The 41,532-nt window shown below is 33.9% G+C and carries 36 protein-coding genes and 3 pseudogenes; 32 read left to right on the top strand and 7 right to left on the bottom strand.

Translation table 11 applies throughout. From position 1 onward, the window contains the following. Positions 1-304: 304 nt before the first annotated feature. From ACIQ2D_RS20810 to ACIQ2D_RS20750, 13 genes and pseudogenes are all read left to right on the top strand, one after another. Positions 305-787, top strand: a pseudogene (locus tag ACIQ2D_RS20810) (DNA/RNA non-specific endonuclease); the annotation flags it as partial. Between the two features lie 181 nt (positions 788-968). Beyond that, positions 969-1,871, top strand: coding sequence for a DNA/RNA non-specific endonuclease (locus tag ACIQ2D_RS20805; protein ID WP_402867215.1), 903 nt, complete (start codon positions 969-971; stop codon positions 1,869-1,871). A 216-nt stretch (positions 1,872-2,087) separates the two neighbouring features. Further along, positions 2,088-3,440, top strand: a complete 1,353-nt coding sequence (locus ACIQ2D_RS20800; protein WP_402867214.1) for a hypothetical protein — start codon at positions 2,088-2,090, stop codon at positions 3,438-3,440. 2 nt (positions 3,441-3,442) lie between these two features. Next, complete coding sequence (locus ACIQ2D_RS20795; protein WP_402867213.1) at positions 3,443-5,974, top strand: hypothetical protein; 2,532 nt, start codon at positions 3,443-3,445, stop codon at positions 5,972-5,974. Then, positions 5,974-7,737 (top strand): site-specific integrase, encoded by a 1,764-nt coding sequence (locus ACIQ2D_RS20790; RefSeq protein WP_402867212.1) that lies wholly within the window; start codon positions 5,974-5,976, stop codon positions 7,735-7,737. The genes ACIQ2D_RS20795 and ACIQ2D_RS20790 overlap by 1 nt, the downstream gene beginning before the upstream one ends. Then, positions 7,727-8,314, top strand: a complete 588-nt coding sequence (locus tag ACIQ2D_RS20785; protein WP_402867211.1) for a hypothetical protein — start codon at positions 7,727-7,729, stop codon at positions 8,312-8,314. Before ACIQ2D_RS20790 ends, ACIQ2D_RS20785 begins: the two co-directional genes overlap by 11 nt. 123 nt (positions 8,315-8,437) lie before the next feature. Further along, positions 8,438-8,569 carry a hypothetical protein gene (locus ACIQ2D_RS20780; RefSeq protein WP_402867210.1) on the top strand — a complete coding sequence of 44 codons (132 nt, stop codon included), beginning with the start codon at positions 8,438-8,440 and terminating at the stop codon, positions 8,567-8,569. Then, positions 8,566-8,724 carry a hypothetical protein gene (locus tag ACIQ2D_RS20775; protein ID WP_402867209.1) on the top strand — a complete coding sequence of 53 codons (159 nt, stop codon included), beginning with the start codon at positions 8,566-8,568 and terminating at the stop codon, positions 8,722-8,724. The genes ACIQ2D_RS20780 and ACIQ2D_RS20775 overlap by 4 nt, the downstream gene beginning before the upstream one ends. Before the next feature lie 184 nt (positions 8,725-8,908). Then, on the top strand, positions 8,909-9,520 hold the full coding sequence (locus tag ACIQ2D_RS20770) for a response regulator transcription factor (protein ID WP_402867208.1): 612 nt from the start codon (positions 8,909-8,911) through the stop codon (positions 9,518-9,520). Further along, the gene (locus ACIQ2D_RS20765) at positions 9,517-10,482 is read left to right on the top strand and encodes a sensor histidine kinase (RefSeq protein WP_402867207.1); all 966 of its coding nucleotides are present in this window, start codon (positions 9,517-9,519) and stop codon (positions 10,480-10,482) included. The genes ACIQ2D_RS20770 and ACIQ2D_RS20765 overlap by 4 nt, the downstream gene beginning before the upstream one ends. Positions 10,483-10,567: 85 nt before the next feature. Continuing rightward, complete coding sequence (locus ACIQ2D_RS20760; protein ID WP_402867206.1) at positions 10,568-11,329, top strand: ABC transporter ATP-binding protein; 762 nt, start codon at positions 10,568-10,570, stop codon at positions 11,327-11,329. After that, positions 11,322-13,268, top strand: coding sequence for an ABC transporter permease (locus ACIQ2D_RS20755; RefSeq protein WP_402867205.1), 1,947 nt, complete (start codon positions 11,322-11,324; stop codon positions 13,266-13,268). Before ACIQ2D_RS20760 ends, ACIQ2D_RS20755 begins: the two co-directional genes overlap by 8 nt. 526 nt (positions 13,269-13,794) lie before the next feature. Beyond that, positions 13,795-14,265, top strand: a pseudogene (locus ACIQ2D_RS20750) (DNA/RNA non-specific endonuclease); the annotation flags it as partial. 276 nt (positions 14,266-14,541) lie between these two features. Here the strand turns inward: ACIQ2D_RS20750 and ACIQ2D_RS20745 are convergent. Then, on the bottom strand, positions 14,542-14,901 hold the full coding sequence (locus tag ACIQ2D_RS20745) for a tyrosine-type recombinase/integrase (RefSeq protein ID WP_402867217.1): 360 nt from the start codon (positions 14,899-14,901) through the stop codon (positions 14,542-14,544). A 301-nt stretch (positions 14,902-15,202) separates the two neighbouring features. Here ACIQ2D_RS20745 and ACIQ2D_RS20740 point away from each other — a divergent pair, with 301 nt between their 5' ends. The 8 genes from ACIQ2D_RS20740 (at position 15,203) to ACIQ2D_RS20705 (ending at position 24,166) form a co-directional block, all read left to right on the top strand. Continuing rightward, positions 15,203-15,649, top strand: a complete 447-nt coding sequence (locus tag ACIQ2D_RS20740; protein ID WP_402867204.1) for a hypothetical protein — start codon at positions 15,203-15,205, stop codon at positions 15,647-15,649. 45 nt (positions 15,650-15,694) lie between these two features. Next, complete coding sequence (locus tag ACIQ2D_RS20735) at positions 15,695-16,090, top strand: hypothetical protein (RefSeq protein ID WP_402867203.1); 396 nt, start codon at positions 15,695-15,697, stop codon at positions 16,088-16,090. A gap of 760 nt (positions 16,091-16,850) precedes the next feature. After that, positions 16,851-17,054: a carboxymuconolactone decarboxylase family protein gene (locus ACIQ2D_RS20730; RefSeq protein ID WP_402867202.1), complete on the top strand. Its 204-nt coding sequence runs from the start codon at positions 16,851-16,853 to the stop codon at positions 17,052-17,054. 169 nt (positions 17,055-17,223) lie between these two features. Continuing rightward, positions 17,224-17,799 carry a TetR/AcrR family transcriptional regulator gene (locus ACIQ2D_RS20725; protein WP_402867201.1) on the top strand — a complete coding sequence of 192 codons (576 nt, stop codon included), beginning with the start codon at positions 17,224-17,226 and terminating at the stop codon, positions 17,797-17,799. Between the two features lie 1,029 nt (positions 17,800-18,828). Beyond that, positions 18,829-19,464, top strand: coding sequence for a cysteine hydrolase family protein (locus ACIQ2D_RS20720; RefSeq protein ID WP_402867200.1), 636 nt, complete (start codon positions 18,829-18,831; stop codon positions 19,462-19,464). 122 nt (positions 19,465-19,586) lie between these two features. Then, entirely contained in the window at positions 19,587-21,023 is a 1,437-nt protein-coding gene (locus ACIQ2D_RS20715; RefSeq protein ID WP_402867199.1) for an NADP-dependent glyceraldehyde-3-phosphate dehydrogenase, read from the top strand. A 182-nt stretch (positions 21,024-21,205) separates the two neighbouring features. Next, the gene (locus tag ACIQ2D_RS20710; protein WP_402867198.1) at positions 21,206-22,579 is read left to right on the top strand and encodes an FAD-dependent oxidoreductase; all 1,374 of its coding nucleotides are present in this window, start codon (positions 21,206-21,208) and stop codon (positions 22,577-22,579) included. A 459-nt stretch (positions 22,580-23,038) separates the two neighbouring features. Then, positions 23,039-24,166, top strand: coding sequence for an alpha/beta hydrolase fold domain-containing protein (locus tag ACIQ2D_RS20705; protein WP_402867197.1), 1,128 nt, complete (start codon positions 23,039-23,041; stop codon positions 24,164-24,166). Positions 24,167-24,476: 310 nt separating this feature from the next. On the opposite strand, the gene ACIQ2D_RS20700 is transcribed toward ACIQ2D_RS20705, so the two are convergent. Both ACIQ2D_RS20700 and ACIQ2D_RS20695 read right to left on the bottom strand, forming a co-directional pair. Beyond that, the gene (locus ACIQ2D_RS20700) at positions 24,477-25,979 is read right to left on the bottom strand and encodes a subtype B tannase (protein ID WP_402867196.1); all 1,503 of its coding nucleotides are present in this window, start codon (positions 25,977-25,979) and stop codon (positions 24,477-24,479) included. A gap of 330 nt (positions 25,980-26,309) precedes the next feature. Next, positions 26,310-27,446: an MFS transporter gene (locus ACIQ2D_RS20695; RefSeq protein ID WP_402867195.1), complete on the bottom strand. Its 1,137-nt coding sequence runs from the start codon at positions 27,444-27,446 to the stop codon at positions 26,310-26,312. 296 nt (positions 27,447-27,742) lie between these two features. Between ACIQ2D_RS20695 and ACIQ2D_RS20690 the strand changes: the two genes are divergently transcribed. The 8 genes from ACIQ2D_RS20690 (at position 27,743) to ACIQ2D_RS20655 (ending at position 34,351) form a co-directional block, all read left to right on the top strand. Next, positions 27,743-28,714: a VOC family protein gene (locus ACIQ2D_RS20690; RefSeq protein WP_402867194.1), complete on the top strand. Its 972-nt coding sequence runs from the start codon at positions 27,743-27,745 to the stop codon at positions 28,712-28,714. Between the two features lie 30 nt (positions 28,715-28,744). Further along, positions 28,745-29,476 carry a PIG-L deacetylase family protein gene (locus ACIQ2D_RS20685; protein WP_402867193.1) on the top strand — a complete coding sequence of 244 codons (732 nt, stop codon included), beginning with the start codon at positions 28,745-28,747 and terminating at the stop codon, positions 29,474-29,476. Continuing rightward, the gene (locus ACIQ2D_RS20680) at positions 29,476-30,183 is read left to right on the top strand and encodes a 4-carboxy-4-hydroxy-2-oxoadipate aldolase/oxaloacetate decarboxylase (protein ID WP_402867192.1); all 708 of its coding nucleotides are present in this window, start codon (positions 29,476-29,478) and stop codon (positions 30,181-30,183) included. The genes ACIQ2D_RS20685 and ACIQ2D_RS20680 overlap by 1 nt, the downstream gene beginning before the upstream one ends. Before the next feature lie 12 nt (positions 30,184-30,195). Further along, on the top strand, positions 30,196-30,576 hold the full coding sequence (locus tag ACIQ2D_RS20675) for a RidA family protein (RefSeq protein ID WP_402867191.1): 381 nt from the start codon (positions 30,196-30,198) through the stop codon (positions 30,574-30,576). 71 nt (positions 30,577-30,647) lie between these two features. Next, positions 30,648-31,676, top strand: a complete 1,029-nt coding sequence (locus tag ACIQ2D_RS20670) for a TRAP transporter substrate-binding protein (protein ID WP_402867190.1) — start codon at positions 30,648-30,650, stop codon at positions 31,674-31,676. A gap of 118 nt (positions 31,677-31,794) precedes the next feature. Further along, positions 31,795-32,304, top strand: a complete 510-nt coding sequence (locus tag ACIQ2D_RS20665) for a TRAP transporter small permease (RefSeq protein WP_402867189.1) — start codon at positions 31,795-31,797, stop codon at positions 32,302-32,304. A 1-nt stretch (position 32,305) separates the two neighbouring features. Then, on the top strand, positions 32,306-33,583 hold the full coding sequence (locus ACIQ2D_RS20660) for a TRAP transporter large permease (RefSeq protein ID WP_402867188.1): 1,278 nt from the start codon (positions 32,306-32,308) through the stop codon (positions 33,581-33,583). A gap of 126 nt (positions 33,584-33,709) precedes the next feature. Continuing rightward, positions 33,710-34,351, top strand: coding sequence for a GntR family transcriptional regulator (locus ACIQ2D_RS20655; protein ID WP_402867187.1), 642 nt, complete (start codon positions 33,710-33,712; stop codon positions 34,349-34,351). 282 nt (positions 34,352-34,633) lie between these two features. Here ACIQ2D_RS20655 and ACIQ2D_RS20650 read toward each other — a convergent pair whose 3' ends face one another. Beyond that, positions 34,634-35,254, bottom strand: coding sequence for an IclR family transcriptional regulator (locus tag ACIQ2D_RS20650; protein WP_402867186.1), 621 nt, complete (start codon positions 35,252-35,254; stop codon positions 34,634-34,636). A 39-nt stretch (positions 35,255-35,293) separates the two neighbouring features. Then, a pseudogene (locus ACIQ2D_RS20645) lies at positions 35,294-35,431 on the bottom strand (helix-turn-helix domain-containing protein); the annotation flags it as partial. A 33-nt stretch (positions 35,432-35,464) separates the two neighbouring features. Between ACIQ2D_RS20645 and pyc the strand changes: the two are divergent. The 3 genes from pyc to ACIQ2D_RS20630 all read left to right on the top strand — a co-directional run bounded on the left by pyc (position 35,465) and on the right by ACIQ2D_RS20630 (position 40,042). Continuing rightward, the gene (gene pyc / locus ACIQ2D_RS20640; protein WP_402867185.1) at positions 35,465-38,824 is read left to right on the top strand and encodes a pyruvate carboxylase; all 3,360 of its coding nucleotides are present in this window, start codon (positions 35,465-35,467) and stop codon (positions 38,822-38,824) included. Positions 38,825-39,321: 497 nt separating this feature from the next. Next, on the top strand, positions 39,322-39,666 hold the full coding sequence (locus ACIQ2D_RS20635; RefSeq protein ID WP_402867184.1) for a hypothetical protein: 345 nt from the start codon (positions 39,322-39,324) through the stop codon (positions 39,664-39,666). A 43-nt stretch (positions 39,667-39,709) separates the two neighbouring features. Continuing rightward, entirely contained in the window at positions 39,710-40,042 is a 333-nt protein-coding gene (locus ACIQ2D_RS20630; protein ID WP_402867183.1) for an antibiotic biosynthesis monooxygenase family protein, read from the top strand. A gap of 914 nt (positions 40,043-40,956) precedes the next feature. Here the strand turns inward: ACIQ2D_RS20630 and ACIQ2D_RS20625 are convergent. After that, positions 40,957-41,406, bottom strand: coding sequence for a hypothetical protein (locus ACIQ2D_RS20625; RefSeq protein ID WP_402867182.1), 450 nt, complete (start codon positions 41,404-41,406; stop codon positions 40,957-40,959). A gap of 1 nt (position 41,407) precedes the next feature. Then, a complete protein-coding gene (locus ACIQ2D_RS20620; protein WP_402867216.1) occupies positions 41,408-41,506 on the bottom strand; it encodes an IS3 family transposase in 99 nt (32 codons plus the stop codon). Positions 41,507-41,532: the final 26 nt, after the last annotated feature.

Raw genomic sequence — 41,532 nt, 5'->3', positions numbered from 1 at the left:
GAAGAAGTTACTTTTGACTAACAGAGAGTTATTGAAAGCGGACCTAAGTGATTATAGGAAGGGTACCGAATTTTGGTTATTCCATTAAAGGGCGCAATTCTTGAAGAAGAATTGTGCCTTTTTCAGTGCTATGGACTCTAATAATCTTTATTGGAATTTAATATTACATATTTTGAACTAAGTATCTACTGTAATAAAATTAATATTGTAATATGCTATTATAAATAGGTTAACAATGTTAATTTATGTTTTATTCAAAGATTTCTAGAATGTTCAGTAAAAAAATACTATAAGGAGTCCTAAAATGAAAAAGAAAATAAACTATTTAATCTTATTTTTAACTGCCATCTTTATTGTTGGTTGTACTAACGTAGAAGATGCATCCGTTACAGATAAAGAAACAGATTCACAAGAAGGAACAACAAATAATAGTGAAACAGAAAAAACTACGGTAACTGAAAAATCATTATCAGAAAAAACATCAACTCAATCAAAAGATGAACTGTTCAATGGATACAAACTGATTGAAGTTGATGGTGGCGATTTGTCAGGTCATCGCGAACCTAACGTCGTCGTTGACATTGGCTTTGGGGACCGACATTACTATGCATTCACGAATGAGGCAGGGCAATTGGTTCGTGTCATTGCTGACGAAATTGTTCTACAAGATGACCGTACCGAACCCGTAACATCATCTGGCAGATACTACGCTGATGAAGCAAAAGTTCCTGGTGTCGAGAGAGCAGATTTAGATGAAGGACATATTATTGCAGATTCTCTTGGTGGGTATAGGACACTTTTTGAACAAAACTTAAAAATTCTAGCATATTTCATATAAAAACCTTTCATATCAATATTTATGGAAGGTTTATTTTTGTTCAAGATAGGGAAATGTTGAACAAAAGCGAAATATACTATGATACTATTAATTTAATAACAAATTACAATAATTATTATAGGAGCTTAAAATGCAAAAGAAATTAAATTATTTAATGGTCTCTTTAATGACCATCTTTATGGTTGGTTGTACAAACATAGAGGAAGTTTCGATTACTGAGGCAAAAATAGATTCACAAGAAGTAACAACAGTTAATACAACTGTTGATGAACAAGTAGTAGAAGATAAATCAACTTTATCAAAAGAGGAACTGTTCGAAGGCTACAAATTAATCGAAGTGGATGCTTGTAATTTATCTGGACATCGTGAAGCTAATGTTGTTGTAGACATTGGTTTTGGTGATCGACAGTATTGGGCATTTACGAACGAGTATGGTCAACTGATTAAAGTGATCGCAGATGAAATCATTTTGCAAGATGACAATACTGAAAAGGTCACATCATCAGGAAGATACTGTAATGATGAAGCGAAAGTTCCAGGTGTAGAAAGTAAATACCTTGATGAAGGGCATGTTATAGCTGACTCGCTCGGCGGTAATTCTAGCGCATATAATATTACAGCTCAAGAAAGTACATTAAATAGACATGGCGACCAAGCTTATATGGAAGATGCGATTCGTAAAGCAGGTGGAGCTACTGATTTTGAAGCAATTATCACATATGAAAATTCGGATACTCAAATTCCTTCTCATTATAAGTACACTTACACTATAAAAGGTAAGAAGGTTGTTGATGATTTTGACAATGTTAATCCTGATGAAACAAATAAATCTTTAGGTTTAACTGAAAGTAAATCAACAAACGCCAATAATTCTAATGACGATAAAGATATTTCTAACATTGATACAAATGGTGATGGACAGGTAACCATTAAAGAAGCCAAAGCAGCTGGATTCAAAATGCCGATAACAAAAGATCATTGGTTATATCAATATATGGACGATCGTGATGGAGATGGTTATGTAGGTGAATAATAATTCCACATAAGGATTTAAAAATATATAGTATTACAAGTACAAATGTATAGTGTTGAAAATCTAACAAATATCCTCTGTGAACATAATTGTAAGGCCAGCCATATCAAAAGCTGGCTTTTACTATAATACAAGAGTGCTGTGGTACTCTGCACTTTTATATTACGCAACAGCTTTAATAATCAAGTTAAAAATAGATTATAGGTGGGAAGATATATGAATAAAGCTTCAAGCAGTCATAGTAAGATTGTTGGAATAAATAAAAGGTTGGGAGTTTATAGATACTACTGTAAAAGAGTATCAGCAACGGAGACTTTACCTAATGGTAAAAATCATATTGTCGATAAGATTATGATTATGTTGGAGCAGAAGAAAAGCGGATATGCAGTGAGTGTTATCCACCCTATTTCGGAATTTATTCATCTACCCTTAAAAAAGGGAGGGATTCCTAGTCTTAAAACACAAGAACAAATCGCTAACTCTATCGTTAATTTTCTGAATTTTGTGTTTATAGAGGGTCAGACTAAGTATAAGTTGTCAAGTATAAAAGATCTCCTTTTTGAGCATGGAGAGGATTATTTGAACGTTTATGGATTAGTGGGACGAAATAACGCTCCAGTGAAAAAAGAAACAGTCAAAAGATGTGAATGGAATCTTACTCGTTTTTACTACTTCCTAGTCCAAAAAAATATTTTAAATTATATAACTATAGATGATTTTGATTTGAAAGAATATAACAATGATGCACTAGAAGTCAAACGAAAGCCAGAAAGTCCTTTTATCAATGTGAACTATCCAAACGATGAGGAACAGGAAAATCTAATCCACGACCTTCCTCGTGAGTTAATTATACCATTCATACAAACCGCATATACGTATACACCTAGAATAGCTCTTGGTGTGGCATTTCAGTGTTTCGGTGGCCTACGTGTTGGTGAGGTTGTAAATATCGCTAGGACTGGTATTACTCCATCAGGTGAATTCGGATTATATGGATTTCAAATAAAAATACAAAATCGTGACTTCAGACCGGAGCTAAAAAATATCAAGGGAAAAGGAACCGTAAAAAAACGAAGAAGACAAGGTGTTTTCCCATTTAATGGCGATTTGTTACAACTTCTTTATAAGACGCATATTGAAAAATATAAAGCTATTGATGGGACCAATGCTCTTTTCTCAAATAGAGATGGAAAAGCAATGGAGAAATTCACTTATCAGCGGGAGTTTAGAAAATTAAAAAATAAATTCTTAACTTTATTATTAGAATCTAAAGATCCACTACTTAGAACATACGGATTAGAATTAAGTAGCGCTAAATGGTCTACTCACATTGGACGTGGCATCTTCTCTAATTTAATTGCAGCAGAAGCAACCAATGTACTTCAAGTTATGACAGCACGTGGTGATGACGATCCTACGAGCAGTATAAGGTATTTAAACAATACTGATAGAATGCTAAGACTTTTAAAGGGTAACTATGATGATATGTATATGAGTTTATTAGAAGTTAAGGAAGAGGTTATTTCTGAATTAAAATTAAACAGTCGAAATCGAAAAAAGGATGATTAAAGGTGACAGAATGGTATAAACCCGAAGAAGTAGCTAAATTAATCAATAGAAGTGATTCAAATTTACGAAAACTCGCACGAACAGGTTTAATACCCGATTCATTTTTGAAAGTGGAACTTTCTTCTGGTGGAAAAATCAAATATTTGATTCATGCTAACTACGTTGAGCAGCAACAATCCTTGCAAGCTAAACTTTCAAGCGATTATTACAAAAAAGCCGAAGTTAAAAGAATGCTAAAAGCATCAGACAAAACACTAAAGATTCTACAAGAGACAGGAGTATTCGAAGATGCCCTGCTTTTTGAAGGAACTTTATACTTTTCAAAAAAAGAAGTTGAAAAATATATAAACGAAAAAACAAGTGCTTTTAGTCTAGTCAAATTAATCAAAGAAGAATTAAATGTTTCAACAGATAGACATATTATAGTTGATTTTATATTTAACGACCCTCTTTTATCGAAACTTGTATACAAAGAAGCTCAAAGCTACAAAATTAAATTTGAAGATTGGCAAGAATACAAAAAAGGATTAGTTAATATTGAAGAGGCTTCTAAACATCTAAATATGCCTTTAGAAGTGATGCAGATGTTGTGGAGTAAGAAACATATAAAATCCTTTACAGAGAATGCTAAGGGCGTTAGAACGCATGTTGCATATCTAGATGAGTATAAGCAACGTGGGTTAATTCCGCTTGAGCAACTAGCAATGGAGATAAACACATCTTTGAGTATTATAAGGAAATTTTTTACTTCTGATGATTATATTCTTCTTCCGGATAACAAAAAAGATTATTACATCACAAGAGAAAAAGCTGATGAACTTATAAATAGTTACGCTGCAATACAAATCAAGCACAACTATAATAATCATCTTGCAGAAACTAACTATCATCAATTTTTTGAAGATAGTATTACTTACTTTAAGAGTAAATCGATTATAAACCTTACAGTGGATTTATATAACAAATGGGCTACAAAAAAAATAAAGAAAAGCACACAGTCCCTAAAAAAAATCACGCTTGATTATTTACGTGTGTTAGAGGTGTTAGCATCTCAACTAACGAAAGAGTTAATGGAATATACAGATTTAGAACTAAAACAACTTTTCGAATCATTTCCTAAAAATCAAGCTCGTAAAATTATCCAATTTCTTGACTATTGCAAAGGGAAAGTGGATTGTACTTTTAGTGGCGATTATGTTTTTAAAAAGACCATATATGGTGATGCTAATGAAGCTTATACAAAAGAAGAGTGGAAAATGTTAATCCATCATGTTTTAGATGTGACCAAACATTTCGAAAATGCTGTTGAAAAAAGAGAGTATGCTAATACATGGTTATTTTGTTTGTTACATTTTTCATTGGCCTGGAGACGTTCAGATATGTTTTCATTTAAAGCGATCTCACTTAATCAAGTGGGTATTGATAACTTTGAATGGTTCAACGAACACACATTTAATTTAGAGGACGCTCAAAATATATTAAAAATCGTTGAAAGAAGTATGCAGGGATATTTAGCAAGAAAAAATAAAGAAAAAACGGTGTTTGTTATACCTTTTATTTTTGAAATGCCTACCGCATTAGCCTTTATTCTTAGCGAATTACACCGCCAAAATGAAAACGCTAATAGCGAAATTTTAGTTAAAAATATTAGTGCGAAAAATATTAATGATTTCTTTGGAGAAGATTTGCCAAAGTTTAAAAGTAAAATGAGTAATAAAACTTTAATGACTTACGGCTGGGAAACTGCGGTGAAAAACGGGAAAGGCGCTTTAGCTTATTGGCTAGGTGGTTTTTCTCGATCTCACACTCATAATATTGCAATGCCAAACTCTATCACTCAAGTATATCTAGTTACGCGAAATACTGATGTAGACGTTGAAGAAATGGCTCGACATGCCTTCGATAGAGGGATTTTTGGATGGCAAGTAAAAGTTATGATAGACGCCATAAATGAAAATGAACCAATGAGTTTAGAAGAAATGACAACAGCCATAACAAATATTAATAAAGAATATTCACCTGTAATGATAAACGAATTATCGAAATTCGCCGTCACTAGGCATGAGCAATCAATTGCATTATTAAAGGACCTTATGAAAATGCCAAAAGAAAAGTTAAAAGTTAAATTAAAGGAGATTTCTAAATTACGCTCCCCTTCATTGCTAGACCATTCACAATGTCTTGTAGGATTGGAAAATTGTCCGTTTAAAAAAGAGGTTGAATATAATTTAGAAATGCCATGTCTAGGTTGCAAAAATCGAATCGATACAAATTATATTTTAGATATTGTGAATGTAAAAATATTTTCTTTGATTGAACGACTAAACAAAACAAATCAAGGGGATCATATCACACGCATTAAATACACACACATGATTAAATCACTTTTGTATATCCTAATGGATTTCAAACGAATGTACTATCAATTTGATACGAATTATATTCGCAGCTTCATAGATTTGGACTTGTTGCAATCGAATATTAGAGAATTAAATGTCGCAAAATTTTTAACTATAAACGGGGCGAATAATTGATGGCTATAAAAAAATTGAAAGTAGGTAATATCGATAAAGGGTTACTTATTTATGAAGAAACTGCCAATTCAGTTGCGGAAAAAAAGTACCTCAAGTATAACAAAGATGATTTAAATCAGTATCAAGAAAAATTTGAGCTTTTACAAGACGATGGGATTATTAAATCCCCATCCGAATTCATTGACCATCAATGGAATATAATGGGGCGCGAATATTATAGGAGTCTTGATTTAACGGAAATAGAATATAATAAGGAACTTTATTTATCTTTAAAATGCTACGTGATTGTACAACTATATGACCGGAAAATATCCCCAGATAGCATATTTGAGGGGTTCAACAACATTTTAACCATTATTAAATTAACAAGTTGCTATGATAAACGAAAATTATTGGAATTCGAGGAATGGAAGTTAGAAAAGGAGTCATCAAAAATTACTTTAGATAGATACAAAGTCTATAACTTGGGATTCTTATATTTTAACCCCATAAACGATGCTTCTGATTATGTCCCACTGTTTGAATCCATGGTGGGCGCTGATTGGAATGCAATTAGAGAAATACCAACTTATGAAGAGTTTGTACGTTTTGATTTTTTAATTAACGATTTCATGAACAAAGAAACGAATAATATGCGTTCAAAATATTATCCAGTTTTCATTTGGTGGAAATTATCTACAATTATCCCTATTCGTCCGTTAGAACTCGTTAAAATAAAGAATGACGATATACGGTATGATGCGACAGAAGAAAAATATTATCTTACAAAAGGGAAAAGGAAACTACGGCCTTCCAAAAAAGAAAAAGGAAATCACCACGTCTCTATACCTCATGAAATTCAGATAAACAAAGAAATATACGAAATTATAGAAGATTATAGAAAGGTAACTAATAGCGAGAACGAAGAATATCTATTTCATCTGTCTCATCATTATGAACATTTAACAAAGCCTAAGTATAGCAGCGTCATAAATACAGGAGAAACAAAAAAATATAACGACCATCGAACAACCGATTTAATGGCAAAACTATTGGCTTCATTTTTTGATGAAGTGATACAAAATGAAATGGGCATTAACGTTGTAAATTCAAGAGACAAATTGGATTTAGAAAACCCACATAAAACTATTACTCGTTTTAGTCTAATGGATACACGCCATTTTGCTATTTGTTCAATGATGATGCAAGGATTCAGTGAATTAACAATCGCTCAAATGGCGGGTCATACTAAGATTAAGACTCAATCGGCCTATGCATCCCATATCGATGATTTTCAGAGATCGTATTCGAATTTATTAGCTAAAGACATCCAACGAAGTATGACAAACCTAAATAACTCAGGGTTTGATCATTTTACATTTCGTCAAAAGCAGATACTCTCTTATTGGAAATCTGACTACTCTAAAGAAAAGAAAATTGATTATGGTTACTGCCAATCAAAAAAGTTTCCTTACGAATGTTTTGAAGATGATTGTATCTTTTGTAATAAGATTCATATAGATTTATCTAATTTGACCACTCAAGAACAATCCGAATTGGCAAACAAAATCACAAAAATCCAAGATGAAATACAAATTAAATTAAATTTCATCAAAAAATATTATCAATCAGCTTATAGGAAAAAGGAGGCAGAGTTTGATAATAACGAAAAAAATTCTAAAGACCTTGAACAAAACAGCGCAAATCTCGCAATTTTATTAAATAGAAAAGCAATGTTAGAGGCGCATCTAGCAAAAAAAATGGAGGTACAAGATGACAACTGAAAAGTCTAAGGGAGGCAGACCGCAAAAATATCCATATGAGGAACTAAGATCTGTTTTATTCGAATACGCAAACAAAAATAGTGGGAAATTAATTACTCTCGCAGATTTAGGGCGCGAAACGAAGTTTCCTCGGTACGTATGGAGAAATAATAAACAGATTCGAGAAGACATTGAAAAGCTTAATCAAACCCCTATGGCAATCGTGGGTTTAATGAAAGAGAATGTAAAAATTCCTTCGGCTGAGGATTTAGTAAATTCTAATTATCACAATAAAAACCTACTAATCACAAGGATTCAACAAGTCCTTGACGCATATCAAACTACTTTCGAACAGGTGTTAAAGACAACTGAATTAGAAAATAGACTAAATACTAAGGAGAAAGAAATAGCCTCTCTAAAAGAGGAAATCGACGCCCTGAAAAAGCAATCTGCATTCTATCAAGAAAAATACGAATCGATGACATTGCATAGCACTTCTCTTCTAAGTCGGAAAAATTTTGATTTGAAGGAAAATGTCATAGATGCGGAAAAGAAATTTAAAGAAATTGATGATGAATTTGAAGATCTATTCAAATAACAAATTAATCTAATAATTCGAATGTTTGTAAAAAAAATGAAAATTCCTTTTATTAAAAGAAGGATCCTATTGCTTCTTTAATATCGATGTTGCTAACTTAAAATTGATGGGAGAATTTAATATATGGGCTACTGTATTTATTATAAACAAACAGACCAACAATTGCATTTTGATAAAGAAGAACATGTAATACCAGCAGGTTTAGGTGGAATAGAAAAACTAAAAAAGGAACTGTATCAGACGAAGCAAATATGAAGTTTTCTAAGCTAGAAACAGTCGTTTTAAGAAATTCATTTATTGGATTAAATAGAAGAAATAATGGACCTGGAAAAAGAGGGAATCTTAATGTTAAAAAAGTTAAAACTCCTGTTATGCATGTTTTAAAAAAAGAGGTTAAGAAAATTAAATAAGAATTTTTTAGCAGCAGATATTTTACTAATATTAGTTGAAAAGCTAAGGAAATCACTAGACAAAAACGAGTTAGCTCAGCCCAAAGTATTTCAGATACAACAATGCAACGATGAAGGTATTGTTATCAAAGGCATTCAATTTATAGTATGGTAATAATACTGAATGTGTTGAAGAGGTGGTAAAATGTATAAAATTTTAGTAGTAGAAGATGATGAAACGATTTTGAATGAATTACAGTTTCTTTTACGTCTGCATGGTTATGAGCCGGTTAGTCAGTTACCTTGTGACTTGGCGCTGCTTGATGTAAATTTGCCAGGAGAAAATGGCTTTGAAATTGCCCTTAAAATTCGTGAAACATCTGAGATTCCGATTATTTTTTTAACGGCGAGAGATTCAACAGAGGACGAACTGATTGGTTTTCGTGTTGGTGCGGATGATTATATTCATAAGCCGTATAATTCGTCTATTTTGTTAGCACGTATCGAGCGTTTACTTGCAAGAAAACCGAATACATCGAATACGGTACGTGAACTAAGCTTAGATACAGCAAACTTAAAGGCCAGCTATCATGGAAAATCAACGGAACTTACGAAAAATGAAAGCCGGATTTTAGCAAGTTTAATGAAAAAAGAATTAGTGACACGTGAAGAAATTATCGAAGATTTATGGAACGACAGTTTATATATTGATGAAAACACGCTATATGTGAATATTAATCGTTTACGAGATAAGCTAAAACAAATTGGAGCGAATGATTTTATTAAAACGGTAAGAGGCGTTGGGTATCGCTTATGATGAAGGTATTTTTACTCGATAAATTGATACCACTTGGTTTTCTAGGAATTACATTTATTTTTATGCTCATTTTTTTAGTCATTTTGAATGTGCCTGCTATGACGATTTGGACTGTGGCATTCATTTTTATAATGTTAATCATTACTTGGTTAATGACAACTTATATTGTTTCTAAAAGAAAGCTAGAAAATATAAAATGGATAGTTACACAGCTTGAACAACCATATTTAGCAGGAGAAATCTTACCCACTCCGAATTCTTATTTGGAACATCAGTATTTTGACATCCTACGCATCATCTCTAAAGATGCAATTGAACGTGTGGAACAAGCGGATCGAAATGCACAAGCGTATAAGGAGTTTGTCGAACAATGGATTCATGAATTAAAAACACCAATGACAGCCATGGGATTAATATTAGCAAATGAAGGTGACACGCGTAAATTACGTAAAGAGCTAAAGCGACTTGATAATTTAACCGATCAAATTTTGCATTTTGCAAGGCTGCAATCCATTGAAAAAGATAAACAATTTGAACAGATTGCGCTTGCTACAATACTCAATCAATCTGTAAAAAATCAAATGGATATATTAATTGCTGCACGTATGCAAGTTGTGATTGATGGAGATACAACGATTTATACAGACCAAAAGGCTTTGCAATTTATAATGAATCAATTGTTAATTAATAGTGCAAAATATTGTCCAGAAAGTAAGGTACTCATGACGATTCGAGACAATGTCTTAATATATGAGGATAATGGAATTGGTATTTTAAAGCATGAGCTTCCACGTATTTTTGAAAAAGGATATACTGGCACAAATGGCCGGAAATTAGGGACGAGTACCGGCATGGGATTATATATTGTAGCAAATATGTGTAAGGAGCTTAATATTCAGCTGAATGTAGAATCCAAAGTCGGTCAGTTTACACGCTTTATCCTCACATTTCCACAAATCTAACGAAAACGTAAGATTGTCGTTAGATAGCGTTAGAACAAATTGTCCTTTCCCGTGCTAAGCTAAAGTGGAAATGGAGGTAGAGACAATGTCAACATTACTACAAATAAATCAAGTAACAAAATATTACGGAAATGAAAAAGTTCTAACAAAGGCGTTAGATGGTATTTCTTTCAAAGTTATGAAAGGCGATTTTATCGCTATTATGGGTGCCTCGGGTTCAGGTAAAAGTACACTTTTAAATTGTATTGCCACCATTGATAACGTAAGTGGAGGGAAAATCGTTCTTGCAGGCGAAGAAATTTCATCTAAAAAAGAACATGAGTTAGCCAAATATCGCCGTGATCAATTAGGCTTTATTTTTCAGGACTACAATTTACTTGATACGTTAACAGTGAAAGAAAATATTGTATTGCCATTAAATTTACAAGGTGTTTCTGAAGAGAAATCAGCAAACCTTTGTCGTCAAATTGCAACAGAGCTTGGGATTATCGAGCATTTAAATAAATTCCCATCAGAGTTATCGGGAGGGCAGCGTCAGCGAGTAGCATGTGCGCGTGCGTTAATCACAACTCCAAGTGTCATTTTAGCGGATGAACCAACAGGCGCATTGGACTCCACAAATTCTAAAAAACTCATGGATACATTATCTTTAATGAATGAGAAGATGGGTGCGACGATTTTAATGGTGACACATGACGCATTAGTTGGTGCTTATGCGAAACGCGTCCTCTTCTTAAAAGACGGGAAACTTTGGCATGAATTGTATAAGGGAGATAAAACCTTACAAACAATGCATAAAGAAATTTTAGCAACAATGGCATTACTGGGGGGTGAAGGGCGTGTATAAAACATTAGCCTTTCGAAATATGAAACGGCAGCTTCGCAATTATTTAATTTACTTTGTAACGATTGCGATGACCATTTCACTTATCTTTGCCATGAATAATATGATTTATAATAAGGATTTACAGGATCGGGCGGATAATTTCACCTCTCTATCTACGGGGCTACTTGTCTTATCGGGTTTTTTATGCGTTGTGATTGCCATTGTACTAGGTTATGCAAACGCCTATATTCTACGTTTAAGGAAGCGTGAATTTGGTACGTATTTAACCCTGGGAATGAAGCGTCCTCAAATTGTGAAGTTATTTTTACTTGAAAATAGCTTCCTTGGGATTTTGGCTATTTTAGTAGGTTTTATTTTTGGTTCATTATTATACCAAGGCTTGATGGTATTGATGTCTAACTTACTAGACTATCCATTTTCATTTTCATTTATTTCAATAAAAGGCGTTATTGTCACAATGATTATGATCGTCCTCATTTTTGTTGCAACATTTGTATCGTCAAGTATGTACTTGAAACGAGTAACAATTTATGAGCTGGTATATGGCGAACAGAAAGTTCAAAAAGTTCAAAGTAAGCCAATCCTTTCATTTGTCATGACAATTATAGCTGCTGCTTTAATGGTCTATGCATTTATCCGATTTTCTTCACATCTAGAAGGTGTATTTAAATCTGAAAATGGTAGTGAGATAGGGTTATTAATCATGATTGCCTTACTTGCGATTTCATTAATTGTTTTCCATGTAGGGTTAGCAAAAAGTTTAATGTACGTTCTTTTAAAAAGTAAATTATTACGAGGAAAAGGGACAAATCAATTTATCTTACGCCAACTTAGTGCTTCGCTCAGTGCGAATTCGTTATTGTTAGGATTGTTAGCTTTTCTAATTTCTTTTTCTATCATTGCGACAAACACAGGATTTTTGTATAAAGCCGTTGAGGAAGCAAATATTGAAAAACGTTATCCATTTGATGTGATGGGAAATGAAACAATTGGTGAAGAAACACCCGTATCACCACAGCAAGCTGTCGAAGCGATTGAACAATACACAACGATTGAACAATCATTCAAAACACCTTTTTTCACATCGGGGGTAGTCGATTTTTTAAAACAAACGGCTTGGTATGATGAGAACTATACAGATAAAGATGTGTATATGCGTGAATCGGATTTAAATAAGCTACTACAAGCAATTGGAGAGCAGCCCATTACGTTAAAAGGTGAGTATGCTATTTATTCTGATAGTGCAATTATTGAAAGCTATGATTTTAGCGAGCAAACCATTACGGTCAATGGCAAAGACTATTCATTAAAGCAAGTGGAGACGACTTTACCTGCCTTTGTATGGGCTTATTTTGTTATTGTCGTACCGGATGAAGTGGTAGAAGGGATGCAACACGTACAGACAGCGTATGCATGGAATGTTATAGATCCTCATTTTGATGCAGCAGCTTTACATCAAGCATTATCTTATCAAGAACCTTACAATAATTACTTTGTGCAACGTACAGATTATCGAATCCAAAGTTATGAGCGGATGAGTAGCATGGCATTCTCTGCTATATTCATTGTAGGCGCATTGTATTTAGGTTTTGTCTTCATATTATTAGCAATGGCTATTTTAGCCTTAAAAACATTATCAGCTATAAGTGACGATGAAAAAAGGTATCGTATTTTACATCGAATCGGTGTATCAAGAACAACGCAAACAGCAACGCTTGCAAAGCAAATTTTAGCCTTTTTTGCTTTTCCTGTGGCAGTACCGGTATTATTAGCGATTCCTATTTCCTTGATTTCTGAGCAAGTTATTCAGTTAATGAGATTCGGAGAACAATTAAATATGTACTTGTTATCAGGCTTGATTGTGGCTGTTATTGTAATGATTTATTCTTTGTATTTCATCGTAACATTTGCCATAACGAAGAAGCATGTCGTATCTTAAAATGATTCTGAGATTTATTAAATGAGGGTGGAATTAGGAAATTGAACCCACACGTGATGAATACTCTATTTTCTTCAACAAATAATACGATCGGGCGCGATTGTTGAAGAAGGACCTCTAAATTCAAGATACCTTAGTTCATTAAAGATTTATAAAGTATGCAAAATCATTCAAAATAACGTTCCCAAATAAAATTTTGGGTGCAAACGAAAATCCTAGAAATCCTGATTTAATAGTATTTCTAGGATTTTTATATGAACATTGTTTATAAGGTATTTTATGCATTTCTCTTCAAAGCCACTTACAGCAATAGTTTGAGCGTTCTCTAGTAATCATACAGGATTGATGTCGTTGCATAAATTCGTGCATATTCTTTAAGGGTGTAAATACACATCTTTATTACACCAACCCTATGTTAAAAGTGTAGGAATTATAAGTTTTGTTCATCATTTAGTTTTGTTCATCGCTCAAATTGAGGTGTATCAATAGCTTAAAGGTTTTATCCCTAAAAAGGTTATCCTATACAGGAGGGGTATCAAACGCTTATAATATTACGCCACAAGATAGTACGCTTAACCGACATGGTGATCAAGCATATATGGAAGACGCTATTCGTAAAGCTGGTGGAGCTACTAGTTTCGAAGCAATTATCACATATCCAAATACGGAAACGCAGATTCCTTCTCATTACAAGTACACTTACACTTTAAAAGGGAATAAAATTGTAGATGAGTTTGATAACGGCAACCCTGATGAAATAAATAAATCTCTAGGATTAACTGAAAGTAACTCAACTAACTCAAATAAGTCAACAAGTTCTAATAAGGTCAATGCTTCGAATGGCACAGAAGATATTTCTAGCGTTGATACAGATGGAAATGGACAAGTGACGATTAAAGAAGCAAAAGTAGCAGGTTATAGCATGCCAATAACTAGCGATCATTGGTTATATCCATATATGGATGATAGAGATAATGATGGTATGGTTGGGGAATAAGCACCTAGAACTCAAGGGAAATTAAATGAATGGAAATAAACGAATGACTTTACAGAAACAATCGCGCGCGATTGTGGAATAAGCCATTCGTCTTTAACTAACGCCTAGTTAAATATTCGATTTACAAAGTAAAAAAACAAATAAAACCAGGGTCTATTCTACGCATTTGATAGAATAACTCTGGTTTTCTACTGTGTTTAACAATCTGCTTCTATTAAGCAGCAGTTAACTTTAAGAGCCTTGGTAAGAATTTGCATTGATTTATAAAACAACTTATTACACAACAAGTAGTTGTTCAAAAATGTTACTAGTCTGTTCAGAGTCACGTTCCCGTAGCTCTTTCAAGACGTGTGCATACGTAGATGTTGTAATGTCGATGTTAGAGTGTCCTAGGCGTTCTGATACGTATAAAATCGAAATGCCTTTATAAAGTAAGATACTCGAGTGTGTATGCCTTAGCCCGTGGACAGTAATGAGCGGTTTAATATTTAAGCGCTTTAGAATGGAGCGAAGGGTATCATTTAGTCTGTCATTTGTGACAACGGATATATCCGAAGATGGTTCAAAGAAAACTAAGTTATGCTCATTCGCTGGATCATTTTTTACGGTAATTAAATGCTTTTTTAATGCCTTCATAGTTAGTTTAAGAGAGCTTGACCCTATCAATATAGCAGAAACGTTTAAAATTCTTTTGGAAGATTTTAATTCCAATCAATTAATAATCGCATCAATTTTTCCCTATAGAAATTTTGGAAATTTAAATGTTATAAAAGTCGAAAAAAGATTATTAGAAAATGCGAAACTTAAATTAGAAATAGTTAATGAAAGCGAAAGTATCTAAGTTAAAAAGGTAGCATTTAGATAACTTTAATATCGGTATCTCTATTTAAGTAACGTAAGTACTATAGTTCCAGAAGATGCAGAGAATCATTTAAGTGTGGAACATCAACGAAATTTAGGTGAAACAGATTTTCTAACTTCGTATAGACCAGAGAACGGAGAAGTTGATAAGGCAACAAGAAAATTTATAGAGAGGTTAGACAAAAGGGTTAATAGTCCTATAAATAAATATAGGGGTTTTACGAAAGCTAATAGTAAACCTACTGATTCTGAGATTTGGAGAACGATAGCCAATCAGAATTTTGAGCTATTTCGCTCTAAATTTAGTTATGAATTAGAAGAATACTGTAAAGAAAATGGTTTTGCTAAAGAGACAGCAAATGGTGTGCTGATTTCGGATGATATTGGTGAGGAGTATATGTCAATCTTAGCAGATGAAATAGCTAATAATAATAATATGCACGTAATAACAGATTTAAAAGACAATATTGTTAGAAATAAAGTTTTAAGAAATCCTCTAGGCAATTATAGAGAATTAGAATAGTTTAATGCAATAAAAGGTTTTATTAAGTTAAATGTTCCGAGGGGATTGAAAGAAATACCATTAGAAGAAATAATAGAGTTAAGAATATCTCCATCGTATCAAAGAAAGTTAAGTGAGTTTCAAAGAGTAATCAATGATTTAATTAACCAACCGAATTATCTAATTACAGAAAATACAAGATATGATATTTATGATCATTTAAATGAAAGTAGAAGAGGCTTGGTCGCTGAATTTACAAAATTAGGTGTTGCACTTGTAGGAACCACTCTGGGTATTAGTTGTGCATTAAATAATGAACTTCCTTTAGAAGTATTACGAGAATTTCTTGGGGATGGGGCAGTGTTAGGTAGTTGGAGTCCACTGTATATTAGACATCAAGAAAATAGAAATAGAAGTCTGGCAACTAGTTTTGTAACTGACATAAAAAATTTGCAAAGATAATATAGTCTATTTTACAAATATTTGATTATCAATTTAAACTCATACCCTAGAAGCTTGCAAATTATTATTCATATATAACCTTAGTTTAATAGATTTATTTAAGTGGGAGCATAAATTAACGTTTAGGTTTCCTTTTTTTTTGTTGTATTTGTCTATCAACGTATCTATTACAAAAGTATATTAACATATAAGTAAGTAGAAAGCGGTATGGATATCGAGGAGGATTATCGAAAATTTTGTATCAGTAAGGAAGAAGTGAATTCAGGAACGAACGATTCAAAATTATACAGAGCAAGAAAGAGTAGAGTTTGTTTTATATGTAGAGTAAGTATCGAGTTATAAGAATGAGTGAACAGAATTAATTAATGTGGAATGGTAACAGATTTGGACAACTTTTTAAAGGTGGTTAGATGGCTCTCTTAAAGCATAAGGGGCGCACAAGTTGCTTGACCTGTAGCCTATCCAATCAGCGCTTGTTTTCATTGAAGGGCCATTTAATTGAATAACACTTCTAAATTAAAAATAGGATTTTATGCTAATCTTGATGTGAGTTTGTGAAACAATGGACTTAAGCTAACGGGGCAGTTTAGTTTAATAATAGAAGTAAATTGTCGATTCTTTTATTGTGTGTTAGTCTGAAAAGACCGAACGGTAGGTACATGAAAAAAGCGGGAGAAAGTGTGCAATTTAAAGATTTTAGATTGACTATTCCAGCATAGCTATTTTTTAAAAAGGTCCGCAGTGGATTCTAAATTGACGAATGTCTTTGAATTATAAAGGTAAAATCGATTGTTTTAAAAGATTGTCTAATTTCAGTGCTATAGCTGTAAAAATAGAAAAGTTGAGCAGAGAATTTAAGGAGGTTATTGTTGTAGCCGTTGCTCATGCGTTACAATGTCCTTATTGTATAGATGTTCATTCGAAAAACGATAAGCGCCGGTACCAAGAGAGAAGTATTATCTGAAGCAGTATTGGTTGCTTCCGCGTTACTTGCTGGTAGTGCTTTTGTTCATTTAGTCAATCTGATTCAAAGTTACTGTGAATCATGAAAACAGAGTAGGCATGATAAAGGCAATATCCGAGAGGATTGTATAATAATATCGTTACGCTCTTAACGATGAAGGAGTGTAGAAATGACAAAAAAACAAGAAATTATCTCGATTGTTAGAGATGTTATTCATTCAAAAGGGTATCAGGCTACTTCAATAAGTGATGTTCTTCATGCTGCTAAAATTGGAAAGGGACAATTTTATCATTATTTCTCTTCGAAACATGATCTTGGACTAGCTGTTGTTGAAGATCTAGTCCAAGAATTGGATAACAAGCTAATTTTGGATATTCTTCAAACATCAGAAGAACCAGTATCAAAATTAAACAATATGCTTGATTGGTTTATGACATCACATACTGAAATGGAAAGAAAACTAGGTTGTCCCATTGGTAACTTAGCCATTGAAATGAGCGAACATGATGAAGAGTTTCGTGTCAGAATTGCAGGTTTTTTTGATCGCTGGTTTGAATCCGTAGAAGAAGTTTTAAACGAAATGAAAAAAAATAATCAGCTAGAGATAACAATCGACACAAAAAAAAGCGCTCAAACAATGATGGCGATGATTCAAGGCGGTATTTTGTTAATGAAAAACCAACAAAATAATGTCCTGTTAAATAATGTATTTGACTGTATTCGTAAGCAGTTTAACCTTATTTAGTTGAGTATCATTTTTTTCTAGACTTGAATGTCTAATTTATTATTTAACTACCAAAAAACGACCTTCTCATAAAAAGAAGGTCGTTTTTTATTAATAAAATCAATACGTTTTCACATTTAGCAATTCGACATTGTAATACTTCAAGTGAATTAGGCTCAACACCATATATTACTATCATTGAGATGAAACTACGTTCAATTATTTAATAAGTTAGATAGAGACAGAGACCGAATTAAGACTAAGCGTTCCATTTCTCAACGGTCTCTTTTGTAATATAAGCATCGCTTGAAAGAATGCAATATCCGTATCCGGGGCATCATCATTATGCATAAATGACAACCTCTAATCCTCGCTCTTTATCTTTCGTATATAAAATTCACCAAAAATATTTGATTACATACGTGTAAATACTTTCTAATCCCGTATTTTCGAAGTTGCAATACACAATCATTTGATTCTGGATTAAAAGTCTTATGTGGATTTGTAACAACAGTTTTACCAACTTCAAAATATGGTTTTAAGGATTTGTAAAAGTCAGCTCCAAAGGAATAATCGACTTGTGGATCAGATTTCACCTTTTCGTAATTCCTGTTATATCTTTTTAATTAGGCAAAAATACTTGTCTCTTACTATCATCATTACCTACTACTGAAAAGATGGAAAATACTTGTGTACTGTAAAACCAATATAACCAACACCGATAATTGTTTATGTTTTCGGGAGTTTCAGTTCAATGAGTAAAACCGATATATTAAATTAAAACACAACTTTAGAACTACTTGAGTCGATTCTCTTGTCGTTTTTCTGTTTGTGATGTTAATATTATGACTGTACCTACCATTCGGTACAGTTTTTAATGGAGGATATTCATTAGAGATAAAAAATGATTCGGATATCTAAATAGAGCGAAGGATGGTAGTTAATACATCGAAAGTAGAGAATAATTATTACTTTAGATTATTAAACAAATAGAAAAAATATTAAATAAGTATTTTCAAAATATACGATTCAGCATAGGAGAAATAAAAAATGAACATTAATCCACAAACAACAGGTATTTTATTGACAGATCCACAAAATGAATTCTTACATCCAACGGGAGCTGGATATCCGTTAACAAAAGATATTCTTGCTGAAAATGATACAATTCACAACATTGAATTACTATTAAAAGCAGCGAAAGAAAAAGACTATCAAGTATTTGTTTCGCCCCATTATTACTATCCACATGACAAAAATTGGAGCATTAAAGGTGCTGGGGAAACAATGATGCAAGAAAACAAAATGTTTAATAGTAAAGGTCCACAAGAACCTATTGAATCTGCATCTGGAGCTGATTTTTACAAATCATTTAAACCATATCTTGAAGATGGTAAGACAATAATTACCAGTCCTCATAAAATTTTTGGACCAGAATCGAATGATTTAGTATTACAACTTCGTAAACGTGGAATTAATACAGTTATAGTTGGAGGAATGAATGCAAATCTATGTGTGGACTCACATATGCGCGAATTAGTTGAGCAAGGTTTTGAAGTGTATATCGTAAGTGATGCAACAGCTGCACCTGGTAAAGATGCATATAATGCAGGTTTGGTTAACTTTGGATACATTTCAAGTGGTGTTTGGACAACTAAAGAAACCATTGAGAAATTGAACGCTTAATTGGAATACTTAATGCTGATATGTGAAAAACATCCTTTTAGAGAGGTAGCTTCATTTAAAGCGAGTTCCAATTATCGAATTACTAAGTAATTGAAAAAAATTATTGATTGGGGATTTATATCATGAGTAAAAACTATAAGTTTTATGTAAATGGAGAATGGAAAGAAAGTGAATCAGGAGAAACTATTGATATTTTCTCTCCGTATATGAGTCAAGAAGTGGGACGAGTTCAAGCTATTTCTCGTCAAGAAGTAGATGAAGCAATCGACGTTGCAAAAATAGCACAAAAGGAATGGGCAAATTTAACAGTAAGAAATCGTGGTGAATACTTATATAGATGGATTGATGAATTACTTGCAATGAAACTGGATATCGCCAAAACCATTATGGAGGAAGTAGGAAAACCTTATTCTGATGCAGTAAAAGAAGTGGAACGAACGGTTGATTTTATTCGCTACACAATAGAAGAGGCAACACATATGCAAGGAGAAAGCATGTTGGGAGAAAGTTTCCCAGGAGGAAATCGTTCGAAAATTGCAATCAGTCATCGAGTTCCAATTGGGATTGTACTGGCCATATCTCCATTTAACTATCCAGTGAATTTATCTGTTGCTAAAATTGCTCCTGCTTTGATAAGTGGCAATGCAGTTATTTTCAAACCAGCTACTCAAGGTGCTATTAGTGGTGTGAAAATGGTTGAAGCGCTTCATAGAGCAGGCTTACCAAAAGGCGTTCTTAACCTTGTAACGGGGCGTGGTTCAGTTATTGGTGATTATCTAATTGAACACCCAGGAATTAATATGATTTCTTTTACAGGTGGAACAAATACAGGGATGCATATTTCGAAAAGGGCAGGTATGGTACCACTCGTGATGGAACTTGGTGGGAAAGATCCAGCTATCGTTCTTGAAGATGCTGACATGAAATTGACTTCGAAGCAGATTACTTCAGGGGCATATTCATACTCTGGTCAACGTTGTACAGCGATTAAACGTGTTCTTGTCAAAGAAAGTGTTGCTGATGAATTAGTCACTTTATTGAAACAAGAAATCGAAGCATTAACTGTAGGCTCACCAGTAGAGAATAATCAAATTGTTCCATTAATCGATGATAATTCTGCTGAGTATGTACAGGGGCTAATTGATGATGCACTAGAAAAAGGAGCAACATTAGTAATTGGTAATAAACGCGAAGGTAACCTTATTTACCCAACATTATTGGATAATGTTACATCTGAAATGAAAATTGCATGGGAAGAACCATTTGGTCCAGTATTACCTATCATCCGTGTTCAATCAGATGATGAAGCAATCAGTGTAGCTAATGAATCAGAATTTGGTTTACAAGCAAGTATTTTCACAAAAAATGTAGATAAAGCATTCTCGATAGCAGCACGAATAGAAGCTGGTTCTGTACAAATCAATGGCAGACCGGAGCGGGGACCAGACCACTTCCCATTTATCGGTACTAAAGGTTCTGGTATGGGCGCTCAAGGAATTCGCCGTAGTATAGAATCAATGACTCGTGAAAAAATAACTGTTCTAAATATTAATGAATAAAATTTCATTTACACACAGATTTAGGCTCACAATATACAAACGAAGTTATTGGCGAACGCTCATATTGCAACTCTAGAAGTTTCATTTTCACACACGCATAGCATGTGGTTTTAAAAAAATACTTTGGGATAATTAATATATAAGGGAAATTTAATTATAAACAAACATCAGGAGGGAACTTCATGAAAAAGTATGATGCAATTATTATAGGTTTCGGTAAAGGCGGAAAAACATTAGCCGTTGAATTAGCTAACAGAGATTGGAAAGTAGCAGTGGTTGAACGATCAAGCAGCATGTACGGTGGTACTTGTATCAATATTGGCTGTATACCAACAAAAGCATTAGTTCATCAAGCAAATAGTAACGTGACAAACGAACTTGCGAATTTTGAAGCGAAAGAACAATTTTATCAAAATGCTATTAATAAGAAAGATGCAACCATTTCATTCCTTCGTCAAAAAAATTATGACAACCTTAATAACTTAGAAAATATAACAATATATACTGGTGAAGCATCTTTCCTTACAAAAAATGATGTGAAAGTTGTGATGGATACAGAAACTATTACACTAACTGCGGACAAAATATTTATCAATACTGGTGCCGAAAACATTACTCCACCTATTAAAGGAATACAAGATAGTAAACATATTTATACAAGCACATCTATTATGGAGCTTAAACAACTTCCAAAACGATTAGCTATTATTGGTGGTGGTTACATCGGGTTAGAATTTGCTTCTATGTATTGTGAATTCGGCTCACAAGTCACTATTTTAGAAGGCGCAAATCAATTTATCGCTCGAGAAGATCGTGAAATTGCCAATTCCGTTAAAGAAACATTAGAGAAAAAAGGCATCACGATTAACCTAAGTGCAAATGTACAAGAAATTAAAGACGGTGAAAAGGAAGCAATCATTTTGTATGAAATGAACGGCGATGTTCTTGAATTACCAGTAGATGGTATCTTACTTGCTACCGGAAGAAAGCCGAATACGGAAGGATTACATTTAGAAAATGCAGGTGTGGAATTAGATGAAAGAGGCGCAATTAAGGTAGACGCTAAACTGCATACAAGTGTACCTCATATTTGGGCAATCGGTGATGTAAAAGGTGGATTACAATTCACCTATATTTCCTTAGATGATTATCGCATTATTAAAGATGAGTTATTTGGAAAAAATCAACGAACAGTTCAAGATCGACAAGGTATTCCTTATAGTGTCTTCATTACTCCACCATTATCAAGAACTGGATTAAGTGAAGAAGAAGCTATCGCTAAAGGATTCAACATTAAAGTAGCAAAATTACCAGTAGCTGCTGTACCAAAAGCACGTTTAATGAATAAAACAGAAGGATTAATGAAAGCTGTTGTAGATGCAGATACAAATCAAATTCTCGGATGTACTTTATTCAGTCCAGATTCTGCTGAAATGATTAATATCGTTGACTTTGCAATGAAATCAGGACAAGATTATACTTTCCTAAGAGATCACATCTTTACACATCCAACAATGAGCGAAGCTTTAAATGATTTGTTCTCTCAAATAAAGTAACACAGCAGGGAGCCGAATCGTTGAATCCACGGTTCGGCGATCATCATAAATGGAAATAAATCAAAGTCTTGTACAACTAAGTTATCCTGTAGCCTTTTAAAAAAAATAATTTATTATAAAGTTTGATTAAAATCATCTCACCTCTATAGATTTCTTAGAGGTGAGATGATTTTTTTATTGGCTATTTATGTTCATATCACTATAAGGATTGTAAAGAAATGGGGCAGATAGTTTAATAAGCTGGTTGTAGAAAATTCAAGAAAGACAAATCGTTTATACGATAAGAATTTTAAATATTTTTGGAATGGCAACAGATTTGGACAACTTTTTTAAGGTGGTTAGATGGCTCTCTTAAAGCATAAGGGGCGCACAAGTTGCTTGACATGGAGCCTCTATGGGCATGATTCGTTGCTCCAAGAAGCCAGCTAAATAGGGCTTGCTTCGTCAAACGAGGCTATCATGCCCACCTCTCCATATCAAGCTCTTCTTCGTTGCAATGATTGCCCCTTACCCCCTATTAAATTTGTACGAATAAATGTAGCCTATCCATTATTATCTATGTCCTTAGCGACTACTTTATTTGCCGGATGTTCAGCAAATAGTTCAGAGGATACAACAACATCTATTAGCAATTCAGCTCAATCAAGTGAATCAACACACCCTGTAGAAACAGGTCCAAAAGGTGAACTACCTGGTGGTTCTGGAGGAGGTGGCTTTGGGGGAGGAAGCATTGATACTTCAAACATAAAAATAAAGTATATAGATGTAGCCTATGACAGCCAATCGGATACACAAAAGTTGGATATTTATTTACCAAATGAAGGAGAGGCTCCTTTCCCAGTTATTATAGCGTTACATGGTGGTGGATTTATGCTAGGGAATAAAACAGGCGGTGATCTTACTTCGACGATAAAAGGTGTTGAACACGGGTATGCTGTTGTATCTGTGGATTACAGACTATCGGGTGAAGCTGTTTTCCCTGCAGCCATCAGTGATGTAAAAGCAGCAATTCGATATATTAAAGCGAATGCAGAGAAATATAACTTAGATCCAGATAAAATCGCTGTTTGGGGCGATAGCGCTGGAGGAAACTTAGCCGCTTTAGCAGGTACAAGTGGCGATGTTGATAACGACTTTTTAAATGGAGATAACACTGAAAACCTTGACTATACTTCCGAAGTACAAGCCGTTGTAGACTGGTTCGGTCCGCTTGAATTTACAAAAATGGATGAGCAATTTGAAGCGTCTGGAATAACGCCTATGATGGGAACAACAAATTCAGATAGTTCAGCAGAAAGTAAATACATTGGTGGAAATGTTGCAGAAAATGAAGAGTTAGCACAAAAAGCAAATCCTGCAAATTATATTTCTGAAAATGATCCTTACTTCTTTATTGAACATGGTACTGAGGATGCAAATGTCCCAACTCAACAATCTATTGATTTTGCAGAAAAACTACAGAAAGTAATAGGGGAGAATAAGGTAACGTTAACCCTGCTAGAGGGAGCAAAGCACGGTGGAGAACAGTTTGATACTGATGATAACCTAAAAAAAGTCTTTAACTTCTTTGATGGTGTTTTGAAATAATGAAAATATGAATGGATATTTAAACCTTCATGTAAGTAAACCTTGAAATATACTATATCGTTTTAAAGTGCGAAGTATTCGACTATGTATTAGTCGAATACTTCGTTATCTTCATTTAGCACTGTTTTTTTCCCTTTTTAGTTTTTCTATCTAATTTAGGGTAACGTATTCTATGTTAATATACGAATATTAACCGATGTACTGAATTAACGTAGGTTTTGTACAGTGTAAATTATATATACGTCAAATATGACGAACTGTAATCCAGAATAATGAAGAGAGGCGAATAAGATTGTGGCCCTCTCTTTTTTTAATTTGCACTTATTTCGTTAATCCATTGGAACAATTCTTCTAAATCATAATTACCTTCATGCCCTATATTCCAAGGAATTGCAAAATCAACGTTATACTGATTGTTTGCTAGTTTTGTAGCAAGCATTACTGGAATTGCCAATGAAGTGTCCCTATCGATAGAACCGTGACGAATTCGCCAATGCTGAGAAATTGTTGTTCCTTTAGCTTCTATATAGTTCATGGGATTCATCATCTTTATAGGTAATGCTTCTGCTAGAGACCCTTCAACGGTGCTATTATTTTTACTAAAGTTTGTAAAATGTTGATTGTCGATTGTCTCCGTTCCAAATAAATTATTTTCAAAGCTTTTTGCATCTAATGAGTCAAATGCTGGAGGGGTTTTCATTCTAGTTGCATAGTTGACAAATTTATTTAAATCTATGTCTGTAATTTTTTTATCTTTAATTGTAATCCAAGTTAAAGAAGAAAGATCCTCGCCTTTATCGAAGGCTCTTTGAGCTGAGGAGAGTAAAAGATATTTAATGTATTCTTTAAATGTACCGTTGCCATTTACATCGAGAAGTAATGCTGTATATTCCTTTAAAATTTCTGAATGAATATTTTGTGGAACTTTAAGTTCAAGACTATTAAGGTAACTAGGAAACATAGTCTTTAATTCTTGAGAAATTTTTATTTGATCCTCTGTTAATGTGCCATTCTCTCTCCATTTATAAGAATTTACGCCATTAAACAACCATTCATAAGCAATATCTGCATTATCCAAATTGGTGATTGGACAATAGCTAGAAACGGCAAAAATGTCATCATATTCATTTGCAGCTCCAAGGTTACTTAAATAAGGCTCGTAATCTTTATTATTACCAGTTGCACCAAGTAAGGCAGTTAGTGCACCACCTGCGCTTGTTCCATTAGCAATAATTTTTTCTGCATTACCAGGCATTATTTCGTCGTTATGACGGAGGTAGCGAACGGCTGCTTTCAAATCTACTATAGCAGCAGGGGCCTTTCCAGTATTTATGCCCTCTCCATTTTTTGTTGTACGCCCTCTTGCACCAGGGGCAGCTACGACATACCCTTGAGCGAGCGCTAAGTAAACAGACTCATTCTCTATAGTGGCAGGTTTCGCAGGATTATACCCACCAATTTGATTTGGAAAGAAAATTGGTGCTGTCTGAATGGAGTAGTTAGCGATATTTTTCCCTTCATAATAGGCTTCAGGTACATAAAAATTCATAATTTGGTAATCAACATCGACAGGGTTCGAAACATACACAATATTTTCATAGGCACGGTATTTAACAACATGATCCCCTTTTGATAGTGTTTGTAACGTGTAATTATTTTCATTAAATTGAAGGCTATACACTTCTTCTTGCTCCTTTTGATTATCCAATTTTGCCGTTTCTGCATGGCTGTTCATTGAAAAAATAACTAAAGTAGTAACAGCAGTTATACCCATAATAATATTTTTTGCTCTATTCTTCCAAATTCTTTTCATTTATTGCCCTCCTTAAGTATGTTAGTTATTAAAACTTTCTAGTAAATAAAGAGAAATCAATGTTTAAATCAACTCCTTAAAAAAATATTTTAATAATTATTGAAGTTCAATATAGTAGAGTGAAATAGTTGAACAATATTGAACTTCTATAAGTGATTATATAATTTTCTGTAAATTCAGTCAATAATTAATTTGGTTAATAATTCCAACTTTTTTTAGAAAATAAGCTGGAGTGGATAGAGAAGATTTGCTCAAAAATTTGTATGACAAAAAGACATTAAGATTTGAACTTCTTAATGTCTCTTATCGATACGCTGAAATGGTATGAATTTACTTCTTACCATCTCTTTTAAATAATGATTTTCCACCAAATGAAAGCAGCGCAGTATTAAACCAAAAAATAAGAAAAAATCCTAAGAAGCTAACGCTACCGAAAATAATGGGAACAATAAATTGTACAGCTTTATTTACGGTTAAACGAATACCTAATACTTCACCACTTTGTCCTACTGGAGAATGATTGTATGCCATAACAATAGATAATGGTTGGCAACAGCCAAGTCCTAAACCTAAGACGAATACAGTTATGGCGAGTAAAGGCGCAGTTTTCATAAATGGAATAAAGAAATATGCGACAGCACCAATTATTAAACACGCACCCATAATTTGTTCGGCTGTGTACTTTCTCTGTAGTTTTGCCATCATAAGTCTAGAAATGATAAAGGCTACAGCGTTCATGCTGACTAAAAATCCAATAGTAGATGCAGAGAAACCAAGTGATTCTGTGTAAATTGGGAAGTAAAATTCGAATAACCCTACACCTGTTAAAATAACCCCACTTGTTAAGAAAACTTTTTGTAATTTAGAATCCAATAGCAAACTTTTAAAACTTTTTGATTCGTTTCGATCCTTTAGTTGAATGATATCAGGATAATCCTTCATGAACAGAAAATAAAGGACTGGCATCATCGCACATATGCCCAACAATAAATAAGCTGTTTCATAACTAATACATTCAATTGTGAACCCCGCTACTATAGGTCCGATAAAATTTGCTATCGAAACAGATAATGTATAGGCACTATAATTTTTTGTACGATCAGTATCTGAACTAATACTGCCAATTAAATTTTGAAAGCTCACTATTGTTATAATTTGGAATAACCCGAAAGATAATTGTACGCCTATTAAACTATATAGGTTTCCAGGGGAAAAATAAGGGATCATTAAGGATACACCTGTCCCAAACATACCTGTAACTAATAGAAATTTAAGTTGAATTCTATCAACTAAACGCCCAACTAAAGAGGCGATTAGCATTGGAAAAAGTGACCCTGTAGCAATAATAATGCCTAATAATGTAGCGTTCGCATTTAAATGTAAAGCATAAAGTGTTACTAAAATCGTATTTCCTTTTAAACTAATTTGATAAAGAAGTGATAAAAAAACAATAATATGTAAATACATTCTTTCACCTACATTAACAATTTTGTTGAACAATATTATGGTATGGTTTTTACCTGTTAGTGTCAATGTCATGTGAATAATTTAGATTGCTAACGTTGTGTGTTTCTTCTAAAAGCTTGCTTCCATAGTTAAAAGTCTTGTTTTAATAATTATCTAAACTTCAAATGAAAATTTAATTATAAAGTGTTAATAAAGGATAATTTGAAATATTTTTCAAATATATTGTTGACTTATTAGAAAATTGTGAAATATAATTGTTTTATAAAATTGTTCAACAATAAGGTGGGAGGGTTTTTATGGGAGGAAAATTTAAAGAAGTAATCGATGATATTACACACATTGCACACGTTGAATTGCTAACGCCGAAGCTTGAAGAAAGTGTTCTATTTTTTTATGAAAGTTTAGGGCTAGAAATTGTTAAAAAAACAGAAAATAAAGCGTATTTACGTTGTTGGGGAGACTATGAACAATACTCTATTATTCTCAAACAATCTGATGAGCCGGGGGTAGGACATACTGCTTTTCGTGTGAAGAGTCCGCAAGCATTGGAACGCCGTGTCAAAGCGATTGAAGATGCTGGCATTAGAGGAACATGGATTGATGGGGATTTTGGTCACGGAAAAGCTTATCAATATGTAGGATTAGACGGTCATTTAATGGAGTTGTATTTTGAAACAGAAAAGTATGTAGCACCAGAGAATTTACGTCCAACTTTAAAAAATCAGCCACAAAAATTTACCGGTCGTGGTGCGGCTGTAAAAAATTTAGATCATATTAATTTTTTATCATCCAACCCAGAATTAGATGGGGATTTTGCTGAAAATGTATTAGGAATGCGTCTAACAGAACAAATTCGTTTAAATGATGGTACACGAGCGGGTGTTTGGTACCGTTCAAATAACAAATCTTATGAACTTGTTTATACGAAAGATGCTACTGGATCTACAGGTAGATTCCATCATTTAGCGCTATCAGTTGAAACAAATGAAAGTATTTGGCGCGCGGCGAACTTATTTGTAGATCAAAATGTATTTATCGAATTTGCACCAAGTAAGCATGCGATTAATCAAACATATTTTGTCTATGTCTATGAGCCTGGTGGTAATCGAATTGAGATTTGTTCAGGTGGGTATTTAGTACTTGATCCGGATTTCGAACCGATTACTTGGACAGAAGAAGAACGTAAAAGAGGTCAAGCTTGGGGAAACAAAACCATTGAGAGCTTCCATACGTATGGCACACCAATTGCAAAAGTAACAGCAGAATAAACATTCAACAATTATATAGGAGGAATTAACATGATTGATTCAAACACAAATGTATTAGTAGTAAGTGCACATGCAGCAGATTTCGTCTGGCGTGGAGGTGGTGCCATTGCGAAATATGTTAAACATGGTGCAAATGTTCATTTAGTAATATTAAGTTACGGTGCTAGAGGAGAGTCAAATGATTTATGGAATATTGACGGTCAAACGCTAGAAAACGTTAAGTTACACCGCCAATCAGAAATTGACGCAGCCACAAAATGCTTGGGCGTAAAGAATGTGGAAATTTGGGACTATGAAGACTATCATATGGAATTTAATGGGGAACGAATGAAACAATTAGTAAGCAAAATTCGTGAGGTTAAGCCAGACATTATCATTACACATGGTCCACGAGATGCATTTAATCCAGACCATGAAGCTGTTTCAAAGTTTGTTTTTGATGCAGCTGTACTATCAACGTCCAATGGTGTTCGTCTTGAAGGCACAGCAACTGTAAAACAGGCCAAGATTTTTGGATTTGAGCCACATCAATCAGAAATTTCTGAGTTCAAGCCGGATGTTATTTTAGATATATCCGAAGTGTATGAGCAAAAGAAAGCGGCGATGGAATGCTTTAAAGCGCAGCAACATTTAATCAATTATTATGGCTATAAAGCAGAGCTTCGTGGAAACCATGCTCGTCGTTGTTCTGGAAATAACTCGTATAAACAAGCAGAGGCATTTAGTAGATTCTTCCCTTATGTAGGGGGCGAGTTTGTTTAATGGAAAAGTACGTAATTAAAAACTTTGCTCGACCTAGTGAAGCATTAATAAATGATTATCGTCAACTCGATGTATCAACGATATATGAGGCTCAAGGTAGACAAAATATAATGGACGCAGGTTTAAAACCAATTTTACCGAATTCAATGATCGTTGGTCCAGCTGTAACAGTTACTTGCCAAGCCGGCGATAATCTAATGATCCATGCCGCTATCGAAGTATGTAAACCTGGTGATATTGTTGTCATTACTACACAAGGTACTTGTATTGCAGGAATGATTGGTGAATTAATCGTTAGTGCATTAATTAAAAAGGGTGTGCAAGGGGTCATTATTGATTCGGGTATTCGCGATGTTCGTCAAATTCGAGACTTAGGATTCCCTATTTGGACAAGGGAAGTTTTATCTCAAGGGACTAATAAAGTAAAAGGCGGGTGGGTTAATGCACCAACAACTTGTGGTGGTATCTCTGTAGACGCTGGAGATTTAATTGTTGCTGATGATGACGGCGTTGTAGTTGTTAAACGAGAAGATTTACAATCGACGTTGGCATATTCTAAAGCACGACTTCAAAAAGAAGAAGGAACAAAAGCAAAAATTGAAAGTGGCCAAATTAGCTTAGATTTCTATAATTTACGTCCAGTTTTAGAGCAGGAAGGTGTCGTGTATTTCGATGATGAAGAAACATTTCTTAAGGCAAAGAAGTAAAGGAGAATTTGTATGATCAAACGAGAAGTAATTCATATTCAAGGGTCTGAGCATGAAAATCCAATACCTACAGCTGTAAAGGTTGGCAATATGGTATATACTTCAGCGATTATCGGATCGGATCCTATAACAGGCGAAATACCTGAAGATGTAGATCAAGAAATTTTTAATTTGTTCTATTATATAGAAGAAATTATGAAGGCAGCGGGTGGTTCAACCGATAATATTGCTCATCTAAGTGTAAATATGGTAGACCGTAAGTATAAGGGAAATGTCAATAAAGAATGGCTAAAAATGTTCCCAAATCCTGAAAATCGACCAGCAAGACATACAACGGAGAAAAGCTTAAAAAAGGGGTTACGTGTGCAGGTTGAAATGACGGCGGTACTATAATAGCTGTTATTGTATGGATCACGATTGACGATTTATTTGAAGGAATTTAACCAAATAAAAGGGGTGGCTTTATGAGAAAGTGGTTATTATTGTTAACGCTTACATCACTAGCAGTTATTTTAGTTGCATGTGGTGAGGATACTACAAAAGGGAATGGCTCAACAGATAACGGGACAACAGGAGATAACGCAGAAGCTGCAAAATCATATACATTCAAATTAGGACATGAAGCAGCAGAATCGCATATTAAGTTTAAGGTAGCGGAAAAATTTGCAGAGGAATTAGAAAAAGCTTCTGATGGCCGTATGAAAGTTGACCTCTACCCAAGTAACCAGCTTGGTAAAGAAGCAGATATGGCTCAACAAGTACAATCAGGTACTTTGGAGTTTGCGATTTTAAGTAACGGTACAATGAGTAGTATTTCAGAGTCGTTAAATGGATGGTTTATGCCATACTTATTTGAAGATATAAAAGCGGCTGAAAAAGCAGTAGATTCGGCTGAAGCGAAACAAATGATGACGGATTTAGAGCAGAAAAATATGATTGGTTATGGCGTATTCTTTGCTGGTCAACGTCATATTTTCGCTAAAAAAGAGATTAATAGTGTTGAAGATTTAAAAGGTTTAAAAATTCGAATTCCAGGAAGCCCAGTTTTTGAATCATATTATAAAGCAATTAATGCAAGTCCCGCATCTATGCCATTACCAGAAGTTTATACATCTCTATCAACAGGGGTAATAGATGCAGTTGATACAGATTTAGATGCAGCCTTATCGCAGAAGTTTTATGAGGCAGTTGAAAACTTAACATTAACTGGTCATATCATTTTCCCCGAAGTTGTCATTGCAAGTAAAACACTAATTGATGGCTTAAATGAAGAAGATCAAAAGCTTATAGCTGATACGTGGAATGAAGTGATTAAATGGGGTATTGCAGAAAGTATAAGTAAAAATGAAAATTTATTAAATGAGTTAAAAGATTTAGGTGTTAAAGTTACTGAATTATCTAATTACTCAGAGTTTAAAGAAGCTAGTCAAAAAGTCTATGATCAATACTCTTCAAATGAAGTAATTAAAGCATTTATTGAAGCAAATCAATAATAACTTTATGAATCAAATTTTTTAACAAAGATTAGACATTATATGAAGGCGATAGGAATTGTCACACCTATCGCCTAAATTTTTAAAATTATCAAGTATTTGGGGAAGGAGAAATCTCATGAAAGTATTAAATATACTGAGTGATGCGCTTTTCAAACTAGAAAAACTAATAGCAATCTTGTTGATGAGTGTGATCTTAGTGAGTATCGTGTTGGGGGTTGTGTTCCGTTATTTCATAAATAGTCCATTAACTTGGACAGATGAATTAGCAATTTATATGCTTATTTGGCTTACGTTTGTCGGTGGGAGTATGAGTGTGAAGAATGGAAAAGCAGCTTCATTAGATTTAGTATTTGAAAAAGTAAATGTACTATGGCAGCGTATTTTTTTAATTGTTGGTTATACATTTGTTACTGTGTTTTCAACAATTGTTACATATATGGCTGTTAAGTGGATTTCTAATCCTGCAGTATTAACACAAATTTCACCTGGATTAAAAATATCAATGTTTTTACCGTATTTATCAATACCATTTGGTTTATTTTGTTTAACAATCCATGCAGTAAATCATCTAGTACAGTCTTTTAAATTTGAGGGTACTAAAGTGCATGTTGAGGGAGGCGAATAAAATGATACTTACGCTTCTAATGTTCATAGTTTTACTTTTAATTCGTGTTCCGATAGCGTTAATTTTAGGAATCATAAGCCTTATTTATATTTTCACTACAAAACAATACCTTTTATCAAATAATATTTCCCAGCAATTATTTTCCGGTGTTCAGAGCTTTAGTTTATTAGCAATACCTTTGTTTATGCTTGCCGGGGAATTAATGAATGCATCAGGTATTACAGTGCGTCTTATCGATTTTGCAAAAAAGGCTGTTGGGCATTTCCGAGGGGGGTTAGCATATGTAAATGTAATCGCTAACATGTTTTTAGCCTCCATTATCGGTTCTGCAACAGCCCAAACAGCAATGATGAGTAAGATTATGATTCCTGAAATGGAACGTGCAGGATATAAGCGTGAGTTCGCAGCAGCAACTACAGCTTCAGCAGCACTTTTAGGGCCAATTATTCCACCTAGTATGTTATTCATTATTTATGCGGTAGGTGCAAGTGTATCTGTAAATGATATGTTTATGGCAGGTATAATTCCAGGGATTTTATTAGCTGGTTCATTTATTGTCCTTATAATGATTTTAGGTATGAAGGCAAACTATCCAAGTTCAGAAAAAGCACCACTTAAAGAAGTGGGATACGCATTTTTAAAAATTATACCTGCACTTCTTGTCCCATTAACAATCATTGTTGGTACAGTAGGCGGTATATTTACAGCTACTGAATCAGCTGGAGTAGCTTGTTTTGTGGCTATTGTAGTGGGTCTATTTTTCTATCGAGAATTAAATTTTAAAGAGTTTCCTAAAATTCTTGTAAATGCAACGATTTCAACTGCAGTAGTTACTTTATTAATGTCAATGGCGACTTTGTTTGGATGGATTTTAGCTTTTGAACGGATTCCACAAACTTTAGTAGAAGTAATGGGTGGCATTTCGTCTAATCCATTTGTGTTCTTATTACTAGCCAATGTATTCTTATTAGTCACAGGTGTTTTTTTAGATGAATTAGCGGTAATGATTATATTAATTCCAATCTTTATGCCATTAGTCCATAGTTTTGGTATAGATCCAGTTCAATTCGGCGTAATGATTTGCTTAAATGCTACAATCGGATTATTAACGCCACCAGTAGGTGCAGGCTTATTTATAGCCTCAAGTGTTGGAGAAGTAAAAATGGAGAAACTAATTAGAGCGATTTTTCCATTTATATTAGTTTCAATCTTAGTATTAATATTAGTGACATACATTCCTTCATTGACTACTTGGTTACCCAATTTTTTAGATAGGTAGCATGTTTGAGATGTCCTTCTTTAAATAGAAGGGCATTTTCGTAAATTTTCAAATTTCATAAGTGTATTGTTTTACAATATTGTTGTATATTAAATTAAAATACTTAATTGGTAAGGGGGCATTTATTTGAAACGACCTACAGAAATAGCCTATGAGTTTATAAAAGTCAGAATATTAGAGGGTACATATCATCCTTCACAAAAATTAATTGAAAATGATTTAGCACTTGAAATAGGTGTTAGTCGCAATACAGTAAAAAAAGCATTGTTAAAACTTGAACAAGAAAATTTAGTGATGCTTGAGAAAAACAAAGGGGCAACGATTAAATCGTTTAATCTGCGTGAGATTGTGAACTATTTAAAAATACGTGAAGTTTTAGAAGGGCTAATAGGTTCAAGTGCTGCAAGTAACATTAAAGATGAAGATATTGAACAATTAGAGCAAATACTAGAAAATATGAAAGATTATTTAAGGAAAAATAATTTTGATGGTTATTCAGAATGTAACCTACAATTCCATGAAATTATTTATAATGCTTCAGAAAACGAGCAAGCGGTGGATATTGTGAAAATTATTAAGCAACAGCTAAAACGACTTCAAATTAAAACCATTTTAGTTCCAGGACGTAATAATGATTCTTTAATGGAGCATGCCAATATTTTGGAGGCTTTACGAGAAAGAAACCCTGAAAAAATAGAGAAGCAATTGAAAGAACACGTAGCAAATGTCCGAAGTACAATCGAAAATAATTATTCGTTTTTAATGTAATAAATTTGTTTAATACGTCATGATAAATACTTTGTATTTAAATTAGAGAGTAAATATCATGTTTGGACTATATAAAGGATAATAAAAGACAAAAGGGATCAAAAGTTAACTTATTGATCCCTTTTGCCGACACACTTGCAGGTCTTTTCCATAAAGTCTTGTTTTTTGCATATAGGTAATCTCTGTCAAGTAAGGACAACTAATTATTCTTTGGATAATGATTACAGAATAACGTGTTGTCTGAAAACCATTCTATCCTAATTTCATACAGTAGGAAGAGTTTTAAATACCAGTAACATACATACTATAAATTTCTTTATCAGTATATTTTTCCAATAATTCAACTTTCAATCCTGAATTCTGTGAAATATGTAAGGCGCATTTCCGTACATTTTCAATCATCATAGGCAATTTTTCATCAGTTATTCTCATTTTAGGTGCAGAACAACTAATACCAGCGATAACTTCACCTTTGTTATTGAAAATTGGTGCAGCAATACATTGTAGACCAATTTCAATTTCTTCATCATCAATACAATAGAGTTGTTTACGAATCTGTTTTAACTCCTGTTTAATTTCATCTTTATTAACTTTTGTATTCTCGGTGAATTTTTTTAAATCATTTGTTGTTAGAATTTTTTCGATTTCTAGATCATCCAAATATGCCAAAATAGATTTCCCAACGCCTGTGCAATACATAGGTGCAATTTTACCAACCTGTGAAGAAATTTGAATAGCATGTGGCACTTCAACTTTTTCTACATATATTGCTTCACCGTGTTCATAAATGGCTAAATGGACAGTCTCGTTTAGTATATCAACTAATTTTTGAATGTGTTGTTGAGCAATTTCACGTATATCTAACTGTTTACTTACAACATTTCCGAGTTCAAATAATTTCATTCCTAGGGCATATTTTGAGTTTTCTAGGTTTTGCTTTAAATAATTTCGGAATTCTAATGTTTTAATAATACCGTGTACTGTACTTTTTGAAATCTTTAAACTGTCACTTATTTCTTTGACGCTTAATTCATTTCCTGATTTTAAAAATAACTCTAAAACATCTGCTGCTCTTTCGATGGATTGAATTGTATTTTCCGTGCATGTTCAGAGATGCTTCTAAAAACTGTAGCAATCTATTCACGTGAAGATAGTGGTGCATTTCATCGCTATAAAGCAGATGAGGCATACTTAGTAGGGGATAGTAAAAAGCCAATTGAAGCATATTTAGATATAGAAGATATTATTCGTATTGCAAAAGAGGCGCAAGTTGACGCAATTCACCCAGGTTATGGCTTCCTTTCTGAAAATGTAGACTTTGCACGACGGTGTGAGGAAGAAGGAATCGTTTTTATTGGACCAACATCGAGGCATTTAGATATGTTTGGCGATAAAGTAAAGGCTCGTAAGCAAGCAATTGCAGCCGATATCCCTGTTATTCCAGGTACAGAAGGGCCTGTCAATTCGCTAGATGAGGTCTTAAATTTTGGAGACCAATACGGATACCCACTAATGATTAAAGCATCACTAGGCGGTGGCGGCCGTGGAATGCGTATGGTAGAAAAGAAGGAAGAAGTGAAATCTGCGTATGAACGTGCAAAATCTGAAGCAAAAGCAGCATTTGGTTCAGATGAAGTTTATGTTGAAAAATGTATCACTAACCCTAAACATATCGAAGTACAAATTTTAGGAGATGCAGAGGGCAATGTCGTGCACTTATATGAGCGAGACTGTTCCATTCAACGTCGTCACCAAAAAGTTGTAGAAATAGCCCCGTCAAACTCGATCTCAAAAGAATTACGTGGTCGGATTTGTAACGCAGCGGTAAAATTAATGAAAAATGTACATTATAAAAATGCTGGCACAGTGGAGTTTCTAGTTGCTAACGATAAATTCTATTTCATTGAAGTGAACCCACGTATTCAAGTAGAACATACAATTACTGAAATGGTAACAGGGATTGATATCGTTCATGCACAAATTAAAATCGCATCTGGGTATGCACTACATAGTGAAGAAACTGGCATTCCTGCACAAAAAGACATCCCATTATTTGGATTTGCTATCCAATCGCGCGTTACAACTGAAGATCCAGCAAATGGTTTCATGCCGGATACAGGTAAATTACAAGTATATCGTTCAAGTGGAGGTTTTGGGGTACGTCTAGATGCAGGGAATGGTTTTCAAGGCGCCGTTGTCACACCATATTATGATTCATTACTTGTAAAAGTATCGACCTGGGGAATGACATTCAAAGAAGCATCGGCTAAAATGTATCGTAATTTACGTGAATTCCGTATTCGTGGTGTGAAAACAAACATTCCTTTCCTTGAAAACGTTGTACAACATGATAAATTCATTTCAGGTGATTTTGATACAAGTTTTCTAGATTCAACCCCTGAATTATTTAATTTCTCAGTGCGACGTAACCGTGGAAATAAGTTGTTAAAGTACATCGGAAACGTGACATTAAATGGCTTCCCCGGTATGGAATATAGGACAAAACCAGTATTTGTAAAACCTAGAAAACCAAAAATAGATATTGTGACAGTGGTCCCAAAAGGTTCAAAACAAATTTTGGATGAACAAGGGCCAGAAGGACTTATAAGATGGATTAAATCACAAGAAAAAGTATTACTAACAGATACGACATTCCGTGATGCTCACCAATCACTATTGGCCACACGTGTGCGTACGAAAGATATGCTAGATATTGCATATGAAACTGCAGAACTGATGCATAACTATTTCTCATTAGAAATGTGGGGGGGAGCAACGTTTGACGTAGCATACCGTTTTCTAAAAGAAGATCCATGGAAACGTTTAGAGCAGTTACGTGCAAAAATCCCAAACGTTTTATTTCAAATGTTATTCCGAGGTTCTAACGCAGTAGGTTACTCAAATTTCCCAGATAACTTAATCCGGGAATTCATTAAAGAATCAGCAGAAAAAGGGATTGATGTGTTCCGTATTTTTGATTCATTAAACTGGGTAAAAGCAATGGAAGTTGCAATTGATGAAGTACGTCAATCCGAGAAAATTGCCGAAGCTGCAATCTGCTATACAGGAGATATTTTAGATGATACATGTGCGAAGTACACAGTACAATACTATAAAAATATGGCGAAGGAACTACAACAAGTGGGTGCACATATTATTGCAATTAAGGATATGGCAGGTCTGTTAAAGCCAGAGGCAGCGTATCGTTTAATATCGGAATTAAAAGAAACAACGGACTTACCAATTCATTTACACACGTATGATACGAGTGGTAACGGCTTAATGACGTATGCAAAAGCAATCCAAGCAGGCATTGATATCGTCGATACAGCATTGGGTTCAATGGCTGGCCTAACATCGCAACCGTCTTCGAACTCGTTATTCTATGCTTTAAAAGGCAGTGGTCGGGAAATCAAAGCAAACATCGAGTCACTAGAAGAATTGTCGTATTATTGGGAAGATGTTCGAAAATACTATGGGGACTTTGAAAGTGGGATGGTTAGTCCGCATTCAGAAGTGTATGTACATGAGATGCCCGGTGGACAATATTCAAACCTTCAGCAACAAGCAAAGGCTGTTGGGCTTGGAGATCGTTGGGAAGAAGTGAAAGAAATGTATGCTCGGGTGAACTTGATGTTTGGCGATATTATTAAAGTAACACCTTCTTCAAAAGTAGTTGGCGATATGGCATTATTTATGGTGCAAAATGAATTAGATGAAGAATCTGTGTTTGAACGAGGGAAAATATTAGACTTCCCAGATTCAGTGATAGAGTTATTCCAAGGCTATTTAGGACAACCATATGGCGGATTCCCAGATGAACTTCAAAAGGTGATTTTAAAAGATCGTGAAGCTATTTTAGTGCGTCCAAGTGAGTTATTAGAGCCAATCGATTTCCGAGAATTAGAAGATATATTAGAAAAAAAAGTCGGGCGTCCTGTTACTCATCAAGACGTATTATGCTATGCGATGTATCCAAAAGTATACGAAGAATACGCAGCCATGGAAAAACAATTTGGAGATATTTCGGTGCTGGATACACCTACATTCCTTTATGGTCTAAAACTGGGTGAAGAAATCGCCGTAGAAATTGAAATAGGAAAAACATTAATTATTAAATTAATTGCAATTGGTGAACCGCAATACGATGGTACACGTGTTATGTATTTCGAAATGAACGGTCAAGAACGTCAAATTGTCGTACAAGATATGAATTTAGAAGTTACAGGTAACGTTCGTCAGAAGGTAGATTACACAAATGCCAACCAAATAGGTGCTACAATGCCAGGTACTGTGCTGCAAGTCGTTGTTAGTAAAGGATCAACGGTAAAACGAGGAGACCATCTATTAATTACAGAAGCAATGAAAATGGAAACAACAATTCAAGCTCCAACAGAAGGAATCGTAAAAGAAATACATGTGTCAGCAGGAGATTCTATTTCAACTGGAGACTTATTAATTGAGATTGAATAAAACGATTAATCTAGATTAATTCATTGCGAAATTAAATATATATTGATATCTGTAATCTAAAAAAGTAAAAAGAACAATCGAGAATTTATATATTGTTGTTCTAACAATAATTGCATAAGACCAAGATTTTTCTCTCATGAATTAATTGGATCAGAGTTTCATTTTAACCAAATGAATCGATACTATTATAATTATTTCTCTATTTTGAATGCAATAATAAGGTGTGTCTTTATAACACTATAAATGAGTCAAATCAAATTAAGATTTGGCTCTTTAATGTTTTAAAAATCCAACAAAACTTTGTTACTTTAATTTTTAGAAAATTCCATTAATTTTATTTAATATATTATTCTAAAATATATTAGATGGTTTGAAGTAAGAAGTTCTAGAAGCTTTATTCTTCAAATTTTCAATTACTCCATTGACAAGATGTATACATTTGTATACAATGATAATGTATACGAAGGTATACAAATGTATACAAAAGGAGGACTAATATGAGAAGTGATTTAGATCATCGAGGAAGACATGGGCATCGCTATGAAAACCATCGTGGTGGCCGTCGAAGAGGAGAGAATGTAGAAAAAAGAAATGGTGCGAAAACATTTCGAAGAGGAAGAGCGCTTGCTTTTTATGAAATGATGAATACGAAGTCTATCACATTAAAGAAACATTTAGAAACCCCTGAATTACAATCGATAAATCCAATTTTAGTAGGTGAATTAAAGGCAATAGAAGCCCTTATGGATGAGTTTGCTAATTTATTTGAACTATTTGAAGTAGAAGGAACGGAGGAGGAAATTATTAGTAATGAGGAGTCAAATGAAACAGAAACTAATTAATAAAAAGAGAGTATAAAGTTTGTCTTTAAATGGAGGATTGAAAATGTTTGTACAAATTCGTAAATGGACAGTAACAGAAGGAAATGCTCATGAAATTATTGAACGTTTTAAGAAGAAGCCAAATCAAGGTCCCTCTTTAATTGAGCAAAGAGAAGGTTTTATTAGCCGTGAATTACTAAAGAAAAATGTTCGTCGTGGTGAAGAAGAAGTAATGATGATTATTCGTTGGGAATCAGAAGAGGCATGGAAAGCATGGGAAAAGAGCCCTGAGCATATCGCAGGGCATAAAAATAAAATTAAAGAGCAAGGCGGGAAACCACAAAAGCCTGATTATGTAATTTCTATGGAGCATGGTAGTTATTCGGTTGTAGAATAGTTACCGCAGAAAGTTAGCTGAAAAAATTGCTTTAATTTTAGAAAAATACAATCTTAAAGCGAACACCCTAAAACGTAAAAACGAGTTAACTCTTTGAAAGAGTTAATTCTTTTTTTGTTGTTGAAGTTTCTATATTTTATAACCAATAGCATCCATTTTCTACTGTTATCAAGGCTATAAAAGGGGGGGTATCGGAATAAAAAACTGTTATTCTTGGAGAAATGCCTAGCATACTTTTAAATCTAAATTCCTAGTACATTGGAAGATGGGTTTTAGATTCTTTTATTAACCTTAGGTACACCGAGATCTCTGTTATTAAAGACGTGAGCGCAAAAGGGGAATTTTGTATTAAGAAGCGGACCTTACATGATAGCTATTACTTGGACGGGGACTAGTAAATTTGTAATAAAATCTAGAGGGATTACTATAAATTAATGTTTTTTAAAAAATTTAGACCACTCCATACAGGGTGGACTTAATGAAATTTATAAAAGAATAAAATAAGCCTTTGGACGGCCAAAAAGCGACCATCTTTGTAAATTTGGATAACTTTATAAAAAGTTAAACAATTTAAGATGTAATTTATAAAGCACAGAACATTGTTAAAACAAGATATTTGAAGTACCTTGTTTTTAAAAAAAGCACCCCTAATTCAACTACATGTTTTCTCCAGAGGGAGCAGCCCTAGACCTCAAGCGTTCGGCGCAAATGCCTAGACATCACTAAAAACATATACTTTCTTAACTTTTAAAAAATATCCTTCCCCTTGACTTTGGTATCGTATTCTAATCAAAAAAAGCCCCTTACAAAAGTAGAAATTTCTACTTTGTGAGGAGCTAATTTGTAATAGAGTTTGATTGATATATAACTAGCTATTTGCGAATTACATTAGGTCTTATTTCATTTAAATCCTTTTATTTTATAGGTAATTTAGCTACGCCTAATTCAGCTAATTGTGCTTCTGCATCTTCGATAAAGCTCTGTGCTGATTCTTTTGTATCAGCATCTAGGTCAGCTAAGAAATCACGAGCGTCCTCTTTCGTCGGAAGTTCTACACCAAGTGTAGCTAATTGAGTTTGAGCTTCCTTCCGAGAGATTGTACCAGTTTTTTCTTGATCTAAAATAGCCTGAGCTTTTTCTTTTGTTGCATCATCTAACTCCGCTAGGAAATCGCTATGATGACCACCATTGCCCTTTGTCGGAAGTTCAACTCCAAGTGCAGCTAATTGAGTTTGAGCTTCCTCCCGAGTAATTGTGCCAGCTTTTTCTTGATCTAAAATAGCCTGAGCTTTTTCTTTCGTTGCATCATCTAACTCCGCTAGGAAATGGCACTGCCTGTCTTTTTTGAGACAATAAGAAAACACCTTATTGTACAGCCAGTTTACGGTATTTTATCGGAGACTGGCTGTTTAATTTTGTTTGAATACGGATATTGTTATAATAGGTAATGTAGTCTTCGACGATTTGAATCATATGCGCATTTGTCGTGC

The sequence above is a fragment of the Lysinibacillus sp. NPDC097287 genome, from assembly GCF_044761695.1.
Taxonomy (GTDB): Bacteria; Bacillota; Bacilli; order Bacillales_A; family Planococcaceae; genus Lysinibacillus.
The sequence above is the reverse complement of the archived record's forward strand: the minus strand, read 5'-3'. Positions and strand labels throughout refer to the sequence as shown.

Bases quoted from the DNA above. Each gene is read 5' to 3' on its own strand.
- ACIQ2D_RS20660 (WP_402867188.1), top strand. From the start codon at position 32,306: ATGATACTTACGCTTCTAATGTTCATAGTTTTACTTTTAATTCGTGTT.
- ACIQ2D_RS20775 (WP_402867209.1), top strand. From the start codon at position 8,566: ATGAAGTTTTCTAAGCTAGAAACAGTCGTTTTAAGAAATTCATTTATT.
- pyc (WP_402867185.1), top strand. From the start codon at position 35,465: ATGCTTCTAAAAACTGTAGCAATCTATTCACGTGAAGATAGTGGTGCA.
- ACIQ2D_RS20690 (WP_402867194.1), top strand. From the start codon at position 27,743: ATGGGAGGAAAATTTAAAGAAGTAATCGATGATATTACACACATTGCA.
- ACIQ2D_RS20710 (WP_402867198.1), top strand. From the start codon at position 21,206: ATGAAAAAGTATGATGCAATTATTATAGGTTTCGGTAAAGGCGGAAAA.
- ACIQ2D_RS20725 (WP_402867201.1), top strand. From the start codon at position 17,224: ATGACAAAAAAACAAGAAATTATCTCGATTGTTAGAGATGTTATTCAT.
- ACIQ2D_RS20765 (WP_402867207.1), top strand. From the start codon at position 9,517: ATGATGAAGGTATTTTTACTCGATAAATTGATACCACTTGGTTTTCTA.
- ACIQ2D_RS20650 (WP_402867186.1), bottom strand. From the start codon at position 35,254: ATGAAATTATTTGAACTCGGAAATGTTGTAAGTAAACAGTTAGATATA.
- ACIQ2D_RS20630 (WP_402867183.1), top strand. From the start codon at position 39,710: ATGTTTGTACAAATTCGTAAATGGACAGTAACAGAAGGAAATGCTCAT.
- ACIQ2D_RS20720 (WP_402867200.1), top strand. From the start codon at position 18,829: ATGAACATTAATCCACAAACAACAGGTATTTTATTGACAGATCCACAA.
- ACIQ2D_RS20635 (WP_402867184.1), top strand. From the start codon at position 39,322: ATGAGAAGTGATTTAGATCATCGAGGAAGACATGGGCATCGCTATGAA.
- ACIQ2D_RS20805 (WP_402867215.1), top strand. From the start codon at position 969: ATGCAAAAGAAATTAAATTATTTAATGGTCTCTTTAATGACCATCTTT.
- ACIQ2D_RS20675 (WP_402867191.1), top strand. From the start codon at position 30,196: ATGATCAAACGAGAAGTAATTCATATTCAAGGGTCTGAGCATGAAAAT.
- ACIQ2D_RS20715 (WP_402867199.1), top strand. From the start codon at position 19,587: ATGAGTAAAAACTATAAGTTTTATGTAAATGGAGAATGGAAAGAAAGT.
- ACIQ2D_RS20665 (WP_402867189.1), top strand. From the start codon at position 31,795: ATGAAAGTATTAAATATACTGAGTGATGCGCTTTTCAAACTAGAAAAA.
- ACIQ2D_RS20780 (WP_402867210.1), top strand. From the start codon at position 8,438: ATGGGCTACTGTATTTATTATAAACAAACAGACCAACAATTGCATTTT.
- ACIQ2D_RS20670 (WP_402867190.1), top strand. From the start codon at position 30,648: ATGAGAAAGTGGTTATTATTGTTAACGCTTACATCACTAGCAGTTATT.
- ACIQ2D_RS20730 (WP_402867202.1), top strand. From the start codon at position 16,851: ATGTCTTTGAATTATAAAGGTAAAATCGATTGTTTTAAAAGATTGTCT.
- ACIQ2D_RS20745 (WP_402867217.1), bottom strand. From the start codon at position 14,901: ATGAAGGCATTAAAAAAGCATTTAATTACCGTAAAAAATGATCCAGCG.
- ACIQ2D_RS20785 (WP_402867211.1), top strand. From the start codon at position 7,727: ATGACAACTGAAAAGTCTAAGGGAGGCAGACCGCAAAAATATCCATAT.
- ACIQ2D_RS20685 (WP_402867193.1), top strand. From the start codon at position 28,745: ATGATTGATTCAAACACAAATGTATTAGTAGTAAGTGCACATGCAGCA.
- ACIQ2D_RS20790 (WP_402867212.1), top strand. From the start codon at position 5,974: ATGGCTATAAAAAAATTGAAAGTAGGTAATATCGATAAAGGGTTACTT.
- ACIQ2D_RS20700 (WP_402867196.1), bottom strand. From the start codon at position 25,979: ATGAAAAGAATTTGGAAGAATAGAGCAAAAAATATTATTATGGGTATA.
- ACIQ2D_RS20800 (WP_402867214.1), top strand. From the start codon at position 2,088: ATGAATAAAGCTTCAAGCAGTCATAGTAAGATTGTTGGAATAAATAAA.
- ACIQ2D_RS20705 (WP_402867197.1), top strand. From the start codon at position 23,039: ATGCCCACCTCTCCATATCAAGCTCTTCTTCGTTGCAATGATTGCCCC.
- ACIQ2D_RS20695 (WP_402867195.1), bottom strand. From the start codon at position 27,446: ATGTATTTACATATTATTGTTTTTTTATCACTTCTTTATCAAATTAGT.
- ACIQ2D_RS20680 (WP_402867192.1), top strand. From the start codon at position 29,476: ATGGAAAAGTACGTAATTAAAAACTTTGCTCGACCTAGTGAAGCATTA.
- ACIQ2D_RS20770 (WP_402867208.1), top strand. From the start codon at position 8,909: ATGTATAAAATTTTAGTAGTAGAAGATGATGAAACGATTTTGAATGAA.
- ACIQ2D_RS20760 (WP_402867206.1), top strand. From the start codon at position 10,568: ATGTCAACATTACTACAAATAAATCAAGTAACAAAATATTACGGAAAT.